A 57,671-nucleotide genomic window follows, 5' to 3' on the forward strand; every position below is an offset into this window, starting at 1 on the left:
TGACGATCGGCATGTGCTTCTCCGGTGCGGCCAACTCCGTACGCGAACTGATCAAGGAACGCGTCATCTACGAACGGGAACGGGCCACCGGCCCCTTTCCGTCATCCGGAAGGGGCCGGGCCCGCGGTCGTTGTCCCTTGGGCGCTCCTCAGACCCGGGCCGTCGCCTCGGCGGGGGAGGGGGCCGGAGTGCGCTCGGCGAGCGGGACCACCGGCAGCAGGGCCTCCTCGCCCAGGAACACCTTGCGCACCACGCGCTCGGCGGCCCGCCCGTCGTCGTAGTCGCAGTACCGCTCCCGGAACGCCGCGCGCAGCGCCGCGGCCTTCTCGTCGCGCCACTCGTCCGAGCCCAGGATCTCGGTCAGCCGCTCCTGGGTCGTCGCGACGGCGCCCGGGGGCTCGGCCATCAGGTCGAAGTAGGTGCCGCGCACCATCCGGTAGGTGTCCCAGTCGTCCGCGTGGATGACGAGGGGCCGGTCCAGGTTCGCGTAGTCGAACATCGCCGAGGAGTAGTCGGTGATCAGGGCGTCGGCGGCCAGGTAGAGCTGTTCGACGTTGCCGTGGGCGGAGACGTCGATGATCCGGCCGCCGGCCTGGAGCTCGGCGAGCCGGCCGGTGGGCTTGTAGAAGTAGTGCCCGCGCACCAGCAGGGTGACGTCCGGGCCCAGGTCCTCGGCCAGCTTCGGCAGGTCGAGGCGGGGGGCGAAGGACTTCTCGTACTCGCGATGGGTCGGCATGTACAGGAAGGCGGTCGTGCCGTCCGCGAGGCCCAGCTCCCGCCGGGCCGCCACGACGTCCGCGGCGGTGGCGTTGACCAGCACGTCGTTGCGCGGGTAGCCGGTCTCCAGGGTGGTGTAGCGGCAGGGGTAGACCCGCTCCCAGACGGTGGTCGAGAACCGGTTGGCGGACAGGCTGAAGTCCCAGCGGTCGCACCGGCTGAGCAGCTTCTCCATGTCCATGTTGGTGGACGCCGGGTACTGCGCCTGGTCGAGGCCCATCGTCTTCAGCGGGGTGCCGTGGTGGGTCTGGAGGTGGATCTGCCCCTCGCGCTTGACGATGGTGTCGCCGAAATTGACGTTGTTCGTCAGGTACTTGGCGCGGGCCATGACCGCCCAGTAGTCGCGTGAGCCGACGATCACCTTCTCGACGCCCTCGGGCACCCGGTCGCGGTGCTCCGAGCGCACCGCCCAGACCCGGCGCACCTGCGGCGCGAGCCGGCCCAGCTCGGCCTCGATGGCCGCCGGGTTGCAGGAGTAGCCGCGGCCCCAGTACGCGGAGAACACGGCCAGGTTCTCGTCCACCGGCATCCGCAGCTGGGACCGGTAGAACATGCCGAGGGCCGCCCGCTTGGCCCGGCCGATACGGGCCTGCCCGCCCAGCCGCGCGCGGTGGCGGACGTTGTTGGCGCGGGTCAGACCGAAGAACGCGGAGTACGAGTCGATGCCGAGCAGCGCGTACTTGTAACCGCGCCCGCCCGGCGGCCGCTCGAAGCCCTCCGGGAGCCGCGCGCGGTAGTCCTTCGCGGCCCGGTGGAAGAACTCGGCGCGCGCGTTGCGCGGCAGCCGGCCCGGCTTCTCCAGCACGGTCAGGAAGTGGTCGACCATCTTCCGGAACAGCGCCGGGCGCCAGGCTTCGAGGTCCGGCCGCCCGTCCAGGAACGCGAACACCCGGTCGTACTGGTCGAAGACGTCGAAGTGCTTCCGGCTGACCGTGCGCAGGATGTTGCCGCCCTCACGCCGCTGCCGGTACATCACGCAGGACCGGTCGAGCACCGCGATGCGCTCCGCCGCGATGAGCGAGCTGTACGTCCACGGCGCGTCCTCGTAATAACCGGGCGGGAACTGGAACCCGTGCCGGGTGACGAAGTCGCGGCGGTACGCCTTGTTCCACACGATCTGGAGCAGGTCCAGGAGCTGCGGGCGCTCGGTGAGCGAGAAGACGTCCGGGCCGTCCTCGGTCATCAGGTCGAAGCGCTTGTTGCGCAGCAGCCGCCCGTCCCAGTAGGTCCGGGTGTAGTCGTAGATCAGGATGTCCGGGTCGCCGGTCGCGTCGAGCCGGTCCGCGATGGCCGACAGCGAGCCCGGTGCGAGGGTGTCGTCGCTGTCCAGGAAGAGGACATAGTCACCGGTCGCCTGTTCGAGACCCGCGTTGCGCGCACGGCCCAGGCCGACGTTCTCCGTGAGGTGCAGCACACGCAGCCGGTCGTCGCGGGCCGCGTAGGTGTCGAGGATCGCGCCGGAACCGTCCGGGGAGCAGTCGTCGACGCCGATGACCTCGAAGTCGGCGAAGTCCTGCCCGAGCACGGAGTCCAGACACTCCCCGATGTACCCCTGCACGTTGTACGCAGGCACGATGAGTGTCAGTCGAGGCATCGTCCACCAGTTCCAGAGGGCTGTCCGCAGGGACCTTACGAGGGGCGCGGTCGGACCGTGCGACAGTGGTCGGCGTCCGGCACCCGGACAGCGTAATTGATCGCTCCGGCCGCCTCCGGAGGGTGTCGGGGGCCTTCCGCGTAGGGTGGAACGCCGACGGGGCACAGCAGCTGACAGGAGACGCACGAACATGACCTGGATGGTTACGGGTGGGGCGGGGTTCATCGGCGCGCACGTGGTGCGCGCGATGCTCGCCGGTGGTCAGCGAGTGGTCGTGTTCGACGACCTGTCGACCGGCAGCGCCGACAAGGTGCCCGCGGGCGTTCCCCTGGTGACCGGCACGGTCCTCGACCGCGAGGCCCTGGACGCGGCGATCCGCGAGCACGGGGTGACCGGTGTGGTGCACGTCGCGGGCAAGAAGCAGGTCGGCGAGTCCGTCGAGCGGCCCCTGTACTACTACAAGGAGAACGTCACCGGCCTGGAGGTCCTGCTGGAGAGCATGGTCGCCGCGGGCGTCGACCGGCTGGTGTTCTCCTCGTCGGCCGCCGTCTACGGCATGCCCGACGTCGACCTCGTCACCGAGACGACGCCGTGCGCGCCGATGAGTCCGTACGGCGAGACCAAGCTGGTCGGCGAGTGGCTGATCCACGCCGCCGCCAAGGCCCACGGGCTGCGCGCCGCCTCGCTGCGCTACTTCAACGTGGCGGGCGCCGCCTCGCCGGAGCTGGCCGACGCGGGCGTCTTCAACCTCGTCCCGATGGTCTTCGAGCGCCTGGAGGCCGGCGAGGCCCCGCGCGTCTTCGGCGACGACTACGACACGCCCGACGGCACCTGCGTCCGCGACTACATCCACGTCGAGGACATCGCCTCCGCCCACCTCGCCGCCGCCCGCCGGCTGGCGGAGGCCGAGGCCGGCACGGACCTCACGCTGAACATCGGCCGCGGCGAGGGCAGCTCGGTCCGCGAGATGGTCGACCGCATCCTCAAGGTCACGGGCAACGAGGACGCCGCCGTGGAGGTCTCCGCCCGCCGTCCCGGCGACCCGGCCCGCGTGGTCGCCTCCGCCGAGCGCATCCGCGAGGAGCTGGGCTGGTCGGCGCGGTACGGCGTGGACGAGATGATCGAGTCCGCCTGGCAGGGCTGGCGCCTGCGCCACCCGTAAGCACGGCCGTACGGAAGGGCCCGGCACCGCTCCACGAGGGCGGCGCCGGGCCCTTCGCGTACCGAGGGGCGGTCCGGGTTACGGGGCATCGTCACTTTTCCCCCGGATGTGGCGACAATGGGCGGGCAAGGACCGTTTTGTTCGCGGAAGTGCCGCCGAATCTCAGTAAGGTCCCCTAGGAAGCGGCTGCGAAGGCGCCGCCGTCTCATCGGTCACATCTCATCGTGGGGGCAGGAACTGTGAAGGCTCTCGTACTTTCCGGTGGGGCCGGCACCCGGCTTCGTCCCATCACCCACACCTCGGCGAAACAGCTGGTGCCGGTGGCGAACAAGCCGGTGCTGTTCTACGGCCTGGAGGCCATCGCGGAGGCCGGCATCACCGAGGTCGGCATCATCGTGGGCGACACCGAGGAGGAGATCCGGGCGGCGGTCGGCGACGGTTCGCGCTTCGGCATCGACGTCACCTACATCCCGCAGGCCGAACCCCTCGGCCTCGCCCACGCGGTCCTGGTCGCCCAGCGCTTCCTGGGGAACGACGACTTCGTGATGTACCTGGGCGACAACTTCATCGTCGGGGGGATCGCGGACCTGGTCGAGGAGTTCCGCGCGGACCGGCCCGACGCGCAGATCCTGCTGACCCGGGTGCCCGATCCGACCTCGTTCGGCGTCGCGGAGCTGGACGGGGACGGCAGGGTGGTGGCCCTGGAGGAGAAGCCGGAGCACCCCAAGAGCGACCTCGCGCTCGTCGGCGTCTACCTCTTCACCCCGGCCGTCCACGAGGCCGTCCGCTCGATCCGCCCCTCCTGGCGCGGCGAGCTGGAGATCACCCACGCCCTCCAGTGGCTCATCGACCGGGAACGCGATGTGCGCTCCACCGTCATCCGCGGCTACTGGAAGGACACCGGCAACGTCACCGACATGCTGGAGGTCAACCGGACCGTGCTGGAGAGCATCGAGCCGTGCACCGACGGCGCGTACGTCGACGGCGAGAGCGAGATCATCGGCCGGGTGCTGATCGAACCCGGTGCCCGGGTCACCCGCAGCCGGATCGTCGGGCCCGCCGTCATCGGGACCGGGTCGGTGATCAGCGACGCCTATGTCGGCCCGTTCACCTCGGTCGCCCAGAACTGCCGCATCGAGGACAGCGAGATCGAGTACTCCATCGTCCTCGGGGGCGCCTCCATCGACGGGGTGAGGCGCGTGGAGGCGTCGCTGATCGGCCACGACGTCGAGGTGACGCCCGCGCCCCGCAGCCCGTCCGCCCACCGACTCGTCCTCGGCGACCACAGCAAGGTGCAGATCTCCTCATGACCGGTACGCGCATCCTCGTCACCGGAGGCGCCGGCTTCATCGGCTCCCACTACGTCCGTACGCTGCTCGGCCCGGACGGCCCCGGGGACGTCTCCGTCACCGTGCTCGACGCCCTCACCTACGCGGGCAACCCGGCCAACCTGGACGAGGTCCGGGGCCACCCGGGCTTCGCCTTCGTGCACGGCGACATCTGCGACGCGGAGCTGGTGGGACGGCTCATGGCCGGGCACGACCAGGTGGTGCACTTCGCCGCCGAGTCCCACGTGGACCGCTCCATCGACGGCGGCGCCGCCTTCGTACGTACGAACGTCGTGGGCACCCACACCCTGGTCGGCGCCGCACAAGAGGCGGGCGTCCGCACCTTCGTCCACGTCTCCACCGACGAGGTCTACGGCTCCATCGACGAGGGCTCCTGGACCGAGGACGAACCCCTCGCACCCAACTCCCCGTACTCCGCCTCCAAGGCGTCGAGCGACCTCATCGCCCTGGCGTACCACCGCACCCACGGCCTCGACGTGCGCGTCACCCGCTGCTCCAACAACTACGGGCACCACCACTTCCCCGAGAAGGTCATCCCGCTCTTCGTCACCAACCTTTTGGAGGGCCGGCCCGTCCCGCTGTACGGCGACGGCGCCCATGTCCGCGACTGGCTCCACATCGACGACCACGTCCAGGGTCTCGAACTCGTCCGCACCAAGGGCCGCCCCGGCGAGGTCTACAACATCGGCGGCGGCACCGAACTCTCCAACAAGGAGCTCACCCGGCTGCTCCTGGCGGCGTGCGACGCCGACTGGGACGCCGACGTGATCCACGTCGAGGACCGCAAGGGCCACGACCGGCGCTACTCCGTCGACTGCACCAAGATCCGCGAGGAGCTGGGTTACGCGCCCCGCAAGGACTTCGCGGCCGGCCTCGCCGAGACCGTCCGCTGGTACCGCGAGAACCGCTCCTGGTGGGAACCGCTCAAGGAGAGGGCCGCCCTGTGAGGCCCCGCTGGCTGGTCACCGGGGCCGGGGGCATGCTCGGCCGGGACCTGACGGCCGCGCTGACCCGCGAGGGCGCCACCGTCGTAGCGGCGGACCGCGCGGCCCTGGACATCGCCGACCCGGCGCGGGTCCGCGCCGTGTTCGACGCCCACCGGCCCGCCGTCGTCGTGAACTGCGCCGCCTGGACCGCCGTGGACGACGCGGAGAGCCGGGAGACCGAGGCGCTGCGCGTCAACGGCACCGGCCCCGCCGTCCTCGCCGGCGCCTGCCGCGACCACGGCAGCGTCCTGCTGCACGTCTCCACCGACTACGTGTTCGCGGGCGACGCCAACCGGCCGTACCCGGAGGACGCCGCGACCGGCCCGCGCGGCGCGTACGGCCGCACCAAACTGGCCGGGGAGCGGGCGGTCCTGGAGACCCTGCCGGACACGGGCCACGTCGTGCGGACGGCCTGGCTCTACGGGGCGGGCGGCGCCAACTTCGTCCGCACGATGATCAGACTGGAGGCCGTCAAGGACACCCTCGACGTGGTGGACGACCAGCGCGGACAGCCCACCTGGACCGTCGATCTCGCCTCCCGGCTGGTCCTGCTGGGCCGCGCCGCGCTCGACGGCACCGCCCCGGCGGGCGTCTACCACGGCACCAGCGGCGGCGCGACGACCTGGTACGGCCTGGCCCGCGAGGTCTTCCGGCTGCTGGGCGCCGACCCGGACCGCGTCCGCCCGGTCGGCAGCGCCGCCTTCGCCAGGCCCGCGCCCCGGCCCGCGTACAGCGTGCTCGCGCACGACCGCTTCCGGGCCGCCGGGATCGACCCGGTCCGCGACTGGCGCGCGGCGCTGCACGCGGCCTTTCCCGCGCTCCTCGCCGCCGAACGCCCCGGTCAGCGCCCGGCCGGGCTGAACGACGGCTCGCCCGCCCGGACCCCCGGGACCGCCGGACCGTCCGCGCGCAGCCGCGCGTAGTACGCCTCGCACGCCGCGTACGAGGGCAGCAGCCCGCGCTCCTCGGCCTCGGCGAGCTTCGGGGCCGAGGCGTCCTTCGGGGAGAGCAGCGGTGCGATGTCCGCCGGCCACTCGATGCCCAGGTCCGGGTCGAGCGGGTCGACGCCGTGCTCCCGCTCCGGCGCGTAACCCTCGGAGCAGAGGTACAGCACGCACGCGTCGTCGGTCAGCGCCATGAACCCGTGCCCGAGCCCCTCCGCGAGGTAGACCGCCCGGTGGTCGGTGTCGTCCAGCCGGACCGCCTCCCACCGCTTGTACGTGGGCGAGCCGGTGCGTACGTCCACGATCACGTCCAGCACGGCGCCCCGCACGCACTTGACGTACTTCGCCTGGCCCGGCGGCACGTCCGCGAAGTGGATCCCGCGCAGCGTGCCCCGCCGCGAGCTGGAGAAGTTGGCCTGCGCGAGCCCCAGGGTGTGCCCGGCCGCCGCCCCCAGGTCCGCGGCCCTGAACCACTCGTGGAAGCTGCCGCGGCCGTCCGGGAAGACCGTGGGCTCGTGCACCCAGGCCCCGGGAACGGAGAGCCGGCGCATGCGATCACATCCTGTTCGCAGTCCGCGGGGCCTCCTGCCGGCCCCGGTGTCTCTGCCCAACGAGTCCGAGGGTCGAACAGACACGGAACGGGACATAAGGCGACGAAAAGGTTTCCACGGTACGGAACGCGAAGGCGCCGGATTCCGCTCTCGCGTAGATTGCGGGGTCCAGCGAGCGAATGCGGGGGACCGGGTGTCAGGGGCAAGGCAGGGCGTGACGGAAGCCCGCAGGATCGTGGTCAAGGTCGGTTCCTCCTCCCTCACCACCGCCGCCGGCGGCCTCGACGCCGACCGCGTCGACGCCCTGGTCGACGTACTGGCCAAGGTCCGCGACGGCGGCGAACGCGAGGTCGTCCTCGTCTCCTCCGGCGCCATCGCGGCCGGACTCGCCCCGCTCGGACTGCACCGCAGGCCCAAGGACCTGGCCCGCCAGCAGGCCGCCGCCAGCGTCGGCCAGGGACTGCTCGTCGCCCGCTACACCGCCTCCTTCGCCCGCTACGGCATCCGCGTCGGCCAGGTCCTGCTCACCAGCAACGACACCAGCCGCCGCGCCCACTACCGCAACGCCTACCGCACCCTCGACCAGCTCCTGGACATGGGCGCGCTGCCCGTCGTCAACGAGAACGACACCGTCGCCACGGACGAGATCCGGTTCGGCGACAACGACCGGCTCGCCGCCCTCGTCGCCCACCTGGTCCGCGCCGACCTGCTGGTCCTCCTCTCCGATGTCGACGGCCTCTACGACGGCGACCCGAGCATCCCCGGCACCACCCGCATCGCCCAGGTCACCGGCCCCGCCGACCTGGCCGGGGTCAGCATCGGCAGCGCCGGCAAGGCGGGCGTCGGCACCGGCGGCATGGTCACCAAGGTCGAGGCAGCCCGGATCGCCACCGCCGCGGGCATTCCCGTCGTCCTCACCTCCGCGAGCCACGCCGCCGACGCGCTCGCCGGCCGGGACACCGGCACCTACTTCCACCGCACCGGCCGCCGCTCCGCCGACCGGCTCCTCTGGCTCGCCCACGCCTCGACCCCGCGCGGCTCGCTGACCCTGGACGACGGGGCGGTGCAGGCGGTCGTGGAGCGCCACAGCTCACTGCTGCCGGCCGGGATCGCGGCGGTCGAAGGCGAATTCACCGCGGGCGACCCGGTGGAGCTGCGCGATCTGCGGGGGCGGCCCGTGGCGCGCGGACTCGTCAACTTCGACGCCAAGGAGATGCCGCAACTCCTCGGCCGCTCCACCCGGGACCTCGCCCGGGACCTCGGACCCGCCTACGAACGCGAGGTCGTACACAGGGACGATCTCGTCCTCCTGCACGGCTGACGCCCCCCGAAACGGCTGAAAGTCCAGCCTCCGGAACGAGACCTTCACGAAAACCGCCCCACACCGGGCCCCGGGCTGGTCCACTTTGTAGCAGGGAAACTGCGGGGTACAGCAAAAGCAACACAACACAGGAGGCCGCCGGTGAGACGAGCGCGCCCGGGGGCGCCGCCCCGAGGAACGGGTGGCCGCACCCTGACCAGTGTGGGAGCGGGGGCCGGCTTCGACGGGAGCGGGCCCGCGGACCGGAGGGACGAGCGCCCTGCCCGGCCGGAGCCGAGACCTGCCGGGCAGGGGCACACCCCGTCCAAGCTGTGGCACGTCACCCTCTGCGTCTCCGGGACCGAGTTCCCGCTGAAGGAGGTCAGGCGCGGACTCGAACAGCTCGCGCACGACCACCCGTTCCTGCTGACCAGCCGTTACGCCAACGACCACGCGGAGATCCGCTACTGGGAGGAGGCCCGCGACCTGCACGACGCGGCGGCGGTGGCCCTGCGCCTCTGGGGCGAGCACCGCTCCACCGCCGGTCTGCCGCCCTGGGCGATCGTCGGCCTCGAAGTCATCGACCGCGAGACCTACCACCAGCGCGTCGCCGAGGGGTACGGGCCGCCTCCGGCCGCCCCGGTCGGCGTCCACCCGTACTGACCCGGCCCCCGCCGGTGAAACGGCCGTCTCGCATCACGGGATGCGTGCGGAATGCCCGCAGGGTGCGCACTACTCTGCGGGCATGACCACGCTCTCGCCGTACGACAACATGTCTCCCGTGGCCCAGGCCGCCTACCGGGCCCGCTCCGCAGCCGCCGACATCGCGCCACTTCCGCGCGCGGCGAAGGACGACGCGCTCCTGGCGATCGCCGACGCGCTGGAAGTACGGACGAGCGACATCCTCGCGGCCAACGCCGAGGACGTGGCGCGCGCCCGTGAGGCGGGCACCAGCGAGTCCGTCGTGGACCGGCTGACCCTCACCCCGGAGCGCATCCGCGCCATCGCCGCCGACGTACGGCACGTCGCCGCCCTGCCCGACCCGGTCGGCGAGGTGGTACGCGGCTCGACCCTGCCCAACGGCATCGACCTGCGCCAGGTCCGGGTGCCGCTCGGCGTCGTCGGGATCATCTACGAGGCCCGGCCCAACGTGACCGTGGACGCCGCCGCCCTCTGCCTGAAGTCGGGCAACGCCGTCCTGCTGCGCGGCTCGTCCTCCGCCTTCGCGTCGAACACCGCCCTGGTGCGGGTGCTGCGCGACGCCGTGGGCGGCTCCGGTCTGCCGGCCGACGCGGTGCAGCTGGTCCCCGGCGAGAGCCGTGACTCGGTGCGCGAGCTGATGCGCGCCCGGGGCCTGGTGGACGTGCTCATCCCGCGCGGCGGCGCCTCGCTGATCCGCACGGTGGTCGAGGAGTCCACCGTCCCCGTCATCGAGACCGGCACCGGCAACTGCCATGTGTACGTCGACGCGCAGACCGACCTGGACATGGCCGTGGAGATCCTGGTCAACTCCAAGGCCCAGCGCCCCAGCGTCTGCAACGCCGCCGAGACCCTGCTCGTCCACAAGGACGTCGCCGACGCCTTCCTGCCGCGCGCCCTGGACGCCCTCGCCGAGGCCGGGGTGACCGTGCACGGCGACGAACGGGTGCTGGAGTACGCCGAGGGCTCCAAGGCCACGGTGGTGGCGGCGACCCCGGAGGACTGGGAGACCGAATACCTCTCGTACGACATCGCGGCGGCCGTCGTGGAATCGCTGGACGCGGCCGTGGCGCACATCCGGCTCTGGTCCTCCGGCCACACCGAGGCCATCGTGACCACTTCGCAGGCCGCCGCCCGCCGCTTCACCCAGCTGGTGGACTCCACCACGGTGGCCGTCAACGCCTCGACCCGGTTCACCGACGGAGGCCAGTTCGGTTTCGGCGCCGAGATCGGCATCTCCACACAGAAGCTGCACGCCAGGGGCCCCATGGGCCTGCCCGAACTGACGTCGACCAAGTACATCGTCACCGGGGACGGCCACGTGCGGTGACCCCGTGACAGGCGAATGCGCCGTCTCCCTGCCCAAAGCGGTCCGCCGGGGCTAGTCTGAAACCGTGGCGGACGACGCGGGGGGCAGGCCGTACCCGAACGGCTGGGAGCCCGACGACGACCGCGGGGGCGCGGACGAGGACTTCGCCTCCGTGGTGTTCGACGAGGACTTCGTACGGGCCGCCGAGTTCCACGAACCGACCGCCGTCGAGCGGCTGTTGGCGGCGGCCGAGGCGCGCGCGGAGGCCGACGCCCGGCGCGCCGGCGCCCGCGGCGGACCCTTCGACGACGAGGGCTACGGTCCGGGCGGCTACGGCGGCCCGGACGGCTACGACCCGCTCGAAGCGGACGACTTCCACGAGCACAGCCCCTACGGGCGCCACGGCGGCGCGCTGCGCCCGTACCGGGGGGCGGCCCGCTGGCACCGGCCGGTCGCCTGGCTGCTGGCCGTCCTGATGGGCGTCGGCATGGTGGCGCTGGCCTTCAGCGCCGTCTACCGCAACAGCTCGGGGGACCGGCAGGACCAGATCCCGCCGCCTACCTCCACCGGCGTGGACAGCGCGCCGGGCCCCGGCCCCGGCTCCGCCCCTTCGGACGCGGACGACCACTCCCGACCGATGGTCTCCGCCGTCCCGCGCACCCCCTGACGCGCGCCCCTCGCGAGGGCGCGCCCGGCCGGCCCCGTCCTCCGTCCGGCGGGTCCGATGGAACTCCCCGGTGGTTGCCGGGCGTCACCGCGTTTACCGTCGTCGTGTTCGACCCACCCTGAATGTATGACCCCTCCTCCGCCCGAAGAGGGGACTTCTCACGGAGTCGGGAGAAGTCATGGCACACCGCGGAGACCCACCCGACGGCCCGGCGGAGAACGGCACGAACGGCCCGGACGACGAGTACGGCTCACTCGTCTTCGACGAGTCCTTCGTCCGGGCCGCCCGGCTGCAGGAATTCTCCGCCCAGGAACGCATGGGGCAGCACGCCCGCGCCGTCCGCAGCCTGCCCGGGCGGGCCTACCGCAGCGGCTCCCGGATCGCCCTCGCCCTGATGATCCTCATCGTCCTGGCCTTCGGCACGGCCGTCTTCATGGGCCTGAGCCACCCCTACGAGACCCCGGCCGCCGCCCGGAAGCCCGAACCGCTGCGGATGACCCTCGTCCCCCTCGTCCCGCGCGGCGCCGTCCCCGCGGGCACCCCCGCCGCCCTCTTCGCGAGCAGTCCCGCCGCCCACTACCCGAAGGGCCGGGACGGCATCAACCCGCCGCCCGCCCGGCACACCGCCGACTTCTCGGAGAGCGAGGTGAGCGCCGCCCTGGCCACCGTCAAGGACTACCTGGCGGCCTCCTCGCTCGACCCCGACGTGCTCAGCGGGAACGCCGTGCGCCCTGTGGAAGCGCTGCTCGACCCGGACCAGATGGAGCAGTTCGACCGCAGCGTCGACGAGCCCTATGACGACGGGCAGCACGCGGCGGCCGGCTGGCTCGTCCGCTTCGACCCGGCCCAGGTCACCCCGGACCCCGAGGTCCGGGTCCGGGGCACCCTGCGCTACACCCAGACGGGCTCCGACGCCCTGGAGGTCGTCTCGGACCACACCTTCACGTACGCCCTTCGGCCCGCCGTGTCGGGCCCCCAGCCGAAGGGCGGCGCCTCCCTCTTCACCGTGCGGCGGGAGATGCGCTTCCGGTTCGACCGGGAGGACCTGCGGCTGCACCGGCTGGAGGTGCAGACCAGCTACCTCCAGGCGGGCCCGCAGTCCTGCCCGGCCGACGCCTCGGGAGCCCTGCGGCCGCTGCTCGCCGGCCGGCGGGCGGTCTCGCGCGGACCGGCGGGCACCGACCCGTACGCCACGGGCCGGCCGGTCGCCGCGCTCTGCGGGACGCTGGAGGTCAGCTCCCTTCCGCCGAAGGCCCCTGCGAGCCCTCAGGGCCCTCCGTCCCCTCCGTCCCCGACGGCCGCCCGGAGCCGCCCGTAGCACCGCCCCTGGCGCCGCCTCCGCCGGTGAACTTGTCCCGCAGCTTGCCACCCAGGTCCCCGGCGCCGCCCGCTATGTCGCCGACGAGCTTCATCAGCGGATCCTTGCTGTTGCGCACCGAATCGGCGTAATGCGAGGCGGACTCCTTGAACGAGTCCGTCACCGAGGTGTCCTTGTCCTCGTCCCGGCGCGGGTAGTGGCCGTCCATGATCCGCTGGAAGTCGCGGGTCTCCGACCACTTCTTCAGCTCGGCGGCGCGGACCGTGGTGAACGGGTGCGAGCGGGGCAGCACGTTGAGGATCTTGAGCACCGAGTCGCGCAGGTCGCCGGACTTCTCGTACTCGTCGGCCTGGGCGAGGAACGCGTCCACGTTCATCTCGTGGAGGTGGTTGCCGCCGGCGATCTTCATCAGGCCGCGCATCGACGCCTGTATGTCCTGGCCGGCCAGCAGCCCGGCCCGGTCCGCCGACAGCTCCGACTTGCGGAACCACTCGCGCAGCGCCGTCACGATCGCCATGATCGCGACGTTGCCCAGCGGGATCCAGGCGACCTTGAGCGCCAGGCTGGTGAGGAAGAGGAGGATCGTGCGGTACACCGCGTGACCCGACAGGGCGTGTCCGGCTTCGTGGCCGATGACCGCCCGCATCTCCTCCTCGTCCAGCAGCTCCACCAGGCCCGTGGTCACCACGATGATCGGCTCGTCCAGCCCGATGCACATGGCGTTGGGCCGAGGGTCCTGGTTGACGTACATCGGCGGGACCTTCTCCAGGTCCAGGATGTAACAGGCGTCGCGGAGCATGTCGTTGAGGTGCGCGAACTGGGCGTCGCTCACCCGGACGGAGTCCGACAGGAAGAGGAGGCGCAGGCTGCGCTCCGGCAGCAGTCCGCTCAGCGCCTTGAAGACGGTGTCGAAGCCGCTCAGCTTGCGCAGCGCGACCAGCGCCGAACGGTCCGCGGGGTGCTCGTAGGCCCGGGAGGAGATTCCCGGGAAACGCTTGCGCTGCCTGCTCGGTACGCGCTTCTGGCTCTCTTGGCTGCTGGTCATGACATGGGCCCCCTGTGTTCGTGCGAGACGTGGCTCGCCCCCTGACGCCGCCCAGCCTAGGTGCTGGGGCTACGGTGTGCGGGGGGCTGTGGATAACTGAGGAGACGCCCGACATGCCGCACACCGTTGCTCTGTTCGCCGCCGCGTCCGGGGACCAGGGGCCGGGCAACACGATCCGCATCGTGCTGGTCGCCTCCCTGCTGGGAGCCGCGCTGCTGGCCTGGTTCCTGCTCCGCGGATACCGCAACGACGACAACAACGACTGAGTCGGCGTGAGCGTGCCCGGGGCACCCGCATACGATGTCCGCGACGTCTTCCCCCGACTCCCGATCGATAGGTCCTGCCGAAGATGAGCCTCACGAGCACCGCACACCAGCTGGTCACCGTCGCCGCCGAGGGCGAGCACGGCGGCAATCACGAAAGCCTCAGCCCCTACCTCACCGGTGGCGGTGCCTTTGTCGTGCTTCTCCTCCTTCTGTGGATCACCACGCGCTTCAACCGCGACCGCTGAGGCCGAGGCGTACAGCTGTGCCAGTAGGCTCTGCACGCATGGGAGAGCAGGAAGTGCCTACCGGCCGCGGAAAACGCCGACTCGGCGTGATGGGCGGGACGTTTGACCCGATTCATCATGGACACCTGGTGGCGGCCAGTGAAGTGGCCGCCCAGTTCCACCTCGACGAGGTGATCTTCGTACCGACCGGGCAGCCGTGGCAGAAGAGCCACAAGCATGTGTCCCCGGCGGAGGACCGTTATCTGATGACGGTCATCGCGACGGCGTCCAACCCGCAGTTCTCGGTCAGCCGGAGCGACATCGATCGCAAGGGCCCCACGTACACGATCGACACGCTGCGGGATCTGCGCGAGGTCCACGGCGAGGCGGATCTCTTCTTCATCACCGGTGCCGACGCGCTCGCCCAGATCCTCACCTGGCGCGATGCCGACGAGCTGTTCTCCCTCTCCCACTTCATCGGCGTGACCCGGCCGGGCCACCTGCTCACGGACGACGGGCTGCCGAAGGGGGGCGTCTCCCTGGTGGAGGTCCCCGCGCTCGCGATCTCCTCGACGGACTGCCGCGCGAGGGTCGCCCAGGGCGAACCGGTCTGGTACCTCGTGCCCGACGGCGTGGTCCGCTACATCGACAAGCGCCAGCTGTACCGCGGCGAGTGAGCCACGGAAAGGGGCACCGGTGAACGACCGACAGAACCCGTACGACCCGTACTACCAGCAGCCGCAGATCATCGGCTACGACGAGTACGGGCAGCCGGTGTACCAGCAGCCGGGGCAGCAGCAGCCGGATCAGCAGCAGTACGACCCGTACGCGCAGCAGCAGCAGCCGGACCCGTACGGAGGCCAGGCGCCCCAAGGCGGCGGGCAGGGGTACGGCTACGACCCGTACGCCCAGCAGCGGCCCCCCGCCCCGCCGCAGCCGTACGACCCCTACGCGGCCCAGCCCCAGCAGGCCCCGCAGCAGGACTACGGCTACGACCGGTACGGGTACGACACGGGGCAGCAGCAGCCCGTCCACGACACCGGACAACAGCCCGCCGCGGTCGACACGACCCAGCAGTGGAGCATTCCGCAGCAGGCCCCCGCCCCGGCCGCCGCGCCCGCCCCGCCCCGTGAGCCCGAGCCGCGTCCGGCGCCGGAGGCGGCCGTGCCCGGGCAGCGCCGTGGTGGCGACGACTACCGCACCGAGCAGTTCGCCTTCATCGAGGAGCCCGACGAGGACTCCGAGGACGTCATCGACTGGCTCAAGTTCACCGAGAGCCGCAGCGAGCGCCGCGAGGAGGCGCGCCGCCGGGGCCGCAACCGGATCGTCGCGCTGCTCGTCGTCGGGGTCCTGGCCGTGCTCGGCGGCGTCGGTTACCTGTGGTCGGCGGACAAGATCCCCGGCATGTCCGGCGGGGAGAAGGAGAACACCGCGACGACCGGTCCGCAGCGCCGTGACGTCATCGTGGTCCACCTCCACAACACCAAGTCCGGCGGCACGTCCACCGCCCTGCTCGTCGACAACGTCACCACCAAGCAGGGCACCACGGTCCTGCTCCCCAACTCCCTCGCCCTCTCCGACGAGGACGGCACGACCACCACGCTCGGCAAGTCGGTCGAGGACGACGGCACGTCCGGGACCCGCGATTCCCTGGACACGCTGCTCGGCACCGACATCAGCGGGACCTGGCGGCTCGACACGCCGTACCTGGAGAACCTGGTGGACCTCGTCGGCAACATCGAGGTCGACACCGACACCGCCGTGCCCGGCGCAAAGAAGGGCTCCGGCGACCTCGTGAAGAAGGGCGAGGCGCAGACCCTCAGCGGTCCGATGGCCGTCGCGTACGCCACGTACCGGGGGCCCGGCGAGGCCGAGGCCAAGCAGCTGATGCGGTTCGGGCAGGTCATGCGCGGGGTGCTGCGCAAGATGTCCGACGACCCGCAGGCCGCCACGGTCACCATCCAGACGCTGGCCCAGATCCTCGACCCGTCGCTGCCCGAGAAGGACCTCGGCGCCTCGCTGGCGAAGCTGGCCGAGCACGCCAAGATCGGCGACTACAAGACGGCACTGCTGCCCGTCCAGGACGACGGCATCCTCACCGACGCGGCCACCGAAAGCGTGGTCAAGGACATCCTCGGCGGCACGGTCAAGGCGCCGTCGGCCGACGGGGTGATCCGGGTCGGGATCAAGAACGCCACCGGCGACACCGGCTCCACCGAGTCCGCCCGGGGCAAGCTGGTCAACGGCGGTTTCGCGTTCGTCAACAGCGGGAAGGCCGACGCGGCCGCCTCCTCGCAGGTGGTCTACGCCGAGGCGGCCGACAAGGAGAAGGCGACCCAGGTCGCCAAGACGCTCGGGCTGCCGGCCGGCTCGGTCGAGAAGGGCAAGCCGGCCGGGAACGCGGACGTGTCCGTCCTCCTCGGCCAGGACTACAAGGCCGAGTAGCCGCTGAGCGGTCGCGGGAGGTCCGGAGCCGAGCGGCCCGGGCCTCCCCGGGCGGGCCGTGGACGGGCCACGGAATACGGCTGTGTGGTCGGGCGGTTCCCCGTGAGACCCTAGGGGTCTATCCGACCGACGACGAAAGCCTGCTTGTGACCGCCACTGACCGCTCCATCGAGCTCATCAACGCCGCCGCCCAGGCGGCCGCCGACCGGCTCGCGCACGACATCATCGCCTACGACGTCAGCGACGTGCTGTCGATCACCGACGCCTTCCTGCTGGCCTCGGCCCCCAACGACCGCCAGGTCAAGTCGATCGTCGACGAGATCGAGGAGCGGCTGCAGAAGGAACTCGGCGCCAAGCCGGTCCGCCGCGAGGGCGACCGCGACGCCCGGTGGATCCTCCTCGACTACGTCGACATCGTCATCCACGTCCAGCACAGCGAGGAGCGCGTCTTCTACGCGCTGGAGCGCCTGTGGAAGGACTGCCCCGAGCTCGACCTGCCCGAGGACGCCGTGAAGACCCGCGGCAAGGCCGCCGAGCACGCGCAGCTCAACGGCGGTACGGAAGGTGAGCAGAGCTGAACGGCAGCAGGAGCGGCAGGGGCCGCAGGATCGTCCTCTGGCGGCACGGCCAGACGGCATGGAACCTGGAACGCCGCTTCCAGGGCTCCACGGACATCGAGCTGACCGAGACCGGCGTCGCGCAGGCCCGCCGGGCCGCCCGGCTGCTCGCCTCGCTGAAGCCGCACGCGATCGTGGCCTCCGACCTGCGGCGGGCCGCGGCCACGGCCGCCGAGCTCGCCGCGATCACCGGCCTCGACGTGGTGCACGACGCGGGTCTGCGTGAGACCTACGCGGGCGCCTGGCAGGGCCTGACCCACGAGGAGATCGTGGACCGGTACGGCGAGCAGTACGCCGCCTGGAAGCGCGGCGAGCCCGTGCGGCGCGGTGGCGGCGAGCTGGAGACCGAGGTCGCCGACCGGGCCGCCCCCGTGGTCCTCGGGCATGCCGAGAAGCTGCCCGACGGCGGCACGCTGGTCGTCGTCAGCCACGGCGGCACCATCCGGACCACCATCGGCCGGCTGCTGGGCCTGGAGTCGCACCACTGGGAAGGGCTCGGCGGACTGACCAACTGCTGCTGGTCCGTGCTCGGCGAGGGCGCCCGCGGCTGGCGGCTGCTGGAGCACAACGCCGGCACCCTGCCCGAACCGGTGCTCGGCGACGACACCTGACCGGTCGTCGCCGGCCGCTCTCCGGGGCGGCGGGGGCCGGATTTCACTTTCCGGCTGGTCACAGGCTAAAGTTCTTCTTGTTCGCAGCGCGGGAGCGCAGGGAAAGACAGCGGACAGCGGGGCTATAGCTCAGTTGGTAGAGCGCTTGCATGGCATGCAAGAGGTCAGGAGTTCAATTCTCCTTAGCTCCACAATCGGAAATCCCGTCCCCATCAGGGGGCGGGATTTCCGCATGTGCGGTCAACGGTCCCCAGCGCCCCGGCGGTGCGCCCGCAGCGCGGCGAGCAGCTCCCTGCTCTCCTCGTCGGCCGGGGTGTACGTGACGATCCGGCACTCGGGCAGCCCGTTGATGGTCAGCGACACCGAGGTCATCCGTATCTCACCGGCCACCGCCCAGTGCCGGAAGGTCTTCACGCGCCGCCCCGGCGGGACGACGTCCCCGCTGCGCCACAACCTCGCGAAGTAGGGGCTGGCCTCCGACAGACCCGCGATGAACGACTCCCACGCGGGCTCGCCCACATGGCGCCCGTAACCGCTGCGCAGGGTCGCCGCCATCAGCGGCAGCTCCTGGGAGCGGTGCACGACCGGACAGTCCTCCTCGGGCGCAGTGAACAGCGACCACAACGCGTTGCGGACCCTGGTGCCCCGCATGACGGGAATGTCGAAGATGTCCCGGTAACCGGGATTGGTCGCCAGCACGTCGTAGCGCGCGTTGTAGACGACGGCGGGGAGCGGGTCGAGCGCGTCGATGAGGCCCTGGATCTCCTCGCCGACTTCGAAGGCGTCGGACTCCCTCCCCGGCAGGAAGGCGACCCCCGCCAGTTCGTACAGGTGCTCGCGCTCCGGGGGATCCAGCCGCAGCGTCCTCGCCACCGCGTCCAGGACCTGCGGGGACGCGTTGATCGGGCGGCCCTGTTCCAGCCAGGTGTACCAGGTCACGCCGACGCCCGAGAGCTGGGCGACCTCCTCGCGGCGCAGCCCCGGCGTGCGGCGTCGTAAGCCGGGGGGCATGCCCACGTCCGCCGGGGTCACCCTGGCCCGGCGGCCGCGCAGAAAGGCGGCGAGCTCCGGTCGTCTGCCCGTCGCCGGTCCGCTCCGCCGCGTGCGCTGTTGTGCCGTCACCGTCGTCACGCCCCCCATCGTCGGTGCTGCGCCCGGCTGTTGCCAGGTGCTGCCAGTACCAGCATCAGCGGGCTCTCGTTACCCGTATGCGTACGGCGCCAGCCTGGAACCCATGACCGCGACATCCGAAACGACGGCCTCACGCTCCGTCACCAGTAAAACCCCCACCACTGACAAGACCCCCGCCCGGCTGCTCGCCGTGGTGCTCACGGCCCAGTTCATGGCGCTGCTCGACATCTTCATCGTGAACGTCGCCGCACCGACGATCCGTACCGAACTCGGCTCGTCCGGCGCCCAGTTGCAGCTGGTGGTGGCCGGATACACCATCTCGTACGCCGTCCTCCTCGTCGCCGGTGCCCGGCTCGGCGGCGTGTTCGGCCACGGCCGCGCACATCTGGCCGGGCTCGCCGTCTTCACCGCGGCCTCGCTCGCCTGCGGACTCGCGGCGGACTCCGGGCAGCTGATCGCCTTCCGGGTGATCCAGGGGGCGGGCGCGGCGGTGATGATCCCGCAGGTGCTCAGCCTGATCCAGCAGCACTTCACCGGGGCGGCGCGGGTGCGCGCGATCGGTGCCTACAGCGCCGTGCTGGCCACAGGGGCCGCCGCGGGGCAGGTCGTGGGCGGGGTACTGGTGAGCGTCGATCTGTTCGGGGCGGGCTGGCGGCCCGTCTTCCTGGTCAACGTCCCGATCGGGCTCGTCCTGCTGGTGATCGGCGCGCGTGTGCTGCCGGGGGAACCGCGTACCGGGGAGGCCCGGCGGGAGGCGCGGACGCGTGGGTTCGATCCGGTGGGCCTGGTGCTCCTGGCAATGGCCGTCACGCTGCTGACCGTGCCGCTGGTGCTCGGCCAGGAGCTGGGCTGGCCGGACTGGACGTGGGCCTGTCTGCTCGCCTGCGCGGTGTTCCTCACCGGCTTCGTGGCGTACGAGACGCGGCTCGCCGCACGCGGGGGTGCGCCCCTGATCGCGCCCCGTGTGCTCCGGTTGCCCGGAATCGCGGTGGCGGCGGTGCGCCTCCTGCTGGTCATGGCGGCCAACGCGGGCTTCCTCTTCACGCTGACCCTGCACCTCCAGGGCGGCCTCGGGTACTCGGCGCTGCACGCGGGGCTGATGTGCGCGCCGACCGCGGTGGCCTTCGGCGTGGCCGGACTGACCTGGCGGCGGTGGCCGGCCCGGCTCCAGCGGCACCTGGTACCCGGCGGGTTCGCGGTGCTGGCCACCGGTGAGGCGGTGACCGGGCTCGCACTGCGGGGCGGGGACGGCGGGAGCGTCGCGCTGTACGCGGGTTTCGTGCTCATCGGCGTGGGTATGGCTCTCGCGTTCAGCCCCAACCTGGCGGGCGCCCTGGCGGACGTACGGCCGCGGGACGCCGCCGACGCCAGCGGTGTGCTGGTGACCGTGACCCAGCTCGGGCAGGTCATCGGCGTCGCCGCCATCGGCACCCTCTACCTCAACCGCCTCGGTACGCCGGGGCCGCAGGGATCGGGGCACGCGTTGTGGGTCTGCGAGCTGGCCCTGGCCGCGGTGGCGTGCGCGGGGGCCGTGGCGGGGCTCGTACGGCGGCGGCGGAGGGCGGGAACGGCGGTCGGCTGACCCCCTTGCGGGGTCATGGCAGAATCGGACCGCCGGAGGGGGCGACGGACCGAACGGGAGGGTGTGCGCGATGCCTGGGAGCCGCCACGAGGTCCCGCGGTCGCCTTTCTTCCGTCGGGGCCGGAGCTGATCCATGGGTGCACACAGGCGGAAGTGCGACTGGTGCGGCAGCGGTACGCCCATCGTCAGGGACATGGACCCGGTCAACGCGGACTATCAGTACTGGTGCGAGGAATGCGCGCGGGCGCTGATCATAAAAGGCGACCCCATCGAGACCTACCGGGAGCTCGAGGGGGAGCCGATCTACGGCCGGCTTCTTGAGGAGCACTGCACCCTCAAGCGCTTCTACTCCTTCGCCACGGCCTGACCGCTTCCCCTCCTCCGGCGGGTGAAAACCGGACGGAGGGGAATCGATTTGGTGGACGGCCGGGGTGACCGGTACTGTTCTCGATGTCGCCAGGGAGACCGGGCGGCACGACGAGGGGCTATAGCTCAGTTGGTAGAGCGCTTGCATGGCATGCAAGAGGTCAGGAGTTCAATTCTCCTTAGCTCCACAGTGAAGAAGGAACGGCGGGCCATCCGAATCGGATGGCCCGCCGTTCTGCGTGGGGCCGGTCAGCGGCTATTGCCCGGAGGGGGACCGGCTCGGTGCGGTACCCTGACGCCATGCGTGCCGTAGCCCTTCTGCTTAGCGAGCCGCGCTGATCAGTCCCGACCGGTGAGAACGCCTGGTCGGCATCAGCGCGGCGTCCCCTCCTGTGCGAGGGGATTTTTCGTTTCCAAGGACGTGTGTCCGTAGACGTGGATGCCGGCAGATGACGATCGATGGAGCTTTGAGGATCATGAGCGAGACGAATACCGCAGCGGCCGCCGCTGCGCCGCACCGCTACACGGCAGCGATGGCCGCCGACATCGAGGCACGCTGGCAGGACTTCTGGGACGCCGAGGGCACGTACGAGGCGCCCAACCCGACCGGTGACCTGGCGGGCGACCCGGAGCTGGCCGCCAGGCCCAAGAAGTTCATCATGGACATGTTCCCGTACCCCTCGGGCGCGGGACTGCACGTCGGCCACCCGCTGGGTTACATCGCCACCGACGTCTTCGCCCGCCACCAGCGGATGACCGGGCACAACGTCCTGCACACCCTGGGCTTCGACGCCTTCGGCCTGCCCGCCGAGCAGTACGCCGTGCAGACCGGCACGCACCCGCGGGTCTCCACCGAGGCCAACATCGAGAACATGACGGCGCAGCTGCGCCGGCTGGGTCTGGGCCACGACAAGCGCCGCTCGTTCGCCACGATCGAGTCCGAGTACTACAAGTGGACCCAGTGGATCTTCCTGCAGATCTTCAACTCCTGGTACGACACCGAGGCGGACCGCGCCCGGCCCATCGCCGAGCTGGTCGCCCAGTTCGAGAGCGGCGAGCGCGCCACCCCCGACGGGCGTGACTGGTCCGCGCTGAGCGCCGCCGAGCGCGCCGACGTCCTGGGCGAGTACCGGCTGGCCTACGCCTCCGACGCGCCGGTCAACTGGTCGCCCGGCCTGGGCACCGTCCTGGCCAACGAGGAGGTCACCGCCGACGGCCGCTCCGAGCGCGGGAACTTCCCCGTCTTCAAGGCGAAGCTGCGCCAGTGGAACATGCGCATCACCGCCTACGCCGACCGGCTGCTGAACGACCTGGACGGGCTGGACTGGCCCGAGGCCATCAAGATGCAGCAGCGGAACTGGATCGGCCGCTCCGAGGGCGCGCGGGTCGACTTCCCGGTCGACGGCGCGGGCAGCGTCACCGTCTTCACCACCCGCCAGGACACCCTGTTCGGCGCCACCTACATGGTGCTGGCGCCGGAGCACGAGCTGGTCGAGCGGATCATCCCCGCCGCCTGGCCGGAAGGCACCCACCCGGTCTGGACGGGCGGCCACGCCTCCCCGGCCGAAGCGGTCACCGCGTACCGCAAGCAGGCCGCCTCGAAGTCGGACGTCGAGCGGCAGGCCGAGGCCAAGGACAAGACCGGTGTCTTCACCGGTGCGTACGCCACCAACCCCGTCAGCGGCGAGCAGATCCCCGTCTTCATCGCCGACTACGTCCTGATGGGCTACGGCACCGGCGCGATCATGGCCGTACCGGCGCACGACGCGCGCGACTTCGCGTTCGCGCGCGCCTTCGAGCTGCCGATGCGCTGCGTGGTCGAGCCCTCGGACGACCGCGGCACCGACGCCTCGACGTGGGAGGACGCCTTCGCCTCGCACGACGCGAAGCTGGTCAACTCCGCCAACGACGAGATCTCGCTGAACGGCCTGGGCGTCGCCGACGCCAAGGCCCGCATCACCGAGTGGCTGAAGGAACACGGAGCCGGCGAGGGCACCGTCAACTTCCGGCTGCGCGACTGGCTGTTCAGCCGTCAGCGCTACTGGGGCGAGCCCTTCCCGATCGTGTACGACGAGGAGGGCATCGCCCACCCGCTGCCCGAGTCGATGCTGCCGCTGGAACTGCCCGAGGTGGACGACTACTCGCCGCGCACCTTCGACCCGGACGACGCCGACACCCAGCCCGAGACCCCGCTGTCGCGCAACGCCGAGTGGGTCGACGTCACGCTGGACCTGGGCGACGGGTCCGGTCCGCGGAAGTACCGCCGCGAGACCAACACCATGCCCAACTGGGCCGGTTCCTGCTGGTACGAGCTGCGCTACCTGGACCCGAACAACTCCGAGAAGCTGGTCGACCCGGCGATCGAGGAGTACTGGATGGGCCCGCGCGAGGGGCAGCCCACCGGGGGTGTCGACCTGTACGTCGGCGGTGCCGAGCACGCCGTGCTGCACCTGCTGTACGCGCGCTTCTGGTCCAAGGTGCTGCACGACCTGGGCCACGTCTCCTCCGCCGAGCCGTTCCACAAGCTGTACAACCAGGGCATGATCCAGGCGTTCGTCTACCGGGACAGCCGCGGCATCGCGGTCCCGGCGGCCGAGGTCGAGGAGCGCGACGGGGCGTTCTACCACCAGGGCGAGAAGGTCTCCCGCGTCCTGGGCAAGATGGGCAAGTCCCTGAAGAACGCCGTCACGCCGGACGAGATCTGCGCCGAGTTCGGCGCGGACACGCTGCGCCTGTACGAGATGGCCATGGGCCCCCTGGACGTGTCACGGCCCTGGGACACGCGTGCGGTCGTCGGCCAGTACCGGCTGCTGCAGCGGCTGTGGCGCAACATTGTCGACGAGGAGACCGGCGAGGTCACCGTGGTCGACTCCGAGCCCGGCGAGGACACGCTGCGCGCGCTGCACAAGGCCATCGACGGCGTCGGCGGCGACATGGCCGGCATGCGCTTCAACACGGCGATCGCCAAGGTCACCGAGCTGAACAACCACCTGACCAAGGCGGGCGGTCCGCTGCCCCGCCCGGTCGCCGAGGCCCTGGTGCTGCTGGTGGCGCCGCTGGCCCCGCACATCGCCGAGGAGCTGTGGCACCGGCTGGGCCACACGGGTTCGGTCGTGCACCAGGACTTCCCGGTGGCCGACCCGGCATACGTGGTGGACGAGACCGTGACCTGCGTGGTGCAGGTGAAGGGCAAGGTCAAGGCGCGTCTGGAGATCTCCCCGTCGATCGCCGACGCGGAGCTGGAAGCCCTGGCCCTGGCCGATCCGGCCGTCGTCGCCGCGCTGGGCGGCGCGGGCATCCGCAAGGTCATCGTCCGCGCGCCGAAGCTGGTGAACATCGTTCCCGCGTAGTCACCGCCGCGGGTGGGGGCTTTCCCCTACGGGCAGGTTGGGGGTTCCGTCGGAACCCCCAACCTGCCCGTTCCGTTTACGGTGGAGAAGACCGGTGTACCTGTACCGGAGGCCGTCACACCATCCGAGGGGCGCTCATGGAAGCCGTGATCCTGATCCTGGGGCTGCTCGTCGTCGCCTTCATGGCGCTGGGCGTCTATGCGACGGTCAAGGTCGTCGGGGCGGCCAGGCGCGGCGTGGACCGCACGATCACGCAGGCGCGCCGCACCGTCGAGGACACCACCCTGCGGGCGAAGAGCTACGGGCAGCTGGGCGTCGGCGGTGAGCTGGCGCAGCTGCGCCTCTCGCTGCGCACGTCGATGCGCGCCACCCAGGACGCCTTGCGGGCAGGCGTGGCCGAGGACGCGTCGCTGTCGGAGTCCCTGGGCCTGTTCGACCGGCTCAGCGCACACGGACACGAGCTGGACGCGGAGCTGAAGGCGCTGGAACGCGAGCCCGACAAGGCGACGGTGACCTCACGGCTGCCGGGTCTCAAGGAGCGCACCGCGCAGATCACCCGTTCCGCCGACTCGCTGCGCTGGGCGGCCCGGGACCGGGCCCGCAAGTTCGCCGACGACGAGCTGACGGCGCTGAACGCGCAGATCGACGTGGAGGCCGGGGCGCTGCGGCACTGGACCACGGCCGAGGAGGCGCCGGGCCCGTCGCCGGAATGGGGCGGCGGGACGGACACGCCGGCCGCAGACCATCGGCCCTCGTCCGCCGCGCCGGACGGGCCCGAGGCCATCACCGCGCGGGATCCCCGGCGGAGCACCGCCTACCCGTGGCAGAAGACGGCCCGGCCCGAGACCACCAACTGAGCGGTGAACGGCCCGGCGGCCGGCCGGTACGCGCCGGGGGACGTGGCGACCACCGGTGACCGAGGGTGGCAGGATGCGATGCGAAGCGACCGTGACTGATCACTCGTGCGGGGTCGGACTGCCTACCCCGCGCCCCTGCGGGTAACCTCCGGGGCATGTCCCGCCATGTCGCGATCGTCACCGATTCCACGGCCTACCTGCCGCCTGACGCGATGCGGCGGCACGGCATCACGGCGGTGCCGCTGACCGTGGTGCTGGGCGACCAGGCCCTGGAGGAGGGCACCGAGATCTCGGCCCGTTCGCTGGCCCTGGCTCTCCAGAAACGCCGTTCCGTGACGACCTCCCGGCCCAGCCCCGAGGTCTTCGCCGCCACCTACCGGGCCGTCGCCGAGGCCGGCGCGAGCGGCATCGTCTCGCTTCACCTGTCGGCGGAGTTCTCCGGTACGTACGACGCGGCGGTGCTCGCGGCGAAGGACGCCCCGGTGCCGGTGCGCGTCGTCGACACCGGCATGGTCGCGATGGCCCTCGGCTTCTGCGCCCTGTCCGCCGCCGAGACGGCCGAGGCCGGCGGCGGCCTGGACGAGGCGGTGGCGGCGGCCGAGAAGCGCGCGTCGGGCACCTCCGCGTATTTCTACGTCGACACCCTGGACTACCTGCGCCGGGGTGGCCGGATCGGCGCCGCGCAGGCCCTCCTCGGCTCGGCCCTCGCGGTCAAGCCCCTGCTCCAGCTCGACGGCGGCCGGATCGAGCTGCTGGAGAAGGTACGGACGGCCTCGAAGGCCATCGCCCGGCTGGAGGAGATCGTCGCCGAACGCGCGGGCAGCGGGCCCGTGGACATCGCGGTGCACCACCTCGCGGCGTCCGAGCGGGCGGACCGGCTGGCCGAGCGGCTGCGGGAACGCGTGCCCGGGCTGGCGGACCTGCACGTCAGCGAGGTCGGCGCGGTGATCGGCGCACACACCGGTCCGGGGCTGCTGGGAGCGGTGGTCTCGCCGCGCTGAGGCACCCGCCACCCAAGCGGAAACGTCACTCTCCGGAGTGGCCGAGTTATCCACAAGGGGCCCGTTGTCCACGGAAATCGCCTGGGCTCAGCGGGATACGACGGGACTGCCTAGCGTCCTGAGGCATGGCTTCCCGATCACATCGTGCAACCAGCGGACCCGGCGGAGCGGGTGCCGGCCCCGGCCGCGCCCCGGATTCCGACGGGCGCCTGCGACGAGCGGCGCGCCCCGGTCCGGGCCGCCGACGGCGGACCACGGCCCGCGCGGAGGTGGCCGCCGCGGCGCGCACCAGAGCCGACGCGCTGATGGCGGGCGGGGGCGAGGGGCGTGTCGCGCGGTGGGGGATGGGGGTGCCTGTCGCGGCGGAGCCTGTTGCGGTGCCCCGTGCCGTGGACGGTGGCGGAGAGGCTCCTTCGGGTGTGGCGAGCGTGGCGCCCGTGGGGCGTTGGGCGGCGGCCGTGTTCGCGGTGCGGGAACGGCTGCCGATGTGGGTGCAGCTCAGATGCGGCCTGGAGCCGAAGACCCTGGCCGCGCTCGCCGTCATCCTGGTCGCGGCCGCCGTGTTCGCCGGGATGCACTTCTGGTCCGCCCGGCCGGAGGGTGTCCGGGCTCCCGACATGGTCGGTGAGGCGGTGCACGCGCCTGCGCCGGAGGCCGACGCGGAGACGGAGCCGGAGGGCAGCGGCCGGCCCGAGCCGTCTCCCGGTCCCGCCGCCGGTGCGGGCGGGCAGATCGTGGTGGACGTCAGCGGGAAGGTGCGGAACCCGGGGTTGCGCCGACTGCCCTCCGGGGCGCGGGTGGACGACGCGCTGACGGCGGCGGGCGGGGCGCGGCCCGGGGCGGACCTGGCGGGGCTCAACCGGGCCCGGGTGCTCATGGACGGCGAGCAGCTCGTGGTGGGCGCCCCGCCGGTGCCGGTGCCGCTCCCGGGCGGTCCTGTGGGCGAGGGGGCAGGGGCCGGGCCGGTGAGCCTGAGCACCGCGACGGCGGAGCAGTTGGAGGGGCTTCCGGGCGTCGGCCCCGTCCTCGCCCAGCACATCGTGGACTACCGCACGCAGCACGGGGGCTTCCGGTCCGTGGACGAACTCCGCGAGGTCAACGGGATCGGCACCCGCCGGTTCGCGGATCTGCGGCCCTTGGTGCGGCCGTGAGCGCGGGGGACGCCGTCGGGGCGTCGGGTGCGCGCACCGGGTCGGGCCCGCCCGCGACGGCGGAGGCGCGCGCGACGCCGGAGGCCCACACGGAGCCGGAGGCCCACACGGAGCCGGAGGCCCACACGGAGCCGGAGGCCCACACGGAGCCGGAGGCCCACACGGAGCCGGACATTCACGCGGCGTCGGGCAGGCGGCTGGGGCTTTCGGATCCCCGTCAGGACGGCCCGGCCGACCTCCGGTTGCTCGCCCCGGCAGCGGCGGCCTGGGCCGGTGCCGGGCTCGCCGTGGGCGCTCCCGGGCACTGGGCGGCGATGGGGGTCGTGCTCTGCCTGGGTACGGCGATGGTGCTCCTCGCGGTGGGCCTGCGACGGTCCCGTACGGCGGGCGGCGGCGCGGGTGGTGACGTCGGGGCAAGGGGCGGGGACGGCGAGGTCGGCGACGCCGGGGCGAGGGGCAGGCGCGGTGAGGTCGGAGAGACCGGGGCGGCGGGTGCGTCCGGTGCCGCACCCGCGCCCGACACCGTTCGCGCGCGGGGGCGTTTGCAGGCGACGGCCGTCGCGGCGGTGCTGCTCTGCGCGGCGGCCGGGGCGGCGTCCGCCGGCCTGCACGGTGCAGATGTGCGCCGCGGCCCCCTGCCCGGACTGGCCCGTCAGTTCGCGCGCGTGCAGGCGGAGATCACCCTCACCTCCGATGCCCGGCGCACGTTCCCCCGGGTGCGCGGAGACCACAGCACGCCCGCCTCCCTGCTCCTGGACGCGGAGGTCACCCGGCTGACGCGGGCCGACGGCACGGCCGTACGGCTGCGCACGCCGGTCCTGGTCATCGTCCCGCCGGGCGGCGCGGCGGCGGCCTGGCAGCGGCTGCTGCCGTCCACCGTTCTGCGGGTCTCCGGGCGGCTGGCGCCTCCGCTGCACACGGGCGAACGGGTCGCCGCCGTGCTGCGGCCCGACGGCAAGGCCCCGCCCCGGGTGACCGGGCCGCCCAGCCTCCTCCAGCGCACTGCGGGCCGGCTGCGCGCCGGGCTGCGCGAGGCAACCGACGGACTGGGCCCGGACGCGCGGGCGTTGCTGCCCGGACTGGTGGTCGGCGACACCTCACGCATCACTCCCGAACTGCACGACGCGTTCCGGGCGACCGACCTCACGCACTTGATGGCTGTCTCCGGATCGAACCTGGCGATTCTGCTGGTTCTGCTCATCGGGCCGCCCGGCCGGGCGCTGCGGGCCGAACGCGGGGGACTGGCGCCCAGGCTGGGGATCTCCCTGCGGATGACCGCACTGCTCGGCGGCGGACTCACGCTCGCCTTCGTCCTGGTCTGCCGGCCCGAACCGAGTGTGCTGAGGGCCGCCGCGTGCGGGCTGATCACGCTCCTCGCCATCGGCACCGGGCGGCGCCGGACACTGATTCCCGCCCTGTGCGCCGCGGTGCTGCTGCTGGTGCTCTACGACCCGTGGCTGGCGCGCAGTTACGGCTTCGTGCTGTCGGTGCTGGCCACCGGTGCCCTGCTGACCCTGGCCCCACGCTGGAGCGAGGCGCTGCGTCGGCGCCGGGTGCCGCCACGGCTTGCGGAAGCGCTGGCCGCCGCGGCCGCCGCGCAGGCGGTGTGCTCGCCCGTGGTGGTGCTGCTCGCGTCCCGGGTGAGCCTGGTGGCGGTTCCGTGCAATCTGCTGGCGGAGTTCGCCGTGGCGCCGGCCACGGTCCTCGGGTTCGCCGCGCTGGCCCTGGCGTCGGTGGCGATGCCGGCGGCCGGGCTGCTCGCCGGGGTCGCGGGGTGGCCGGCCGGGTGGATCGCCTCGGTGGCCAGGACCGGAGCGGCGCTCCCCGGCGCGGAGACCGACTGGCCCGACGGCCTGTCCGGGGCGGCGCTGCTGGCCGCCGTGACCCTGGTCCTGGTATCGGCCGCGCGTTGGGTCGGGCGCCGCCCCTGGGTCTGCTCGGCCGCCGCGCTGCTGCTGGTCCTCGCGGTGCTCCGGCCGGCGCCGCTGACCCGGGTGCTGACCGGTTGGCCGCCGCCCGGCTGGGCGTTCGCCATGTGCGACGTCGGACAGGGTGACGCCCTGGTGCTCGCGGCGGGGCGGGGCTCCGGCGTGGTCGTGGACGCCGGCCCCGATCCCCGGCTCGCCGACCGGTGTCTGCGCGAACTGGGCGTGAGCCGTGTCCCGTTGCTCCTGCTCACCCACTTCCACGCCGACCACGTGAGGGGTCTCCCCGGGGTGCTGCGCGGCAGGGCGGTGGGCGCGATCCAGACGACGAGCCTGGACGAGCCGCCGGAGCAGGCCGCGTTCGTCCGGAGAACGGCGGCGGGGGCCGGTGTGCCCGTCCTGCGGGCCGCCCCGGGGGAACGGCGGCGGATCGGCACGCTGGACTGGCAGGTGCTGTGGCCACCGGGGGCTGCGGGTGTGGCCCCGGCGGCCGGGCCCGTCCCGTACGACGTTCCGCAGGACCCGAACGACGCCAGCGTCACCCTGTTCGTGCGGACCGGCGGGCTCACCCTGCTGCTGCCGGGCGACCTGGAACCGCCCGCCCAGCAGGCGTTGCTGCTCAGCCATCCGGAGCTGCCCCGGGTGGACGTGCTCAAGGTCGCCCACCACGGCTCCGCGCACCAGGACAACGCCCTGCTGCGGGCCGTCCGGCCCAGGTTCGCGCTGGTGAGCGTGGGCCGGGACAACCCGTACGGGCACCCGGCGCCCCGGACGGTCGACGCGCTCGCGGAGCAGGGTGCGGTGGTGCTGCGCACCGACAGGGACGGGGCGATCGCGGTGACCGGTGCGGGGAGCGGGCTGCGGGCGGTGGGGCGGTCATGAAGGCGTACGCGGCGCGGCGGGCGGTGCTCCACGCGCCGGTCCGGACGGGAGAAGCGGGAGCCACGGGGGCCACCGCGGCCCCGGCCTCAGACCAGCCAGTGCCCGTCCGTCATCAGGTCGCGGCCGGGCTGCTCGTTGGACTCCCGCCAGGCCCGGACCGCGTACGGGGTGAAGCGGAGGTACACCCAGGCGGGGCGACCCCGCAGGTCCCAGGAGAACTTCGCGGCGAACGCGTCGCCCGACGCCGGCGGAAGGTCCGTGCCCTCCACCACCTCGGCCGTGGCCTCGATCATGACCACGTCGCGGGTGTGGCCCAGGGCGATGTGGGCCCGGCCGTCCGGCGTCAGGTTGACCGCCGTCGGGTTGGTGCGCCGGGTCGCCATCAGCAAGGTCTGCCCGTCCCACACGAACGACAGCGGCACCAGGGTCGGCGCCCCGTCGGCGGAGGCCGTCGACACCCAGGCGTCCGTGTCCTTCTCCAAGCGGTCGAACACGTCCTGCTTGCGCTGTTCACGGCTGCGCGCCGGTTCCGGAAGGGGCATGCCGCGCACGCTAACCCGCGCCCCGACCGCGTAACACCGTCGCCGGACCTAGGACCAGTGACGCATGGCGCACGGCCGGGGCGGCGGCACAGACTGGCTCCATGGACCCGCAGCTGCCGCAGACCATCGACGCCTACCTGGACCGCATCGGTGCGGCCAGGCCCGCGCGCCCCGACGCCTCGGCGCTGCGCGTACTGCAACTGCGCCACCTCGTCGCCGTGCCCTTCGAGAACCTCTCCATCCACCTCGGTGAGGACATCGTGCTGGAGGGCGGTCCGCTCCTGGACAAGATCGTGGCCCGCGAGCGCGGCGGCTTCTGCTACGAACTCAACGGTGCGTTCGCCCTGTTGCTGCGCGCGCTCGGTTTCCGCGTCACGCTCCTTCAGGCCCGGGTCCACGGCGAGGGGGGACGGCTCGGCATCCCGTACGACCATCTGGCGCTGCGCGTCGAGACGGAGGACGGGACCGGGCCGTGGCTCGCCGATGTCGGCTTCGGCGACCACGCCAGGCACCCGCTCGCGCTCGACGACCGCGCCGACCAGGAGGATCCGGGCGGCGTCTTCCGGATCGCCCCTGCCGAGGCCGGCGGCGGGGAGGGCGGGGACCTCGACGTCCTGTGCGACGGCAGGCCCCGACTCCGGCTGGAGCGGCGGGCCAGGGAACTGGCCGACTTCCGGGCCGGCGCCTGGTACCACCGCACCTCGCCCGACTCCCACTTCACCCGGGCCCCGGTCTGCTCGCGCTGCACGGACGACGGCCGGATCACCCTCAGCGGCCGCAAGCTCCTCACGACGGTGGGCGGCGAGCGGCACGAGACACCGCTGGGCGGCGACGACGAGGTGCTGGCGGCCTATCGGGACCACTTCGGTCTGCGTCTGGACCGGCTTCCGGCGAATGCGGACCTTCGGTAACACCTACGCCCAAGACGCTGTTAGCCGCCCTGTTTGCCTCGAACGCCTCAAGGGTGGTCGAATGCATGCTCGTCGGCGGGCCGCTGCTCCGACAACGACGTCTGCCCTCCGGCCCGAGGTGAGCGAGTGCCCGGGAGTGTGTGGAGATGTTCGGCCGTTGGTTCGGAAACAAAGGTGCGACGGGTGCCGCTCGGGGCAACGCCCTCGCCGGACTGACGGTGCCGGACTCGGCGGGCGTCCTCAGCTGCCGGGTGCTCGACCCGGTCAACGAGCCCGTGCCGCTGGCGGAGTTCGTGCTGGCGGACCGGGCGGGGCGCAAGGTGGTCGGGGGCGAGACCGACCCGTACGGCAGCGTCATGGCCACGATTCCGGCGGGGGAGTACCGGCTGGCCGTCACGGCGGAGGGGTTCACCCCCTTCCACGGCTCGGCCACGGTCACCGAGGGCGGTCATGCGAGCCTCGGCGATGTGACCCTCCAGGTCGCCGCCCCGCCGCAGCTGCCCGAGCCGGGCGACTGGGAGATCGAACCGATGCACTCCCAGATCGGTTTCACCGCCCGCCACATCGGGATGGCCCGCATCCACGGCCGGTTCAACACCTTCGCGGGGGCGGTGCGGATCGCCGACCGCATGGAGGACTCGGCGATGCACGTGATCATCGACGCCGCGTCGATCGACACGAACGTCCAGATGCGCGACGACCACCTGCGCTCCAGCGACTTCCTGGACGTCGGCCGCTACCCGACGCTGGAGTTCTACAGCGACCGCTTCGTGCACCGGGGCGGGACCCGCTGGGGTGTGAGCGGGGCGCTCACGTTGCACGGGGTGAGCCGTACGGTGACCCTCGACACCCAGTACCTCGGACTCGGCAACGGGATGGAGGGCGAGGCCCGGGCCGCCTGCCGCGCCACCACGCAACTGCACCGCGAGGACTTCACCCTCACCTGGCAGACGATGCTGGCGCGAGGCATCGCGGTCGTCGGCCCGAGCATCACCGTCGACATGGACGTCCAGATCGTCCCGAAGGGCTGAGTCCTCGGCCCGTGGGGCGGGGCCCGGGGACGCCGGTTCTACGGTGCCTCCAGCCACCCCTCGTACTCCGCGGCGAACGCGTCGAGCGCCGCCGGGTCGAGACGGTGGTCCGGATCCTCCACGACCACCAGCCACTGGGCGTCCTCGGCGTCGTCCTCACCGGCCAGCGCGTCGCGCACGAGCTGCGGTTCGTCGGTGACGCCGAAGCGGTCGGCGAGCTCCTCCGCCGCCTCCTCGGCTCCATCGCGGTCGGGCAGCACCAGCACGTGTCTCTCATCGCTCACATGCTCATTCTCGGACACGGGGGAGGGGACGGCGGACCCGGCCGGCGGGTGCGGTGGCCCGGCCGCGACCGGGCTGTCAGTGGCCCGTGGGATGCTGGACGGCGATGGCCACCAGAAGGAATTCCACCGACGACCCGCTCGCCCCGCTCACGCTCGCCGTGGGGCAGGAGGACCTGCTCCTCGACCGAGCCGTGCAGCAGGTGGTGGCGGCCGCGCGCGCCGCCGACGCGGACACGGACGTCCGGGACCTCACCCCCGACCAGCTCCAGCCGGGCACGCTGGCCGAGCTGACCAGCCCCTCGCTGTTCGCCGAGCGCAAGGTCGTGGTCGTGCGCAACGCGCAGGATCTGGGTGCGGACACGGTCAAGGACGTCAAGAAGTATCTGGACGACCCGGTCGAGGAGATCACCCTCGTCCTGCTCCACGCGGGTGGTGCCAAGGGCAAGGGGCTGCTCGACGCGGCCCGCAAGGCGGGGGCCCGCGAGGTCGCGTGCCCGAAGACGACGAAGCCGGCCGAGCGGCTGTCCTTTGTACGGGGTGAGTTCCGCGCGCTGGGGCGGTCCGCGACGCCCGAGGCATGCCAGGCGCTGGTCGACTCCATCGGGAGCGACCTGCGGGAGCTGGCGAGCGCGGTGTCGCAGCTCGTCGCGGACATCGAGGGCACGATCGACGAGGCGGTCGTCGGGCGCTACTACACGGGGCGGGCCGAGGCGTCCAGCTTCACGGTCGCCGACCGGGCGGTCGAGGGCCGGGCGGCGGAGGCCCTGGAAGCCCTGCGCTGGTCCCTGTCCACAGGCGTGGCGCCGGTCCTGATCACCAGTGCGCTGGCGCAGGGCGTACGGGCGATCGGCAAGCTGTCCTCGGCGCGCGGGGGGCGGCCGGCGGACCTCGCGCGTGAGCTGGGCATGCCGCCGTGGAAGATCGACCGGGTGCGGCAGCAGATGCGGGGGTGGACGCCGGACGGGGTCGCGGTGGCGCTGCGGGCGGTCGCGGAGGCGGACGCGGGGGTGAAGGGGGGCGGGGACGACCCCGAGTACGCGTTGGAGAAGGCGGTGGTGGCCGTGGCGGGCGCCGCGAGGCGCGGGCGTAGCCCGCGGTAGTTTCGGGGCGGTGGGGCCCTGGGCTGCCCCCGGTGTCCTCAATCGCCGGACGGGCTCGAACGTGCCGTTCGGGCGTCCTCAATCGCCGGACGGGCTTGGTTGTGCCGGGCGGGCGTTGGACGTGCAGGGTTCAGGTGTCCTCAATCGCCGGACAGGCTTGATGGCGCCGGGCGGGCCGGGCCGCGCTCGACGGGCCCGGGTCGCGCCCCACGGGGCCAGGTCGTGCGCGACAGGGCTGGACGCGGCTCCGCAAACGCCGAAGGCCCCGTCGTCCTGGGGAAAGGACTGCGGGGCCTCGGGTTCAGATGGATGCGTCGCACCCGCGTGGCGAACGCAGGTTCGGTGTGCGGCGCGGGGGCCGGGCAGGAGCGGGGTAGAGGGCCCGCTTTGTCCGTTCCGGCGGTTGGGATCAGATCGCTCAGCCCTGGAGGGTGGCAGCCTTGGAGGCCAGCGCCGACTTCTTGTTGGCGGCGGCGTTCTTGTGGATGACACCCTTCGAGACGGCCTTGTCCAGCTGACGGGACGCGGCGCGCACGGCGACGGTGGCCTTCTCGACGTCGCCGGCGGCGACGGCCTCGCGGGCCTTGCGGATCGCGGTCTTGAGCGACGACTTGACGGCCTTGTTGCGCAGGCGCGCCTTCTCGTTCGTCTTGTTCCGCTTGATCTGGGACTTGATGTTCGCCACGAAAGAGCCTTTTCAGGTTCGTTGGATCTTCGATGTGTGTCCGTGCGGCCCGAGAGCCACATGGCACAGCTGTCCACGGTAGCAGGAGCGGTCCGACCGGCCCAAACCGGTCGCCGCCCGGCAGGCGTGGGACGATGGAGGCTACGTACAGATCCGCCCCGACCCGAACCGACCCGAGACACGGCGTCCGGCGTCTCAAGAATCAGGACCCTGCGTGCCCGCGACTCCTCTCCACGTGCCCGAGCCGAGCCGTACCGACCCGGCGCTGATCCGCAACTTCTGCATCATCGCGCACATCGACCACGGCAAGTCGACCCTTGCCGACCGGATGCTCCAGCTCACCGGGGTGGTCGACCAGCGGCAGATGCGCGCTCAGTACCTCGACCGGATGGACATCGAGCGCGAGCGCGGCATCACCATCAAGTCCCAGGCCGTCCGGCTGCCCTGGGCGCCGACCACCGGTGAGGGCCAGGGCAGCACCCATGTCCTCAACATGATCGACACGCCGGGCCACGTCGACTTCACCTACGAGGTCTCCCGGTCACTGGCCGCCTGCGAGGGCACGATCCTGCTGGTCGACGCCGCGCAGGGCATCGAGGCCCAGACCCTGGCCAACCTGTACCTGGCGATGGAGAACGACCTCACCATCGTCCCGGTGCTCAACAAGATCGACCTGCCGGCCGCGCAGCCCGAGAAGTTCTCCGAGGAGCTGGCCCACCTCATCGGCTGCCAGCCGGAGGACGTGCTCAAGGTCTCCGCGAAGACCGGCATGGGCGTGGACGCGCTGCTCGACCGCGTCGTCCGCGACGTCCCGGCACCCGTCGGCAACGCCGACGCGCCCGCCCGCGCGATGATCTTCGACTCGGTCTACGACTCGTACCGGGGCGTCGTCACGTACGTCCGTGTCGTCGACGGCTCGCTGAACAAGCGCGAGCGGATCCGGATGATGTCGACCGGCGCCACGCACGAGCTGCTGGAGATCGGTGTCTCCTCGCCGGAGATGACGCCCTCCGACGGCATCGGCGTCGGCGAGGTCGGCTACATCATCACCGGCGTGAAGGACGTCCGGCAGTCCAAGGTCGGTGACACGATCACCTCGCTGAACAACGGGGCGACCGAGGCACTGGGCGGCTACAAGGACCCCAAGCCGATGGTGTTCTCCGGGCTCTACCCGCTGGACGGCTCGGACTACCCGGACCTGCGTGAGGCCCTGGACAAGCTCCAGCTCAACGACGCCGCCCTGGTGTACGAGCCGGAGACCTCCGCGGCGCTCGGCTTCGGCTTCCGTGTCGGCTTCCTCGGCCTGCTCCACCTGGACGTGGTCCGCGAGCGGCTGGAGCGCGAGTTCGGCCTGGATCTCATCGCCACCGCGCCCAACGTGGTCTACCGGGTCGAGATGGAGGACGGCAGCGAGCACGTCGTCACCAACCCGAGTGAATTTCCCGAGGGCAAGATCGACAAGGTGCACGAGCCGGTCGTCCGGGCCACGGTCCTGGCGCCCAGCGAGTTCATCGGCGCGATCATGGAGCTGTGCCAGCAGCGCCGCGGCACCCTGCTCGGCATGGACTACCTCTCCGAGGACCGGGTCGAGATCCGCTACACGCTGCCGCTCGCGGAGATCGTCTTCGACTTCTTCGACCAGTTGAAGTCCAAGACCCGTGGCTACGCCTCCCTCGACTACGAGCCCACCGGCGAGCAGTCGGCCCAGCTCGTCAAGGTCGACATCCTGCTGCACGGCGACAAGGTCGACGCGTTCTCCGCGGTCACGCACAAGGACAAGGCCTACGCGTACGGAGTGCGCCTCGTCGCCAAGCTGCAGAAGCTCATCCCCCGGCAGAACTTCGAGGTGCCGATCCAGGCGGCCATCGGCTCCCGGGTGATCGCCCGCGAGACCGTCCGAGCCATCCGCAAGGACGTCCTCGCCAAGTGCTACGGCGGCGACATCTCCCGTAAGCGCAAGCTGCTGGAGAAGCAGAAGGAAGGCAAGAAGCGGATGAAGATGGTCGGCAACGTGGAGGTGCCGCAGGACGCGTTCATCTCCGTGCTGTCGACCGACGAGTCCGCCGGGGAGGGCAAGGCCAAGAAGTAAGTCCCGGGCAGGGACGGCGGCCCCCGTATCGCAGCACGCTGCGATACGGGGGCCCGTTCGTTATCAAGCGGGGTCCGATTGCCCCTTACGCGGGGCGCGCGGGCGCTTTACCCTGATCACGACTTCTTAGTTACTCGCCAGTTAAGCAAGCGGGATCGCAGCACGTAGACGCAGACAGCAGCAAGCACCACCGCCGCAGGCCCGGAGGATGTCGTGAGCGACACACAGACCATGATCGATAACCGTCCGCCCTCCGTGGCGACCCTCTTCATCGACCGGGTGGCGGCCACCCCGGACGGGGAGGCGTACCGCTACCCCCTGCCCGCGGCCGGCGGCGAGGGCCCCGACGAGTGGAAGTCGCTCAGCTGGGCACAGGCCGCCGAGCGGGTGTACGCCGTGGCCGCCGGGCTGATCGCGCTCGGCGTGAACCCGGAGGAGCGCGTCGCCCTCGCCTCCTCCACCCGGGTCGAGTGGATCCTCGTCGACCTCGGCGTCATGTGCGCGGGCGCCGCGACCACCACGGTCTACCCCTCCACCAACGCCGAGGAGTCGGCGTTCATCCTCGCCGACTCCGAGAGCCGGGTCCTGATCGCCGAGGACGCCGCCCAGCTGGCCAAGGCCCGCGAGCGCCGCGCCGAGCTCCCGAACCTGGCCCATGTCGTGGTCATCGACGCGGAGGGCGCCGGCCCGGCCGAGGGCGATCCCGAAGGCTGGGTGCTCACCCTGGCCGAACTGGAGGCTCTGGGCGCCGAGCACCTGGCGAAGAACCCGGAGGCGGTCCGCGAGCGCGTCGACGCGATCACCTCCGGGCAGCTGGCGACCCTCATCTACACCTCGGGCACCACCGGCCGCCCCAAGGGCGTACGGCTGCCGCACGACAACTGGTCGTACATGGCCAAGGCCACCGTCTCCACCGGCCTGATCACCAAGGACGACGTCCAGTACCTCTGGCTGCCGCTCGCCCATGTCTTCGGCAAGGTCCTCACCTCGGGGCAGATCGAGGTCGGCCACGTCACCGCCGTCGACGGCCGCGTGGACAAGATCATCGAAAACCTGCCGGTCGTCCAGCCGACCTACATGGCCGCCGTGCCGCGCATCTTCGAGAAGGTCTACAACGGGGTCGCGGCCAAGGCGCGCGCCGGCGGCGCCGCCAAGTACAAGATCTTCCAGTGGGCGGCCGGCGTCGCCCGCGAGTACGCCAGGGTCTCCCAGGACAACTTCCGGCGCACCGGCAAGGCGTCCGTGCCCTTCGCGCTCGGCGCCAAGCACAAGGTCGCCGACGCCCTGGTCTTCGCCAAGATCCGCGAGGCGTTCGGCGGCCGGCTCCGCGCCTGCGTCTCCGGCTCCGCCGCCCTCGCGACCGACATCGGGCTCTTCTTCTCCGGCGCCGGCATCCACATCCTGGAGGGCTACGGCCTCACCGAGTCCAGCGCCGCGTCCTTCGTCAACCCGGGCGAGAGCTACCGCACCGGCACGGTCGGCAAGCCGCTGCCCGGCACCGAGGTGCGGATCGCCGACGACGGCGAAATCCTGCTGCGCGGCCCCGGCATCATGCAGGGCTACCAGGGGCTGCCGGACAAGACCGCCGAGGTGCTGGAGGCCGACGGCTGGTTCCACACCGGCGACATCGGCGAGCTCTCCGTGGACGGCTACCTCCGGATCACCGACCGCAAGAAGGACCTGATCAAGACCTCCGGCGGCAAGTACATCGCGCCCGCCGAGGTCGAGGGCCAGTTCAAGGCCGTGTGCCCATTCGTCTCCAACATCCTGGTGCACGGCGCGGACCGTAACTTCTGCACCGCGCTGATCGCCCTGGACGAGCCCACCATCCTCGGCTGGGCCGCCGAGAACGGCATGGCGGGCACGTCGTACGCGGACGTCGTGGCCTCCCCGAAGACCGTCGAGCTGATCGACGGCTACGTGAAGCGGCTCAACGAGGGCCTTCAGCGCTGGCAGACCATCAAGAAGTTCCGGCTGCTCCCGCGCGACCTCGACATCGAGCACGGCGAGGTCACCCCCAGCCTCAAGCTGAAGCGGCCGGTCGTCGAGCGCGCCTACAAGGACCTGATCGAGGAGATGTACGCCGGTTCCCGGGAGGCGTGACCCGCACCCCGCCCGGCGCCCGCTCCACCCCCGTACGCCCCCCGAAGGCCCCCCGCGCGCTCCGGCGCGGGGGGCCGGCGCGTTCTCGCCGCAACGTCTTCACCACCCACTTCGGTAACTCGGCGCGTATGTGAAGGGCCGATCTGTCACTCTGTCCGTGTCGTCAGCGGCGCACCACGGAGAAACAGGCAGAGCGAGAACAGGTCAGGAGCCGCCCTGTGGGGTCCATTCCCTTGCAGCGGGACATCGTGCAGCGTCCCGGAACCACCGCCGCCACAGGCACACAGCCGGTCGCCCGGACCAGCCTGCCCGGCAACCTCCTCGCGCCCGCCGCGGCCAGGCGGTTCGTCACCGCGGCGCTCGACGAGTGGACCGGGCTCGGGCTGCCCGCCGCGGTCGGGTTCAGCGAGCGGCTGTCCGACGACGCGGCGATGATCGTCAGCGAGCTGGTGACCAACGCCGTCGTCCACGCGGGCACCGCGGTCGAACTGCTCTTCCGGCTGGAGGAGGCCACCGAGGACGAGGAGTCCGCACTGGTCCTGGAGGTCTCCGACCACCACCCCGGCCGCACGGTCCGCGGCGACCACGCGCACAGCGCCGAGAACGTGGGCGAGCCCGCCGACTACGGGCGCGGCCTGGACATCGTCGCCGCCCTCGCCGAGCGGTGGGGCATCACCTACCGCACCGGTACGAAGACCGTCTGGGCCCGGCTTCCCGTGGACGACTGGAACCCGTTCCCCGAGGGGCGCGGCGAGACCGGGCTCGACCGCGGACTGCGCGCCGCCGAACTGCTCGCCCCCACCGCCCGGCGGACCGCCCGCGACGACGGGGACTGGGCCGGGCGCGGCGCGCTCTCCTTCCTCGCCGAGGCGTCCGACCTGCTGGCCGGGCAGCTGGACGAGGACATCGTGGCGGCCCTCGCCGGACAGTTACTCGTCCCCCGCCTCGCCGACTGGTGCGCCATCTGGCTGGAGCCCGAGAGCGGCGGCCCCGCGGCCGTCCCCCGCCTCGCCAAGGTCTGGCACGTGGACGAGGAGCGGATCGGACCGCTGCGCGCCCTGCTGGAAGGCGACCCGCTCCGGCTGCCCGAGCGCGTCGGCACCGGTGCCGTCTCCATGCCGTGGCCCGGCAGCGGGGAGGACGGCGAGCCGCCGGACGAGGAGGAGGGCGTCGCCTTCGCCTACCGGATCACCTCGGGCGGCCGCACCCTCGGAGCCGTACTCCTGGGCCGCGACTCCACCGACCGCCTCCCCGACGAGCTGACGGCCCTCATCGAGGACTTCGTGCGCCGGGTCGGCCTCGCCGTCGGCGCCGCCCGCGCCTACACCCGGCAGGCCACCATCAGCCGCATCCTCCAGCGCGGGCTGCTGCCCAGCAAGGTCGCCCGGATACCGGGGGTAGCCAGCTCCCTCGTCTACGAACCGAGCGACGACGGCGTCGTCGGCGGTGACTTCTACGACATCTTCCCGTGCCCCGGCGACCGCTGGTGCTTCGTCCTCGGCGACGTCCAGGGCAGCGGCCCCGAGGCCGCCGTCGTCACCGGCCTGGCCCGCCCCTGGCTGCGGCTGCTGGCCCGCGAGGGCTTCCAGACCGACGAGGTCCTGGTCCGGCTCAACCGGCTGCTCCTGGACGACGCCATGGAGGCCGCCGAGGCCGCCGCGCTCATGGTCGCCGCCGCCGGCGGGCAGCACTCCGCGGACAACGGCGGGCAGTCCCGCTTCCTGTCCCTGCTGTACGGGGAGCTGGTGCCGCTGCCCGGCGGCGGCGCCCGCTGCACCCTGGCCAGCGCCGGGCACCCGCTGCCGCTGCTGCTGCGCCCGGACGGCACCGTGCGGCCCGCCGCCGAACCGCAGCTGCTGCTCGGGCTGATGGACGACGCCGTCTACGAGACCCAGAGCTTCGACCTGGCGCCGGGCGACAGCCTGCTCTGCGTCACCGACGGGGTCACGGAGCGGCGCTCGGGCGGCCTGATGTTCGACGACGGGGACGGGCTGGCGAGGGCGCTGTCGGGGTGCGCGGGGCTGAGTGCGGAGGAGATCGCGGAGCGCATCAAACACGCCGTGCACGACTTCGCCGAGCGTCCGCCGGACGACGACCTGGCGCTGCTGGTGCTCCAGGCCGAGTAGCGCCTGTCCGGGGCGTGGCGACCGTTTCCCGGGCGGCGCGCGACAATGGGCGGTATGCCTTCCGTACTGCCCGATGGTGAACCCGTGCCCGACGACGGGGCGCTGCCCCGCCACGCCCTGGAAGGCGCAGCCGGCCGCCCGCTCGGCTTCTACCTGCATGTGCCGTACTGCGCGACCCGCTGCGGCTACTGCGACTTCAACACCTACACCGCCACCGAGCTGCGCGGCTCCGGCGGCGCGCTCGCCTCACGCGACAACTACGCCGCCCATCTGATCGGCGAGGTCCGCCAGGCCCGCAAGGTCCTCGGCGACGACCCGCGCCCGGTCCGCACGGTCTTCGTCGGCGGCGGCACGCCGACCCTGCTGGCCGCGGCCGACCTGGTCCGGATGCTGGCGGCGGTCCGCGAGGAGTTCGGGCTCGCCGACGACGCCGAGATCACCACCGAGGCCAACCCGGAGTCCGTCGGCCCCGCCTACCTGGCCGAGCTGCGCGAGGGCGGCTTCAACCGGATCTCCTTCGGCATGCAGAGCGCCCGGCAGCACGTCCTGAAGATCCTCGACCGCACCCACACCCCGGGCCGGCCCGAGGCGTGTGTGGCCGAGGCGCGGGCGGCCGGGTTCGAGCACATCAACCTGGACCTGATCTACGGCACCCCCGGCGAGTCCGACGACGACTGGCGCGCGTCCCTGGACGCGGCGATCGGCGCCGGGCCCGACCACGTGTCCGCGTACGCGCTGATCGTGGAGGAGGGCACCGGCCTCGCCCGCCGCATCAAGCGCGGTGAGGTGCCGATGACCGACGACGACGCGCACGCCGACCGCTACCTCATCGCGGACGAGGCGATGGCCGCCGCCGGCTACTCCTGGTACGAGGTGTCGAACTGGGCCCGTACGCCCGAGGGCCGCTGCCTGCACAACGAGCTGTACTGGCGGGGGGCCGACTGGTGGGGCGCCGGGCCGGGGGCGCACAGCCACGTCGGGGGCGTGCGCTGGTGGAACGTGAAGCACCCGGGGGCGTACGCGCAGGCGCTCGCCGAGGGGCGTTCGCCGGGGGCCGGGCGCGAGATCCTGTCCGCCGAGGACCGCCGGGTCGAGCGCATCCTGCTGGAACTGCGGCTCGTGGACGGCTGCCCGCTCTCCCTGCTGGCCCCCGCCGGCCTCGCGGCGGCCCGCCGGGCGGTGGCCGACGGCCTCCTGGAACCGGCGCCGTTCGAGGACGGGCGGGCCGTGCTGACGCTGCGCGGGCGGCTGCTGGCCGACGCGGTGGTACGCGACCTGGTCGACTGAGCGGGGCGCGGCCTCGGGGGCGTACGCCCCCCAAGGCCTACGCCCCCGAGCCCGCGCCCCCTGCACAGACCGAGGCTTACGCCCCCGAGCCCGCCCCGCTCACCTCAGCGGGCATCCCGCCGGGGCCAGAGCCCGTGCCCCCGCCGCCCGGCCGCAGATGATCCGGGCATGGCTCCGGCCGTCCGGGTAGGTGATCTGCACGACGTCCAGACCGTGGCCCGCCTGGGCCTCGTACGGGATGAAGCCGCGGAAGGTGATCGTCCCCGTGGGCATCGTCCGCAGGTTCACCGCGTACAGGTTCGCCCAGGTCTCCGCCGCGCTGTTCACCGTGTCGCCGTGGCTCGCCGCGTCGTACAGCGCGGCCGTGGCGCTGTACGACATCACCGACTGGCCGCTCGCGAAGAGCGGGTCCTCGTACGGTTTCGACGCCGGCAGGCGGGGAAGCGTCACGCCCTCGGGCAGCAGCTTCCCCAGGGCCCGGTACGACTCCTCGTAGAAGCCGTCGGCGCGGCCGCGGCTCATCGGCGCGAGGGCCGTGTGGTAGAGCGTGACGTTCTTCGTGGTGTCCGTGCTCGCGTCCAGCCGGGCCTTGGTCAGGTCGTCGCCCGTGAAGACGGTGATGGGGCGGCGCGAACAGCTGTGGGTGAGCCGGCTCATCAGGTTGGCGACGTCCTCGACCCGCCCCGCGAAGTACAGCGCGTCCGGCGCCGGGTCCGCCGCGCAGATCCGCTGCACCGGCCGGTCCAGGTCGGCGCTGCTGCGGCGGCCGAGGCTGTACTCCACCGGATCCGACAGCTCGAAGCCCGACTCCTTCAGCATCGCGCTGCCCACCTTGCGCTGCTCCACCGTGTAGCGGTCCTTGTCGTTGTTGCCGAGCTTGCGGGACAGGACCAGGGCCCGGGGCCTGCGCTTGCCGGGCGCCCCGGCCGCCACCTGTTTCGCGACGAGGCCGAGGGCGTCCGCCTGCTCCTGGTCGGTGGCGGCCAGGCCGAAGTAGTTGGAGTAGTCCGTCGCCAGATAGCCCCCGGAGTTGGTGGTGTCCACCACGGGCAGGCCCGCCTGCTGAAGGAGCGCGGTGGCCTCCGGGCTGTCGGTGGTGTCGCGGCCGAGCCCGACCACGCCGACGACCGAGGGGTCCCTTTCGGCCACCTCGATGATCTTCTTCACCGCCGGTATCTGCTGGAGCATGTCCTGCCCGCCGTTGGCGGTCAGCACCCGCAGCTTGACGGAGAAGTCCAGCGTGTTGGTGTGGTGCTGGTAGAGGTAGACGCCGGTCAGCTCCTCCAGGGCCTTGCGGGTGCGCTCCGGGGACGGGGCGGTGAACGGACCCGCGTAGATCAGCGTCACGTACTTGTCGCCCTGCTCGATCGAGGCGTTCTCCTCGGCCACCGCCCGCTCGATCCGGTCGAAGGTGACCCCCGCTCCGGCCCCGTCCAGCTCCAGGCCGTTGCCCTCCGCGAAGCGCACCCGGGTGGTCGTCGCCACGCCGATGCACTCCTTGTCGCCGCCGCCCGGACCGGCCAGCCGCACCGAGTCCGTGTCGACGTCCGTGAGCGGCCCGTGGCAGTAACGGCCCGCCAGGTGGTTGCTCAGCAGCATCGTCCCCAGCAGCGCGCCGGCCACCAGACAGGCGACCGTCGTGCGCGACATCACCCACCACACCCACGTCCTGCGCACCCGCTCCGTGGACAGCTGCGCGTCCGCGTGCTCGTGGGTCAGCTGAGCCGTCGACAACGGCAGCAGCAGCACCCAGGCGGGCGTGGCCGTCCCCGAGGGCGACTGGCCCAGGCTGAGACGGCCCACCCAGTCCTCGTACCGGGCTCGCGCCGCGCCCGTGTGAGCGGGCGGCGGGTCGGGCGGCAGCGGCGGGGTGTGCCGCAGGATCTCGGCCGCCGGCAGGGAGGCCAGGAGCAGCAGCGGATCGACCTCGCTGCGCCGGGAGCGGACGTTGTTGATCGCGTTGATCAGCTGGACGCCGCCGTTGCTCTGGACGGCCCTCGGCAGGAAGACCACCGGCGGCACGGTCCGCTTGCCGCGCCGCCAGTCCGGCGCGTGCGGCCGGTAGTTGTTGCGCAGGTCCTCCAGCAGCGCCTGGACCCTCAGCTCCAGGTGGAACTGGCGGGACCGCTCGTCGCCCGCCGCCGCGTCGGCCACCCGCCCCGCGACCACCGCCGCCCGCGCCCGGATCACCCGCCACGAACCGCTCGGCGAGAACCGGGACCAGCCGTCCGACGGATAGCCGGTACTGGCGGCGGCCAGCGACGAGGTGGTCGCGAACCACTTGCTGGCCCGGCGCAGCCAGAGCAGCGGCGGCGCCGACGTCGACAGCAGCCGGATCACCGCGAGCCCGAGGACCGCCCCCACGGCCACCAGCGCGGTCGGCAGCCAGCCGATCTCGCCGAGCAGCACACCCAGGACCGCGATGACCACGGCCCCCACGAACGTCTCCGGCCGCACCGACTCACGGAACGCGGTCCACCAGGTGCCCCGGCCGCGCCGCCCGGCGCGCCAGCGCAGCGCGCTCAGCTCCTCCAGGATCCGCTCGTCGCGCTGGTCCCGGGAGGAGCCCGGGACCGGGTCCCGCAGCACGGCCTCGGTGGCCTGCTCGATGGCGCCGAGCAGCCGGGAACGGGGGAAGGCGAACGGCTTGTACTGCGATCCGCCCCGGGTCTCCCACGGCTTCTCGGTCAGCGTGCGGACCATGTCGAGCGCCGCGTCGTACGGGGTGTCACCGCGCCCGTCGAGCAGTCTCAGGGGGACGCGGCGCGGCTGGTTCGCCCGGTGGATCTGGCGCACGATCTGCTCGACCCGGGCGTCCACGGCGGCCGGCACGTCGGCGTCGGCGGCCTGGAGGACCACCAGCGGCAGCACGGGCCGGTTGTCGCGGTAGCGGTCGATGAGCTGCTGCACGAAGTGGAAGACGGCGGAGGCCGCCTCGTTCGCCGCACTGTCCCGCCAAACCTCGCGTGCCATCGCCCCCGTGCCTTCCCTCGCGAAAAGAGCCTGGCCCCACTCAATAACCGATGATGTGTGCGAGGCGCAGGCATTCGTCCGGATCGGTGCCGGATCGACGGGAAGACCCGCCGGACATCAGTCCGGAAGAGTGACGAAATCGATCAATTCCTCGACCCGGCCCAGGAGCTCCGGCTGAAGGTCCCGATAGGAGCGGACCGAGGACAGGATGCGCTGCCAGGCCGCGCCGGTGTTCTCCGGCCAGCCCAGCGCACGGCACACGCCCGTTTTCCAGTCCTGCCCGCGCGGCACCACCGGCCACCCGGCGATCCCCACCGACGCGGGCTTCACGGCCTCCCACACGTCGATGTACGGGTGCCCGACCACCAGCACGTCGCCGTCCGACACCTGGGCCGCGATCCGGGACTCCTTGGAACCGGGCACCAGATGGTCGACCAGCACGCCGAGGCGGGCGTCCGGCGCGGGCGCGAACTCCCGCACGATCGCCGGCAGGTCGTCGATGCCCTCCAGGTACTCGACGACCACGCCCTCGATGCGGAGGTCGTCGCCCCAGACCCGCTCGACCAGCTCCGCGTCGTGCCGCCCCTCCACGTAGATCCGCCCGGCCCGCGCCACCCGCGCCCGCGCCCCGGGCACCGCCACCGAACCGGAGGCCGTACGCGTGGGCCGCACCGGGCCCCCGGCCGACGGGCGCACCAGCGTGACGACCCGGCCCTCCAACAGGAAGCCGCGCGGTGCCATCGGGAAGACCCGGTGCTTGCCGAACCGGTCCTCCAGGGTCACCGTCGGCCCCTCGGCGGTCTTCTCGCACCGGATGACCGCGCCGCAGAAACCGGTGACCGCCTCCTCCACGACCAGATCGGTCTCGGCGGGCACCTCCGGGGCGGGGGCGGACTTCTTCCACGGCGGGGTCAGATCGGGCTGGTAGCTGCGCATCGCACGACGATAAGCGGGGAAGACCCGCGACACGCCGAACCGGGCGGCCCTCCGGCCCTCCGCCTTCCCCTCCCAGGACGCGGCCGAACCTCCGCCGCCCCTACGACACGCCGAACCGCCCCGCCAGCGCCTCCCGCTGGGCCCGGACGAACGCCGCGTCCACCACCGCCCCGTGCCCCGGTACGTACAGCGCGTCCTCGCCGCCCAGCTCCAGCAGCCGGTCGAGCGCCGCCGGCCAGCGCGCCGGGCGGGCGTCCGGGCCCGCCTGGGGTTCGCCGGACTCCTCGACCAGGTCGCCGCAGTACACCAGCGCGGGGGAGCCCGGGACCAGCACCGCGAGGTCGTGGCCGCTGTGCGCCGCGCCCACGTTCACCAGGACCGCCTCCCGGCCGCCGCCGAGGTCCACCGTCAGCTCCCCGCGCACCTCGTGGCCCGGGGCCACCAGCACATCGGCGGACCCGGCCGCGTCCGCCTCGGGCAGGCCCTGGGCCACTGCGTCCGCGTACAGCTCGTCCGCCCCGCGCCGCAGCAGCTCCGCCATGCCCTCGGAGCCGTACACCCGTGCCCCGGCGAACGCGGCCGTGCCCAGCACATGGTCGAAATGGGGGTGACTGAGTGCGATGTGCGTCACCCTCCGGCCGAGCAGCGCCTCCACCTGGGTGCGCAGTTCCGCTCCCTCGCGCAGTGACGAACCGGTGTCACAGAGCAGTGCCCCGTCCCGGCCGGCCACCAGCAGGGCCGTCGCGTCCCAGACCGGAAGGCGCCGCCGGCCCGTTCCGTGACCCAGCCGCTCCCATCCGAAGTCTTCCCAAGAGGCATCCATGCGGCGACGCTATCGGCAGCGACCTGGGCACCGTCGCCGGTCGCCCTTGCTAGGGCACCACCCCGTCGCCGTACACTGGCCGGGATCGCTGGCACTCGTACGCACCGAGTGCCAGGAGGAATCCCGGGAACGGCCCGGGAAGCACCGACGTGGACAGCTGGAGGTGTGCGCGATGCTCAGCGAACGCAGACTCGAAGTGCTGCGCGCGATCGTCCAGGACTACGTCGGGACCGAGGAGCCCGTCGGCTCGAAGGCGCTCACCGAGCGGCACAAGCTGGGGGTCTCCCCGGCGACCGTCCGCAACGACATGGCGGTGCTGGAGGAGGAGGGCTTCATCGCCCAGCCCCACACCAGCGCCGGGCGCATCCCGACGGACAAGGGCTACCGGCTCTTCGTGGACAAGCTGGCGGGCGTCAAGCCCCTCTCGTCGCCGGAGCGCCGCGCCATCCAGAACTTCCTCGACGGCGCGGTCGACCTGGACGACGTCGTGGGCCGTACCGTACGGCTGCTCGCGCAGCTGACCCGGCAGGTCGCCGTCGTGCAGTACCCCTCGCTGACCCGTTCGACGGTGCGGCATGTGGAACTGCTGTCCCTGGCCCCGGCGCGGCTGATGCTCGTGCTGATCACGGACACCGGCCGGGTCGAACAGCGGCTGGTGGACTGCCCGGCGCCGTTCGGCGAGACCTCCCTCGCCGATCTGCGGGCCCGGCTCAACAGCCGGGTGGTGGGGCGCCGGTTCGCGGACGTCCCGCAGCTGGTGCAGGACCTGCCGGAATCCTTCGAGAGCGAGGACCGGGGAACCGTGTCCACCGTCCTCTCGATCCTGCTCGAAACCCTCGTCGAGGAGACGGAGGAGCGGCTGATGATCGGCGGCACCTCCAATCTCACCCGCTTCGGACACGACTTCCCGGTGATGATCCGGCCGGTGCTGGAGGCACTGGAGGAGCAGGTCGTGCTGCTGAAGCTGCTCGGCGAGGCCAAGGACTCGGGCATGACCGTACGCATCGGGCACGAGAACGCCCACGAGGGGCTCAACTCCACGTCCGTCGTCGCGGTCGGCTACGGTTCGGGCGACGAGGCAGTCGCCAAACTCGGCGTGGTCGGACCGACCCGCATGGACTACCCCGGAACGATGGGAGCGGTACGCGCAGTGGCACGTTACGTCGGACAGATCCTGGCGGAGTCGTAAGTGGCCACGGACTACTACGCCGTACTCGGCGTGCGCCGCGACGCTTCCCAGGACGAGATCAAGAAGGCATTCCGGAGACTCGCCCGCGAGCTGCACCCGGACGTCAACCCCGATCCGAAGACCCAGGAGCGGTTCAAGGAGATCAACGCCGCTTACGAGGTCCTGTCGGACGCGCAGAAGAAGCAGGTCTACGACCTCGGCGGCGACCCGCTCTCGCAGTCCGGCGGCGCCGGCGCGGGCGGCTTCGGCCAGGGCGGCTTCGGCAACTTCTCCGACATCATGGACGCGTTCTTCGGTACGTCGTCGCAGCGCGGGCCCCGCTCGCGCACCCGGCGCGGCCAGGACGCCATGATCCGGCTGGAGATCGACCTCTCCGAGGCTGCCTTCGGCACCACCAAGGACATCCAGGTCGACACCGCCGTCGTCTGCACCACGTGCAGCGGCGAGGGCGCGGCCCCCGGCACCTCGGCGCAGACCTGCGACATGTGCCGCGGCCGCGGTGAGGTCTCCCAGGTCACCCGGTCCTTCCTCGGCCAGGTCATGACCTCGCGGCCCTGCCCGCAGTGCCAGGGCTTCGGCACGGTCGTGCCGACCCCGTGCCCGGAGTGCGCCGGCGACGGCCGCATCCGCTCGCGGCGCACGCTGACCGTGAAGATCCCCGCCGGTGTCGACAACGGCACCCGCATCCAGCTCGCGGGCGAGGGCGAGGTCGGCCCCGGCGGCGGTCCCGCCGGCGACCTCTACGTCGAGATCCACGAGCTGCCGCACGCGGTGTTCCAGCGCCGCGGGGACGACCTGCACTGCACGGTCACCATCCCCATGACGGCGGCGGCCCTCGGCACCAAGGTGCCGCTGGAGACGCTGGACGGCCTGGAGGAGGTCGACATCCGGCCGGGCACCCAGTCCGGCCAGTCCGTCCCGCTGCACGGGCGCGGCATCACCCACCTGCGGGGCGGGGGACGCGGCGACCTCATCGTGCACGTCGAGGTGACCACTCCGATGAAGCTGGACCCCGAGCAGGAACGCCTCCTGCGCGAACTGGCCAAGCTGCGCGGCGAGGAGCGGCCCACCGGCCAGTTCCAGCCCGGCCAGCAGGGCCTGTTCTCCCGCCTGAAGGACGCCTTCAACGGCCGCTGACGGCTTTGCGCGCACACGGTACGGGCCCGGGCTCCGGGCCCGTACCGACGCGCTGCGGCCGGGCCGGACGCTGTCGCGGGGCGGGCATCACGGGACAGGAAGGACATGACACGATGCGGTCATGCCCTCCGCGCTGACCGCTCTCCTCCGGTATCCCCTCGTGCAGGCCCCCATGGCCGGCGGTCCTTCCTGCCCGCAGCTCGCCGCCGCCGTGTCCGAGGCCGGCGGGCTCGGTTTCCTGGCCGCCGGCTACAAGACGGCGGACGCCCTGCGCGACGAGATCCAGCAGGTGCGCGCCCTGACCGGGCAGCCCTTCGGCGTCAACCTCTTCATGCCGCAGTGCGAACCGGCCGACCCCGCCGCGCTGGAGGACTACCGTCGCCGGCTCGCGGGCGAGGCCACCGGTTACGAGACCGAGCTCGGCGACCCGGACCTCCCCGGCGACGACGGCTACGAGGACAAGCTCGCCGTCCTCCTCGACGCCCCGGTCCCGGTCGTCTCCTTCACCTTCGGCTGCCCCTCGCGGGACACGCTCGACGCGTTCGCGGCCGCCGGTACGTACACCGTCGTCACGGTCACCTCGCCGGAGGAGGCCCAGGCCGCCGAGTGGGCCGGGGCCGACGCCGTCTGCGCCCAGGGCACCGAGGCGGGCGGGCACCGCTCCACGTTCCACGACGACCCGGCGACCGAGGACGGCGGGACCGGACTGCTGAGCCTGGTCGGCCAGGTCCGCGAGACCGTGCAGATACCGGTCGTCGCCGCCGGCGGCCTGATGCGCGGCGCCCAGATCGCCGCCGTCCTCGCGGCGGGCGCCGACGCCGCCCAGCTCGGCACCGCCTTCCTGGCCTGCCCGGAGTCCGGGGCCCACGTCCTGCACAAACAGGCCCTGATCAACCCGCTGTTCGTCCGGACCACCCTGACCAGGGCGTTCTCCGGGCGCCCGGCACGCGGCCTGGTCAACCGCTTCGTGCGCGAGCACGGCCCGTACGCCCCCGCCGCCTACCCCCAGGTCCACCACATGACTTCCGTGCTGCGCAAGGCCGCCGCCCGCGTCGGGGACGCCCAGGGCATGGCGCTGTGGGCCGGGCAGGGGCACCGGATGGCCCGCGAACTGCCCGCCGGCCGGCTGGTCCGGCTGCTCGCCGACGAACTGGACGCCGCACGGACGGCAGTGAGCACAAGGAGCACACAGTGACGGCACCCGTCTTCGTCGTCGGACACCTGCCGGACGCCCCCGAGTTCGTCCTCGACGGGCCCGAGGGACGCCACGCCGTCTCCGTGAAGCGGCTGCGCACCGGCGAGGAGGTCGTCCTCACGGACGGCCGCGGCCGGTGGGCCCAGGGCCTCGTGCGCGCCGCCGAGGGCAAGGACCGGCTGGTCGTCGGCGACCTGGACCCGGTCCACGAGGAGCCGCGCCCCGCGCTGCGGATCACCGTCGTCCAGGCCCTGCCCAAGGGGGACCGGGGCGAGGTCGCCGTGGAGACGATGACCGAGACCGGCGTCGACGCGGTCGTCCCGTGGCAGGCGGCGCGCTGCATCACCCAGTGGAAGGGCGACCGCGGACTCAAGTCCCTGGCCAAATGGCGCGCCACGGCCCGGGAGGCCGGCAAGCAGTCGCGCCGGGTGCTGTTCCCGGACGTGGCGGACCTGGCCACCACCAAGCAGGTCGCCGGCCTCCTCGCCGCGGCGGACTTCGCGGCCGTCCTGCACGAGGACCGCGACTACGCGAGCGAACCGCTGGCCACCGTCGCCCTGCCCGACGAGGGCGAGATCGTGCTCGTCGTCGGCCCCGAGGGCGGTGTGTCCCCGGACGAACTGGCCGCGTTCGCCGCCGCCGGCGCCCGCGCCTGCCGCCTCGGCCCCACGGTCCTGCGCACCTCGACGGCGGGCACCGCGGCGACGGCGCTGCTCCTGGGACGCACGGGGCGCTGGTCGTAAAGCCGTCCCCGATGGGGTGGTTGTGCCCGGAAGCGGTCTACCGCGCCGTCACATGCGGTGGGAAGCTGCCCGTATGGGGACATCAAGGGCAGGGGGCCGTCGTGCGGCCCGTCGTTTTCCGGCCGCGCTCTGCCTCGCCGCGGCCGCCGTCGCCGGGCTCACCGCCTGCGAACCGGGCGACACCACCGGCGCGTTGAACACCGCGTCCGTCGCCTTCACCACGGACCGGACCGCCACCCGCGCCCTGGAGCACGAAGGCGTCCGGGTGCGCTGGCTGACCTGCACCGCCTCGCTCGACGGGGACGGTGCCACCCGCTCGGCCGCGCCCTCCGCCGCGCGCCGGACGGCCGAGGTCCACTGCGACGGCAAGACGAGGTCCGGCGGGGACATCGCGCTGGACGGACAGGTGACGTACGCGGTCGAAGGCCGGTGCGTACGCGGCGACATGACCGCGAAGAGCGGAGGCCGCGCCGTCTTCCGGGCCACGCTGCTCGGCGACTGCACCGCCCCGGCCACGACCGCGCCGCCCGCCGGACCCCCGGGCCGGGGCAACGGCCCGACGGCCACCGTGACGGTGACGGTCACCGCGTATCCCGGCAAGTGAACGGACCTCCGGCGTCCGGCCTGCGACGTACTCCGGCCAACCCCGTGCCACCCGGCACACCCTCGGCCTAGGGTGATCGTGTGACACAGCCTTCCTACCTCAGGTACCCCCATGTCCAAGGTGATCTGATCGCCTTCACCGCAGAGGACGACGTCTGGCTCGCCCCACTCGACGGCGGCCGGGCGTGGCGGGTCAGCGCAGACAACCGTCCCGTCACCCAGCCGCGCATATCTCCCGACGGCACCCTCGTCGCCTGGACGTCCACCCGCGACGGGGCTCCCGAGGTGCACCTCGCCCCCGCCGACGGCGGGCCCTCCCGGCGGCTCACCCACTGGGGCGACGCCCGCACCACCGTGCGCGGCTGGACCCCCGAAGGCGACGTACTGGTCACCAGCACCCAGGGCCAGGTCTCGCTGCGCCGCACCTGGGCCCGGGCCGTCCCGGTCGACGGCGGTCCCGCGCGGACCCTCCCGTACGGCCCCGTCGGCTCCCTCGCGTACGGGCCCGGCGGGCGCGTCCTGCTGCTCTCCGCCACCATGGGGCGCGAGGCCGCCTCCTGGAAGCGCTACCGGGGTGGCACGGCCGGCAAGCTCTGGATCGCGTCCGAGGACGACCCGCTCGCATTCGCCCGGGTCCACCAGGACCTCGACGGCAACATCGAGTGCCCGATGTGGGTGGGGGAGCGCCTCGCGTTCCTCTCCGACCACGAGGGCACCGGCGCCCTCTACTCCTCGCTGCCCGACGGCTCGGACCTGCGCCGGCACACCCCCGTCGGCGGGTTCTACGCCCGGCAGGCCACCACCGACGGCACCCGGGTCGCCTACGCCTCGGCCGGTGAACTGTGGCTCCTGGACAGCCTGGAGAGCGACGAGCCCCGCCGCGTCGAGGTCCGGCTCGGCGGCCAGCGCGCCGACCTCCAGCCCTACCCGCTGCACGCCGACAGCCACCTGACCAGCGCGTCGCCCGACCGCACCGGCCGGGGCAGCGCGGTCCTGTCGCGGGGCGCCGTCCACTGGGTGACCCACCGCGAGGGCCCCGCCCGCGCGCTGGCCGCCGAGCCCGGCGTACGGGCCAGGCTGCCGCGCACCTTCCAGGCCGACGGCGACCAGCACGTCGTCTGGGTCACCGACGCCGAGGGCGACGACGCACTGGAGATCGCCCCCGCCACCGGCACCGCCCCCGGCGCCGCGCCCCGCCGCCTCGCGGCCGGCCGGCTGGGCCGCGTCCTGGATCTCGCCCCCGCCCCCGACGGCAGCCGGTTCGCGGTCGCCGCCCACGACGGGCGGGTGCTGATCGTCGAGCGGGAGAGCGGCGAGATCCACGAGGTGGACCGCAGCGAGAACGGCGACGCCTCCGGCCTCGCCTGGTCGCCCGACTCCGCCTGGCTCGCCTGGTCGCACCCCGGCCCCGAGCCGCTCAGCCAGCTCAAGCTCGCCCACATCGCCGACCTCTCGGTCTCCGAGGCGACGCCCCTGCGGTTCCGGGACTTCGCGCCCGCCTTCACCGCCGACGGAAAGCACCTGGCCTTCCTCTCCGAGCGCGCCTTCGACCCCATCTACGACGCCCACGTCTTCGACATGGCGTTCATCGGCTCCTGCCGGCCGCACCTGCTCACCCTCGCGGCGACCACGCCTTCCCCGTTCGGACCGCAGCTGCACGGCCGGCCCACGGAGAAGGAGAAGGGCGGCGACGGCGAGGACAACCCCACCGCGCTCCCCATCACCCGCATCGACCTGGACGGCCTCGCCGACCGGATCGTGCCCCTTCCCGTCGAGGCCGCCGTCTACTCCTCGCTGCGCACCGCGCGCGACGGGCTGCTCTGGCTGCGCCACCCGCTCACCGGCGTCCTCGGCACCAGCGGGGCCGGCCCGGACGCCCGCCGCCCGGACACCGTCCTGGAGCGGTACGACCTGGAGAAGCTGCGCTGCGAGGAGCTGTCCTCGGACGTCAGCCGTTTCGCCGTCAGCGGTGACGGGAAGCGGCTGGCGATCGTCAGCCACGGCAAGCTGTCCGTCGTCCCCTCCGACAGCCGTGTGCCCGCGGGCGACGACGACCACGACGACGCCGTGACCGTCGACCTCTCCCGCATCCGCCGCACCCTCGACCCGGCCGCCGAGTGGCGCCAGATGTACGACGAGGCCGGGCGCGTCATGCGGGACAACTTCTGGCGCCCCGACATGGGCGGCGTCGACTGGGACGGGGTCCTCGACCGCTACCGGCCGGTCCTGGAGCGCGTCGCGACCCACGACGACCTCATGGACCTGCTCTGGGAGGTCCAGGGCGAGCTGGGCACCTCGCACGCCTACGTCACCCCGCCCGGCGGCTGGCGCGACGACGCGGCCCGGCAGGGGCTGCTCGGGGCGGACCTCTCGCGCGCGGAGGACGGCAGCTGGCGCATCGACCGCGTGCTGCCCTCCGAGACCTCGGACCCGGCCGCCCGCTCGCCGCTCGCCGCTCCGGGCGTCGCGGTCCGGGCCGGTGACGCGGTCCTGGCCGTCGACGGGCACCCGGTCGACCCGCTCACCGGGCCCGCGCCGCTGCTCACCGGCGCGGCCGGCAAGCCGGTCGAGCTGACCGTCGCGCCTGCCGACGGGGGCGACCGGCGCCACGTCGTCGTCGTGCCCGTCGCCGACGAGGAGGCCCTGCGCTACCACGCGTGGGTCGCCGACCGGCGGGCGTACGTGCACGAGCGGTCCGGGGGGCGCCTCGGCTACCTCCACGTCCCCGACATGGTCGGCGGCGGATGGGCCCAGATCCACCGCGACCTGCGCACCGAGATGGCGCGTGAGGGCCTGGTCGTGGACGTCCGGGAGAACCGGGGCGGCCACACCTCGCAGCTCGTCGTGGAGAAGCTGGCCCGCCGCATCGTCGGCTGGGACCTGGCGCGCGGCATGCGCCCCACCAGCTACCCGGGCGACGCACCGCGCGGGCCGGTGGTGGCCGTGGCGAACGAGTTCTCCGGGTCGGACGGCGACATCGTGAACGCGGCGATCAAGGCGCTCAAGATCGGGCCGGTGGTCGGGGTCCGGACGTGGGGAGGCGTGGTCGGCATCGACAGCCGGTACCGGCTGGTCGACGGGACGCTGGTCACGCAGCCGAAGTACGCGTTCTGGCTGGAGGGGTACGGGTGGGGCGTCGAGAACCACGGCGTGGACCCGGACGTGGAGGTCGTGATGACGCCGCGGGATCACGCCGAGGGGCGTGACCCCCAGCTCGACGAGGCGGTGCGGATCGCACTGGAGTCGTTGGAGCGGGTGCCGGCGAAGGTGGCGCCGGAGCTGCCGGGGCTCCCGGAGTGAGCTGAGCGGGGTGGGGGCGGGTGTGCCTGCGGCGGGCCTGTTCCCCACCCCGCCCCTTCCCGAACCCGGGGCTCCGCCCCGGACCCCGCGCCCCAAACGCCGGCGGGGCTGACACCTGAGCCCCTCCGGCGATTGAGGAGCGGGGGTACGGGGGCAGCGCCCCCGGATAAGCTGGGCGGCAACGGATCACCCGAGGCCCAAGGAGCGCGTAAGCGAATGGCAGGAGAACCGCAGCCCGACTGTCTGTTCTGCAAGATCGTCTCGGGGGAGATCCCGGCCACCATCGTCCGCGAGACCGACACCACCGTCGCGTTCCGCGACATCAACCCCCAGGCCCCCACCCACGTACTCGTCATCCCGCGCCTGCACCACCCGGACGCCGCATCCCTCGGTGCCGCCGAACCGCAGGTGCTCGCCGACGTGCTGTGCGAGGCCGGCAACGTCGCCGCCGACGAGAAGATCGACCGGACCGGGTACCGGGTCGTGTTCAACACCGGTGCCGGCGCAGGCCAGACCGTCTTCCACGCGCACGCCCATGTCCTCGGCGGCCGGGGCCTGGAATGGCCGCCCGGATAATGTCCGCCCGTGAACTCGTCGTGCTCGGGACCGCCAGCCAGGTCCCGACGCGGCACCGGAACCACAACGGCTACCTGCTGCGCTGGGACGGCGAGGGCATCCTCTTCGACCCCGGCGAGGGCACCCAGCGCCAGATGCTGCGGGCCGGGGTCGCCGCGCACGACATCAACCGGATCTGCGTCACGCACTTCCACGGCGACCACTCGCTGGGCCTGGCCGGGGTGATCCAGCGGATCAACCTCGACCAGGTCCCGCACCCGGTGACCGCCCACTACCCGGCGAGCGGGCAGCGCTTCTTCGACCGGCTGCGGTACGCGACCGCCTACCGCGAGACGGTGGAGCTGACCGAGGCCCCGGTCGCCGCCGACGGACCGCTGGCCACCACCGCCGCGTACACCCTCGACAGCCACCGGCTCTCGCACCCCGTCGAGTCGTACGGCTACCGGCTCACCGAGCCCGACGGGCGGCGGATGCTGCCCGCGAAGCTCGCCGAGCACGGCATCGCGGGGCCGGACGTCGGACGCCTCCAGCGCGAGGGCGCCCTCGGCGGGGTCACGCTCGCCGACGTGTCCGAGCACAGGCGCGGACAGCGGTTCGCGTTCATCATGGACACCAGGCTCTGCGACGGCGTCCACGCCCTCGCCGAGGGCTGCGACATGCTGGTCATCGAGTCGACGTTCCTCGACGCGGACCGGGAGCTGGCCGCCGACCACGGCCACCTGACCGCCTCCCAGGCGGCCCGGGTCGCCCGGGAGTCGGACGTACGGCACCTCGTCCTGACGCACTTCTCGCAGCGCTATCCGGAACCGGAGGCGTTCGAGGCCGAAGCCAGGGCGGCCGGTTACCAGGGCGAGCTGACCGTCGCCCAGGACCTGATGCGCGTACCGGTCCCCAGCCGTCACGCGTAGCACCACGCACCACCCCCACACGATTGAGATCACCGTGCACCTCCCCAAAGCCGAACTCCACCTCCACATCGAGGGGACCCTCGAACCGGAACTGGCCTTCGCGCTCGCCGCGCGCAACGGCGTGACCCTGCCCCACGCGGACACCGAGGCCCTGCGGACCGCGTACCTCTTCGAGGACCTGCAGAGCTTCCTGGACCTCTACTACGCGCTGATGGCCGTGCTGCGGACCGAGGACGACTTCGCGGAACTCGCCGACGCCTACCTCACCCGGGCCGCCGCCCAGGGCGTCCGCCACGCCGAGATCTTCTTCGACCCGCAGGCCCACACCGCGCGCGGCGTGCCCATCGGCACCGTGATCGAGGGCCTGGGGCGGGCGCTGGAGCGCAGCGAAGAGAAGCACGGCATCTCCACCCAGCTGATCATGTGCTTCCTGCGCGACCAGTCCGCCGAATCGGCCCTGGAGACCCTGGAGGCGGCCCGCCCTCACCTGCACCGGATCAGCGCCGTCGGCCTGGACTCCGCCGAGGTCGGCCACCCGCCCGTGAAGTTCCGCGAGGTGTACGAACGGGCCGGGGAGCTCGGCCTGCGCAAGGTCGCCCACGCGGGCGAGGAGGGACCGCCCTCGTACATCCGCGAGGCGCTCGACGTGCTGGGCGTGGAGCGGATCGACCACGGGCTGCGCTGCATGGAGGACCCGGACCTCGTGCGGCGGCTGGTCGCGGAGCGCGTACCGCTCACGCTGTGCCCGCTGTCCAACGTACGGCTGCGCGCGGTCGACACCCTGGAGGAGCACCCGCTGCCCGCGATGCTGGAGGCCGGGCTGCTCTGCACGGTCAACTCCGACGACCCCGCCTACTTCGGCGGGTACGTCGGAGACACCTTCCACGCCGTCCACGAAGCGCTCGGCCTGGACCGCGAGCAGCTGCGCACCCTGGCCCGCAACTCCTTCCGGGCGGCCTTCCTCGACCACGACGAGGAGCGCAGGGCGCGCTACCTGTCCGAGGTCGAGGCGTACGCGTTC

Annotated in this window: 49 protein-coding genes and 2 tRNA genes (2 of these 51 only partly in view); 40 read left to right on the forward strand and 11 right to left on the reverse strand. The window is 72.6% G+C overall.

Annotated features, from left to right (window positions below; all coding sequences use genetic code 11):
- Positions 1-148: 148 nt before the first annotated feature.
- Positions 149-2,371 (reverse strand): CDP-glycerol glycerophosphotransferase family protein, encoded by a 2,223-nt coding sequence (locus ABZ565_RS00005; RefSeq protein WP_361018279.1) that lies wholly within the window; start codon positions 2,369-2,371, stop codon positions 149-151.
- A 190-nt stretch (positions 2,372-2,561) separates the two neighbouring features.
- Between ABZ565_RS00005 and galE the strand changes: the two genes are divergently transcribed.
- The 4 genes from galE to rfbD all read left to right on the forward strand — a co-directional run bounded on the left by galE (position 2,562) and on the right by rfbD (position 6,791).
- Positions 2,562-3,533, forward strand: a complete 972-nt coding sequence (gene galE / locus ABZ565_RS00010; protein WP_361018281.1) for a UDP-glucose 4-epimerase GalE — start codon at positions 2,562-2,564, stop codon at positions 3,531-3,533.
- 239 nt (positions 3,534-3,772) lie between these two features.
- Positions 3,773-4,843: a glucose-1-phosphate thymidylyltransferase gene (locus tag ABZ565_RS00015; RefSeq protein WP_361018284.1), complete on the forward strand. Its 1,071-nt coding sequence runs from the start codon at positions 3,773-3,775 to the stop codon at positions 4,841-4,843.
- The gene (gene rfbB, locus ABZ565_RS00020; RefSeq protein WP_361018287.1) at positions 4,840-5,829 is read left to right on the forward strand and encodes a dTDP-glucose 4,6-dehydratase; all 990 of its coding nucleotides are present in this window, start codon (positions 4,840-4,842) and stop codon (positions 5,827-5,829) included. The genes ABZ565_RS00015 and rfbB overlap by 4 nt, the downstream gene beginning before the upstream one ends.
- On the forward strand, positions 5,826-6,791 hold the full coding sequence (rfbD, locus tag ABZ565_RS00025; RefSeq protein WP_361018289.1) for a dTDP-4-dehydrorhamnose reductase: 966 nt from the start codon (positions 5,826-5,828) through the stop codon (positions 6,789-6,791). Before rfbB ends, rfbD begins: the two co-directional genes overlap by 4 nt.
- Here the strand turns inward: rfbD and rfbC are convergent.
- A complete protein-coding gene (gene rfbC, locus ABZ565_RS00030; RefSeq protein ID WP_361018292.1) occupies positions 6,710-7,363 on the reverse strand; it encodes a dTDP-4-dehydrorhamnose 3,5-epimerase in 654 nt (217 codons plus the stop codon). The genes rfbD and rfbC overlap by 82 nt on opposite strands.
- Before the next feature lie 214 nt (positions 7,364-7,577).
- Between rfbC and proB the strand changes: the two genes are divergently transcribed.
- The 5 genes from proB to ABZ565_RS00055 all read left to right on the forward strand — a co-directional run bounded on the left by proB (position 7,578) and on the right by ABZ565_RS00055 (position 12,656).
- Positions 7,578-8,684 (forward strand): glutamate 5-kinase, encoded by a 1,107-nt coding sequence (proB, locus tag ABZ565_RS00035; protein ID WP_361018294.1) that lies wholly within the window; start codon positions 7,578-7,580, stop codon positions 8,682-8,684.
- 141 nt (positions 8,685-8,825) lie between these two features.
- On the forward strand, positions 8,826-9,326 hold the full coding sequence (locus ABZ565_RS00040; RefSeq protein ID WP_361018297.1) for a hypothetical protein: 501 nt from the start codon (positions 8,826-8,828) through the stop codon (positions 9,324-9,326).
- Positions 9,327-9,408: 82 nt separating this feature from the next.
- A complete protein-coding gene (locus ABZ565_RS00045; protein ID WP_164404472.1) occupies positions 9,409-10,692 on the forward strand; it encodes a glutamate-5-semialdehyde dehydrogenase in 1,284 nt (427 codons plus the stop codon).
- 64 nt (positions 10,693-10,756) lie between these two features.
- Complete coding sequence (locus ABZ565_RS00050; RefSeq protein WP_361018302.1) at positions 10,757-11,338, forward strand: hypothetical protein; 582 nt, start codon at positions 10,757-10,759, stop codon at positions 11,336-11,338.
- A 178-nt stretch (positions 11,339-11,516) separates the two neighbouring features.
- Positions 11,517-12,656, forward strand: a complete 1,140-nt coding sequence (locus ABZ565_RS00055; protein WP_361018305.1) for a hypothetical protein — start codon at positions 11,517-11,519, stop codon at positions 12,654-12,656.
- Here ABZ565_RS00055 and ABZ565_RS00060 read toward each other — a convergent pair.
- Entirely contained in the window at positions 12,571-13,701 is a 1,131-nt protein-coding gene (locus ABZ565_RS00060; RefSeq protein WP_361018308.1) for a M48 family metallopeptidase, read from the reverse strand. The genes ABZ565_RS00055 and ABZ565_RS00060 overlap by 86 nt on opposite strands.
- 113 nt (positions 13,702-13,814) lie before the next feature.
- Here ABZ565_RS00060 and ABZ565_RS00065 point away from each other — a divergent pair, with 113 nt between their 5' ends.
- The 7 genes from ABZ565_RS00065 (at position 13,815) to ABZ565_RS00095 (ending at position 18,055) form a co-directional block, all read left to right on the forward strand.
- Positions 13,815-13,967 (forward strand): hypothetical protein, encoded by a 153-nt coding sequence (locus ABZ565_RS00065; protein WP_185992685.1) that lies wholly within the window; start codon positions 13,815-13,817, stop codon positions 13,965-13,967.
- Positions 13,968-14,050: 83 nt separating this feature from the next.
- Positions 14,051-14,212 (forward strand): hypothetical protein, encoded by a 162-nt coding sequence (locus ABZ565_RS00070; protein ID WP_018518201.1) that lies wholly within the window; start codon positions 14,051-14,053, stop codon positions 14,210-14,212.
- 38 nt (positions 14,213-14,250) lie between these two features.
- Complete coding sequence (gene nadD / locus ABZ565_RS00075) at positions 14,251-14,868, forward strand: nicotinate-nucleotide adenylyltransferase (RefSeq protein ID WP_361018311.1); 618 nt, start codon at positions 14,251-14,253, stop codon at positions 14,866-14,868.
- A gap of 19 nt (positions 14,869-14,887) precedes the next feature.
- Positions 14,888-16,636 carry an LCP family protein gene (locus tag ABZ565_RS00080; RefSeq protein ID WP_361018314.1) on the forward strand — a complete coding sequence of 583 codons (1,749 nt, stop codon included), beginning with the start codon at positions 14,888-14,890 and terminating at the stop codon, positions 16,634-16,636.
- A gap of 146 nt (positions 16,637-16,782) precedes the next feature.
- Positions 16,783-17,214 (forward strand): ribosome silencing factor, encoded by a 432-nt coding sequence (rsfS, locus tag ABZ565_RS00085; RefSeq protein WP_018103223.1) that lies wholly within the window; start codon positions 16,783-16,785, stop codon positions 17,212-17,214.
- Positions 17,211-17,864, forward strand: coding sequence for a histidine phosphatase family protein (locus ABZ565_RS00090; RefSeq protein ID WP_361019228.1), 654 nt, complete (start codon positions 17,211-17,213; stop codon positions 17,862-17,864). Before rsfS ends, ABZ565_RS00090 begins: the two co-directional genes overlap by 4 nt.
- A 118-nt stretch (positions 17,865-17,982) precedes the next feature.
- Positions 17,983-18,055: transfer RNA gene (locus tag ABZ565_RS00095), tRNA-Ala, on the forward strand.
- 49 nt (positions 18,056-18,104) lie between these two features.
- Here the strand turns inward: ABZ565_RS00095 and ABZ565_RS00100 are convergent.
- Positions 18,105-18,995: a helix-turn-helix transcriptional regulator gene (locus ABZ565_RS00100; RefSeq protein WP_361018317.1), complete on the reverse strand. Its 891-nt coding sequence runs from the start codon at positions 18,993-18,995 to the stop codon at positions 18,105-18,107.
- Between the two features lie 190 nt (positions 18,996-19,185).
- On the opposite strand from ABZ565_RS00100, the gene ABZ565_RS00105 reads away from it, so the two are divergent.
- The 8 genes from ABZ565_RS00105 to ABZ565_RS00140 all read left to right on the forward strand — a co-directional run bounded on the left by ABZ565_RS00105 (position 19,186) and on the right by ABZ565_RS00140 (position 30,109).
- Positions 19,186-20,577, forward strand: coding sequence for an MFS transporter (locus ABZ565_RS00105; protein ID WP_361019231.1), 1,392 nt, complete (start codon positions 19,186-19,188; stop codon positions 20,575-20,577).
- Positions 20,578-20,710: 133 nt separating this feature from the next.
- Positions 20,711-20,944, forward strand: coding sequence for a hypothetical protein (locus ABZ565_RS00110; RefSeq protein ID WP_018103228.1), 234 nt, complete (start codon positions 20,711-20,713; stop codon positions 20,942-20,944).
- 114 nt (positions 20,945-21,058) lie between these two features.
- Positions 21,059-21,131: transfer RNA gene (locus ABZ565_RS00115), tRNA-Ala, on the forward strand.
- A 288-nt stretch (positions 21,132-21,419) separates the two neighbouring features.
- Positions 21,420-24,293, forward strand: a complete 2,874-nt coding sequence (gene leuS / locus ABZ565_RS00120) for a leucine--tRNA ligase (RefSeq protein WP_361018320.1) — start codon at positions 21,420-21,422, stop codon at positions 24,291-24,293.
- Positions 24,294-24,430: 137 nt separating this feature from the next.
- Complete coding sequence (locus tag ABZ565_RS00125; RefSeq protein ID WP_361018323.1) at positions 24,431-25,150, forward strand: hypothetical protein; 720 nt, start codon at positions 24,431-24,433, stop codon at positions 25,148-25,150.
- A 155-nt stretch (positions 25,151-25,305) separates the two neighbouring features.
- Complete coding sequence (locus ABZ565_RS00130; RefSeq protein ID WP_361018326.1) at positions 25,306-26,151, forward strand: DegV family protein; 846 nt, start codon at positions 25,306-25,308, stop codon at positions 26,149-26,151.
- Positions 26,152-26,588: 437 nt separating this feature from the next.
- On the forward strand, positions 26,589-27,302 hold the full coding sequence (locus ABZ565_RS00135; protein ID WP_361018329.1) for a helix-hairpin-helix domain-containing protein: 714 nt from the start codon (positions 26,589-26,591) through the stop codon (positions 27,300-27,302).
- Positions 27,303-27,844: 542 nt separating this feature from the next.
- The gene (locus ABZ565_RS00140) at positions 27,845-30,109 is read left to right on the forward strand and encodes a ComEC/Rec2 family competence protein (protein ID WP_361019234.1); all 2,265 of its coding nucleotides are present in this window, start codon (positions 27,845-27,847) and stop codon (positions 30,107-30,109) included.
- An 86-nt stretch (positions 30,110-30,195) separates the two neighbouring features.
- Here the strand turns inward: ABZ565_RS00140 and ABZ565_RS00145 are convergent, their stop codons facing one another.
- Complete coding sequence (locus ABZ565_RS00145; protein WP_361018332.1) at positions 30,196-30,651, reverse strand: pyridoxamine 5'-phosphate oxidase family protein; 456 nt, start codon at positions 30,649-30,651, stop codon at positions 30,196-30,198.
- A 101-nt stretch (positions 30,652-30,752) separates the two neighbouring features.
- On the opposite strand from ABZ565_RS00145, the gene ABZ565_RS00150 reads away from it, so the two are divergent.
- Complete coding sequence (locus tag ABZ565_RS00150; RefSeq protein WP_361018335.1) at positions 30,753-31,562, forward strand: arylamine N-acetyltransferase; 810 nt, start codon at positions 30,753-30,755, stop codon at positions 31,560-31,562.
- 146 nt (positions 31,563-31,708) lie between these two features.
- Positions 31,709-32,593: a YceI family protein gene (locus tag ABZ565_RS00155; RefSeq protein WP_361018337.1), complete on the forward strand. Its 885-nt coding sequence runs from the start codon at positions 31,709-31,711 to the stop codon at positions 32,591-32,593.
- 38 nt (positions 32,594-32,631) lie between these two features.
- Here the strand turns inward: ABZ565_RS00155 and ABZ565_RS00160 are convergent, their stop codons facing one another.
- Complete coding sequence (locus ABZ565_RS00160) at positions 32,632-32,877, reverse strand: hypothetical protein (protein ID WP_361018340.1); 246 nt, start codon at positions 32,875-32,877, stop codon at positions 32,632-32,634.
- A gap of 104 nt (positions 32,878-32,981) precedes the next feature.
- Here ABZ565_RS00160 and holA point away from each other — a divergent pair, with 104 nt between their 5' ends.
- The gene (gene holA, locus ABZ565_RS00165) at positions 32,982-33,977 is read left to right on the forward strand and encodes a DNA polymerase III subunit delta (protein WP_361018342.1); all 996 of its coding nucleotides are present in this window, start codon (positions 32,982-32,984) and stop codon (positions 33,975-33,977) included.
- A gap of 418 nt (positions 33,978-34,395) precedes the next feature.
- Here the strand turns inward: holA and rpsT are convergent, their stop codons facing one another.
- Complete coding sequence (rpsT, locus tag ABZ565_RS00170) at positions 34,396-34,662, reverse strand: 30S ribosomal protein S20 (RefSeq protein ID WP_018103239.1); 267 nt, start codon at positions 34,660-34,662, stop codon at positions 34,396-34,398.
- 214 nt (positions 34,663-34,876) lie between these two features.
- Between rpsT and lepA the strand changes: the two genes are divergently transcribed.
- The 4 genes from lepA (at position 34,877) to hemW (ending at position 42,267) form a co-directional block, all read left to right on the forward strand.
- Positions 34,877-36,751 carry a translation elongation factor 4 gene (gene lepA / locus ABZ565_RS00175; protein WP_026242679.1) on the forward strand — a complete coding sequence of 625 codons (1,875 nt, stop codon included), beginning with the start codon at positions 34,877-34,879 and terminating at the stop codon, positions 36,749-36,751.
- A gap of 213 nt (positions 36,752-36,964) precedes the next feature.
- The gene (locus tag ABZ565_RS00180) at positions 36,965-38,854 is read left to right on the forward strand and encodes a long-chain fatty acid--CoA ligase (protein ID WP_361018346.1); all 1,890 of its coding nucleotides are present in this window, start codon (positions 36,965-36,967) and stop codon (positions 38,852-38,854) included.
- A 233-nt stretch (positions 38,855-39,087) separates the two neighbouring features.
- Positions 39,088-40,980 carry an ATP-binding SpoIIE family protein phosphatase gene (locus ABZ565_RS00185; protein WP_361019237.1) on the forward strand — a complete coding sequence of 631 codons (1,893 nt, stop codon included), beginning with the start codon at positions 39,088-39,090 and terminating at the stop codon, positions 40,978-40,980.
- A 45-nt stretch (positions 40,981-41,025) separates the two neighbouring features.
- Positions 41,026-42,267: a radical SAM family heme chaperone HemW gene (hemW, locus tag ABZ565_RS00190; RefSeq protein ID WP_361018348.1), complete on the forward strand. Its 1,242-nt coding sequence runs from the start codon at positions 41,026-41,028 to the stop codon at positions 42,265-42,267.
- Between the two features lie 99 nt (positions 42,268-42,366).
- Here the strand turns inward: hemW and ABZ565_RS00195 are convergent, their stop codons facing one another.
- From ABZ565_RS00195 to ABZ565_RS00205, 3 genes are all read right to left on the reverse strand, one after another.
- Positions 42,367-45,240 carry a hypothetical protein gene (locus tag ABZ565_RS00195; RefSeq protein ID WP_361018351.1) on the reverse strand — a complete coding sequence of 958 codons (2,874 nt, stop codon included), beginning with the start codon at positions 45,238-45,240 and terminating at the stop codon, positions 42,367-42,369.
- Positions 45,241-45,357: 117 nt separating this feature from the next.
- Positions 45,358-46,176 (reverse strand): DUF3097 domain-containing protein, encoded by an 819-nt coding sequence (locus tag ABZ565_RS00200; RefSeq protein ID WP_361018354.1) that lies wholly within the window; start codon positions 46,174-46,176, stop codon positions 45,358-45,360.
- A gap of 100 nt (positions 46,177-46,276) precedes the next feature.
- On the reverse strand, positions 46,277-46,999 hold the full coding sequence (locus ABZ565_RS00205) for an MBL fold metallo-hydrolase (protein WP_361018355.1): 723 nt from the start codon (positions 46,997-46,999) through the stop codon (positions 46,277-46,279).
- A gap of 172 nt (positions 47,000-47,171) precedes the next feature.
- Between ABZ565_RS00205 and hrcA the strand changes: the two genes are divergently transcribed.
- The 9 genes from hrcA to ABZ565_RS00250 all read left to right on the forward strand — a co-directional run.
- A complete protein-coding gene (gene hrcA / locus ABZ565_RS00210; protein ID WP_018103247.1) occupies positions 47,172-48,188 on the forward strand; it encodes a heat-inducible transcriptional repressor HrcA in 1,017 nt (338 codons plus the stop codon).
- On the forward strand, positions 48,189-49,325 hold the full coding sequence (dnaJ, locus tag ABZ565_RS00215) for a molecular chaperone DnaJ (RefSeq protein ID WP_361018358.1): 1,137 nt from the start codon (positions 48,189-48,191) through the stop codon (positions 49,323-49,325). It abuts the gene before it with no gap.
- Between the two features lie 121 nt (positions 49,326-49,446).
- Positions 49,447-50,520, forward strand: coding sequence for a nitronate monooxygenase (locus tag ABZ565_RS00220; protein WP_361018361.1), 1,074 nt, complete (start codon positions 49,447-49,449; stop codon positions 50,518-50,520).
- Positions 50,517-51,263: a 16S rRNA (uracil(1498)-N(3))-methyltransferase gene (locus tag ABZ565_RS00225; protein ID WP_361018364.1), complete on the forward strand. Its 747-nt coding sequence runs from the start codon at positions 50,517-50,519 to the stop codon at positions 51,261-51,263. Before ABZ565_RS00220 ends, ABZ565_RS00225 begins: the two co-directional genes overlap by 4 nt.
- Before the next feature lie 73 nt (positions 51,264-51,336).
- Positions 51,337-51,867, forward strand: coding sequence for a hypothetical protein (locus tag ABZ565_RS00230; protein ID WP_361018366.1), 531 nt, complete (start codon positions 51,337-51,339; stop codon positions 51,865-51,867).
- An 80-nt stretch (positions 51,868-51,947) separates the two neighbouring features.
- A complete protein-coding gene (locus tag ABZ565_RS00235; protein ID WP_361018369.1) occupies positions 51,948-55,166 on the forward strand; it encodes a PDZ domain-containing protein in 3,219 nt (1,072 codons plus the stop codon).
- A gap of 216 nt (positions 55,167-55,382) precedes the next feature.
- Positions 55,383-55,742, forward strand: coding sequence for a histidine triad nucleotide-binding protein (locus ABZ565_RS00240; protein WP_361018372.1), 360 nt, complete (start codon positions 55,383-55,385; stop codon positions 55,740-55,742).
- On the forward strand, positions 55,742-56,650 hold the full coding sequence (locus ABZ565_RS00245) for a ribonuclease Z (RefSeq protein WP_361019240.1): 909 nt from the start codon (positions 55,742-55,744) through the stop codon (positions 56,648-56,650). Before ABZ565_RS00240 ends, ABZ565_RS00245 begins: the two co-directional genes overlap by 1 nt.
- A gap of 34 nt (positions 56,651-56,684) precedes the next feature.
- Positions 56,685-57,671, forward strand: the 5' portion of a protein-coding gene (locus ABZ565_RS00250) for an adenosine deaminase (RefSeq protein WP_361018375.1). It continues 6 nt past the right edge of the window; 987 of the gene's 993 nt are visible here — the first part of the coding sequence; the start codon lies at positions 56,685-56,687; its stop codon lies beyond the right edge, outside the window.
- Positions 57,641-57,671, reverse strand: the final stretch of a protein-coding gene (locus tag ABZ565_RS00255) for an MFS transporter (protein ID WP_361018378.1). Its footprint extends 1,322 nt past the window's final position; the window shows 31 of its 1,353 coding nt (coding positions 1,323-1,353); its start codon lies beyond the right edge, outside the window — the gene reads right to left on this strand; it ends in the stop codon at positions 57,641-57,643. The genes ABZ565_RS00250 and ABZ565_RS00255 overlap by 37 nt on opposite strands.

Source organism: Streptomyces sp. NPDC016469 (assembly GCF_040632905.1).
Classification (GTDB): Bacteria; Actinomycetota; Actinomycetes; order Streptomycetales; family Streptomycetaceae; genus Streptomyces.

Coding starts and splice junctions, on each gene's coding strand:
- ABZ565_RS00005 (WP_361018279.1), bottom strand. CDS start 2,371: ATGCCTCGACTGACACTCATCGTGCCTGCGTACAACGTGCAGGGGTAC.
- galE (WP_361018281.1), top strand. CDS start 2,562: ATGACCTGGATGGTTACGGGTGGGGCGGGGTTCATCGGCGCGCACGTG.
- rfbB (WP_361018287.1), top strand. CDS start 4,840: ATGACCGGTACGCGCATCCTCGTCACCGGAGGCGCCGGCTTCATCGGC.
- rfbC (WP_361018292.1), bottom strand. CDS start 7,363: ATGCGCCGGCTCTCCGTTCCCGGGGCCTGGGTGCACGAGCCCACGGTC.
- ABZ565_RS00045 (WP_164404472.1), top strand. CDS start 9,409: ATGACCACGCTCTCGCCGTACGACAACATGTCTCCCGTGGCCCAGGCC.
- ABZ565_RS00055 (WP_361018305.1), top strand. CDS start 11,517: ATGGCACACCGCGGAGACCCACCCGACGGCCCGGCGGAGAACGGCACG.
- ABZ565_RS00060 (WP_361018308.1), bottom strand. CDS start 13,701: ATGACCAGCAGCCAAGAGAGCCAGAAGCGCGTACCGAGCAGGCAGCGC.
- ABZ565_RS00065 (WP_185992685.1), top strand. CDS start 13,815: ATGCCGCACACCGTTGCTCTGTTCGCCGCCGCGTCCGGGGACCAGGGG.
- ABZ565_RS00070 (WP_018518201.1), top strand. CDS start 14,051: ATGAGCCTCACGAGCACCGCACACCAGCTGGTCACCGTCGCCGCCGAG.
- nadD (WP_361018311.1), top strand. CDS start 14,251: ATGGGAGAGCAGGAAGTGCCTACCGGCCGCGGAAAACGCCGACTCGGC.
- ABZ565_RS00110 (WP_018103228.1), top strand. CDS start 20,711: ATGGGTGCACACAGGCGGAAGTGCGACTGGTGCGGCAGCGGTACGCCC.
- leuS (WP_361018320.1), top strand. CDS start 21,420: ATGAGCGAGACGAATACCGCAGCGGCCGCCGCTGCGCCGCACCGCTAC.
- ABZ565_RS00125 (WP_361018323.1), top strand. CDS start 24,431: ATGGAAGCCGTGATCCTGATCCTGGGGCTGCTCGTCGTCGCCTTCATG.
- ABZ565_RS00130 (WP_361018326.1), top strand. CDS start 25,306: ATGTCCCGCCATGTCGCGATCGTCACCGATTCCACGGCCTACCTGCCG.
- ABZ565_RS00145 (WP_361018332.1), bottom strand. CDS start 30,651: ATGCCCCTTCCGGAACCGGCGCGCAGCCGTGAACAGCGCAAGCAGGAC.
- ABZ565_RS00150 (WP_361018335.1), top strand. CDS start 30,753: ATGGACCCGCAGCTGCCGCAGACCATCGACGCCTACCTGGACCGCATC.
- ABZ565_RS00155 (WP_361018337.1), top strand. CDS start 31,709: ATGTTCGGCCGTTGGTTCGGAAACAAAGGTGCGACGGGTGCCGCTCGG.
- holA (WP_361018342.1), top strand. CDS start 32,982: ATGGCCACCAGAAGGAATTCCACCGACGACCCGCTCGCCCCGCTCACG.
- hemW (WP_361018348.1), top strand. CDS start 41,026: ATGGGCGGTATGCCTTCCGTACTGCCCGATGGTGAACCCGTGCCCGAC.
- ABZ565_RS00195 (WP_361018351.1), bottom strand. CDS start 45,240: ATGGCACGCGAGGTTTGGCGGGACAGTGCGGCGAACGAGGCGGCCTCC.
- ABZ565_RS00200 (WP_361018354.1), bottom strand. CDS start 46,176: ATGCGCAGCTACCAGCCCGATCTGACCCCGCCGTGGAAGAAGTCCGCC.
- ABZ565_RS00205 (WP_361018355.1), bottom strand. CDS start 46,999: ATGGATGCCTCTTGGGAAGACTTCGGATGGGAGCGGCTGGGTCACGGA.
- hrcA (WP_018103247.1), top strand. CDS start 47,172: ATGCTCAGCGAACGCAGACTCGAAGTGCTGCGCGCGATCGTCCAGGAC.
- ABZ565_RS00220 (WP_361018361.1), top strand. CDS start 49,447: ATGCCCTCCGCGCTGACCGCTCTCCTCCGGTATCCCCTCGTGCAGGCC.
- ABZ565_RS00230 (WP_361018366.1), top strand. CDS start 51,337: ATGGGGACATCAAGGGCAGGGGGCCGTCGTGCGGCCCGTCGTTTTCCG.
- ABZ565_RS00240 (WP_361018372.1), top strand. CDS start 55,383: ATGGCAGGAGAACCGCAGCCCGACTGTCTGTTCTGCAAGATCGTCTCG.
- ABZ565_RS00245 (WP_361019240.1), top strand. CDS start 55,742: ATGTCCGCCCGTGAACTCGTCGTGCTCGGGACCGCCAGCCAGGTCCCG.